The organism is Microcoleus sp. N9_A1 (assembly GCF_036701795.1).
GTDB lineage: Bacteria > Cyanobacteriota > Cyanobacteriia > Cyanobacteriales > Microcoleaceae > Microcoleus.
This window is the reverse complement of record NZ_JAUBRI010000043.1, coordinates 1-57671: the sequence shown is the minus strand read 5'-3', so window position 1 is coordinate 57671 and position 57671 is coordinate 1. Positions and strand designations below refer to the sequence as shown.

Sequence of the window (57671 nt, the reverse complement as noted above, 5' to 3'; positions counted from 1 at the left end):
TTTCCTCAAGAATGGGCAGAAGCTCAAAATAGTTTGGCTACTGCATACCGCAAAAGAATCAGAGGTGAAAAAGCGGATCATCTAGAAAAAGCGCTTGTCACTCTTCAGGAAGGATTGTCAGTTTACACCCGCAAGGCATTTCCTGAAAATTGGGCACGTACTCAAAATAATTTGGGGGAAGTCTACCTCTACAGAATTAGAGGCAAAAAAGCGGATAATCTAGAACAGGCTATCCATTTTTATCAAGCAGCATTGTCGGTTTACACTCGTGAGGCATTTCCTGAATATTGGGCAATGACTCAAAATAATTTGGGGGAGGCATACCGCAACAGAATTAGAGGAGAAAAAGCTGATAATCTAGAACAGGCTATCCAGTTTTATCACGCATCTTTAGAAGTTCAGACCCGCGAGGCATTTCCTGAATCGTGGGCCGGGAGTCAAAATAATTTAGGGCTTGTCTACAGCCACAGAATCAGAGGCAAAAAAGCGGATAATCTCGAACAGGCTATCGAGTTTTATCAAGCAGCATTTTTAGTTTACACTCGCGAGGCATTTCCTGAAGATTGGGCAATGACTCAAAATAATTTGGGGCTTGCCTACAGCGACAGAATACGAGGTGAAAAAGCGGAGAACCTCGAACAAGCAATCCAGTTTTATCAAGCATCATTAGAAGTTCGCACTCGCGAAGCAGTTCCCTTTGAATGGGCAATGACTCAAAATAACTTGGGGAATGCTTATTGCGACAGAATCAGAGGGGAAAAAGCCCATAATCTAGAAATGGCAATTTCCAATCATCAAGCATCATTATTAGTTTACACCCGCGAGGCATTTCCCTTTGAATGGGCAAGTAATCAAAATAATTTAGCAGGTGACTACCTCTACAGAATCAGAGGCGAAAAAGCGGAGAATCTGGACATAGCGATTTCTGCTTTCCAGGCAGCTTTGTCAGTTCGTACTCGTGAGGCATTTCCTATAGATAATGCTGCAACATTATTGAATCTAGGACTTGCTTACCGGAATAATTCCCAACTATCAGAAGCTTACAATACCTTGAACACCGCCATTGAGACAGTTGAATCGATACGTAGTGAAATCATTATCGGTGGCGAAGCAGACAGACAGAAATTAGCCGAAGAATGGAATAAACTTTATCAATTAATGGTAGAAGTTTGCCTAGAAATGGAAAACAACACCGCCGCCCTAGAACACCTCGAACGCAGCAAAACCAGAAACCTAGTAGAATTATTCCACAATTCCCGCAGCCCGCACAATGTACAGCGAATTAGTTTTCATGAAATTCGCAATCTGTTAGGCGAAAATGAGGGAATTTTGGAATGGTACATTACCTTTAACCACTTTAAAGTTTTTATTATTACTCGCGACTCCACCCAACCTGATGTCTGGCAATCTTCATTTGAAGATTTGCAAACATTAGTGGAATTTATGGAGTTATATGTCAACGACTACATCAATCAACCTGACAACTGGAGAAATCAGCTAGAAACCCGCCTAGAAAAATTAGCTAAAATCTTGCACATCGATGAAATAATTTATCGCCTCCCGGAAAACTGCAAGCGGTTGATATTAGTTCCCTTCCGATATTTGCACTTGTTGCCGCTTCACGCATTAACCAGCCACAGGCTAAGGCAAAATGCCGAAGAAACCGGATCTCTCCTCGAACTTTTCCCTGGCGGCGTGAGGTATACTCCCAGTTGTCAGCTATTGCAATTATCTCAGCGGGTAAATCCGACTGGGGAAGATTCATCACTCACAAGATTGTTTGCCATTCAAAACCCGACAGAAGATTTAGACTTCACCGATATTGAAGTTGAGGCAATTGCCAAATCCTTTAATCCTGCCGAAGTTTTGATTCGGGAGAAGGCAAGCAAGACAGGATTGCAACAACAGCTTGAAGCGTTGCAGAATGCCGACATCGCCCACTTTTCCTGTCACGGCTTTTTCGACTTTAACAATCCCCGCAAATCAGCTTTAATCTTAGCTGGGGAAAAAAATACCACCGATAACGTTGACTCCGAAAACAAAAGTTATATTCGTTCCCGCCGAGGCGAAACCTTCGACATTGCCGAATGTCTGACACTGGAAGAAATCTTTGATTTGTCACTGAGTAAGTGCAGTTTAGTGACGCTTTCCGCCTGCGAAACTGGGTTAACGGATATTGGAGATAACACTGATGAGTATATCGGATTGCCTAGCGGTTTTTTCTATGCCGGGGCGACGAGTGTAATTAGCACTTTGTGGGCTGTCAATGATGTATCAACAGCGATTTTGATGATCAAGTTTTATGAGATTTTCCTGTTTGAAAGTCGCCCGCCTGTGGCGATTGCTTTGCGGGAGTCTCAGTTGTGGCTGCGGAGTGTGACTGTTAAAAGTTTGCTAGAATGGGTGGAAGCGTCGCAGTTGTTGAGTCGCGAACACAAACAGAAAATTCAAGGCAAATACAGGCGCGGTTACAAACAGGATTATCAACCTTATGAGTCTCCCCTACACTGGGCAGCTTTCTGTGCAGTTGGGCAATAACATAAATGGTCTTTTCATGGGGTGGGGGCGGGTTTATTAGTTGGTTGGTTTTGATTCATAAATCTCGGCGAACCCGCCCCTACAAAATTGTCTAAATAGGTGATTTGATATGGCATAAAATAGATATAATTGCTGTAGGGGCGGGTTCGCGACTGTCTGTGAAACCACACGGTAAATCCCAAAAACCCGCCCCGGCTGACTACAACATAATCAAAGGAGAAATTGGCAATGACAGACGAACAATTTATTTCCGGTTTCCTAGCAGTCTTTGAAACTAAACCCGAAGTCTTTGAACAAGCCGGGGCGGTTGACGATTTAGCAAATCTCAGCAATACGATATCCCAGATGGCGGATAAATCGAATAACGAAGTAGCTGATGCCATTGGCGATTGGTGTGCAAACTATCCTAAAATAACAGATGAAATCAACAATTTTATTAGAAAACCAGAACCGCAACCCACCAAAAAAGAAGCACAAGAACCAAGGCTATTAAACCGCTATCCAGAGTTGCCAGAAAATCTCAAAAAACGCCGCCCCAATTCATAGCCCCTGCGCCAATAATATGACAGACAAAATTTCTGCCCCCAATGTCTATTTATACGCTTTCCAACTGCACAATGACAGTCATGGCCGCAATAATCCTCTGTGGAAACACTGCGATAATATCCTCGCCAACTTCACCAATGAAAAGCTAACACCTAATCTAGTTTTCCCGCCAAATTCTCACAGCTACCGCGATGATTTGCTGCCAAATGTCGCACTAACATTTAACAGCAATCCACCCATAGAAGGTTTTGCCCAACCGCTACAAATTCACGACAGCTATGCTTTATGGTTAAATATAGGTTGCCCGGAAGACGGCACAGCCGATAATGTAGATGTCGATCTAATCCAGAAATTTAACCCAAATCCAGCCTTACTTATCGATGGCGATGACAACTTTTTGGGTCAAACTCTCCTAATTACTGCATGGCTTACGGAACCCCCACCAGAGAAATTAGATTCCCTCAAACCCCTCGCCGATAAATGTCGCGATAGTTTATTCCAAGGCGACTCGCCACCTGTATTTGATCTATCGGGTAAACTGTTCGGTAGTCCGATTTTTGAATACGGTTCAATTAGCGATATTGCGAATTACCGCCACTTACTTGTCTGGCTGATTTCCGACAAACAAACCGACGAAAATTTTAACAAGTGCCAAGAAGAAATTATCGACCTACTATTTCACCGCAACAAAATTATCAAAGCTTTTCAAGACAGCCGCCAGATTTACCGCGAACTCGATCGCGAATACCGGATTATTGAGAAAAATATGGAGATATTGCAGCAGCAATTTTCCAGAGGAACTGTATTAACTTCTGTCCAATTGCAGGAATTTCAGGAACAGCTAAAGCAACTCTTCAGCAAAGCTGTAACTTATACTAGCCTGCTGCGGAAACTCGAAAATTATGACAATACAATTGTCCTAAGTCTTAAGAATTACATTGACATTTTGCAAACAATTTGTGATATACTAGGAATCGATAAGGAAGAACTATCAATATTAAATAACTTCAGTATAAAAACGGCTCCTTATGTGCGATCGCAAATAGCCGGAGACTTAGGATATTTCCGCCACGGGACAAACTTAATCGATCAGGCGATCGCCTCAATTCGCGGCATAGTAGAAATAGAACAAGCCAGGAGCGATCGCACCAACCAACTCGCACTCCGCAACAGCGAAGACAAAGAGAAATATCGGGACGATCGCCTAGAAAGCACAGTACAGGCGATCGGCGTAGGTTTAGCAGCCGGTGGTATCGCCGCATCCAGCGGTACAGACAAACTCTTCGAGACAGTCCAAAACCATCAAATCCCAATTTTAATGCAATGGCATCCCTTTGTATTTTCCTTTGCCTTGAGTTTTGCGATCGCCCTTTTTGCAGCCGGCATCACTTGGTGGCGCACTAAACCAAAAAACAATTGACAGTTGACAGTTGACAGGGATGTTTTTCAGAGTGAAATTTAGACCCATTTATAAAAATAACCCGCCTTAAATACCCTGTTTATTCTTTAGTCCGCGCAGGCGGACTTCGTTTGTGTAGACGCGGTTTCAACCGCCGAGTGATATTCCACCAGTTTTTTATAAATTTCAACAAACAGCATCTGAGATCCAAATAACGTGTCAAAATAGAAATGTGAAATCAATTCTATTCTTTCCTCATGGGTAAACAGCGCGTTCTTTCAGGAGTTCAGCCAACAGGCAATCTTCACCTAGGCAATTATCTCGGTGCCATTCGCAACTGGGTAGAAAATCAAAGCCAGTACGAAAACTACTTTTGCGTAGTCGATTTGCACGCCATCACCGCACCGCACAATCCAGCAACCCTAGCCTCCGACACTTACGCCATCGCCGCCCTTTATTTAGCTTGCGGCATCGATTTAGAACATTCTACTATTTTCGTGCAATCCCACGTCTCGGCGCACACAGAACTAGCATGGCTGCTAAACTGCATTACACCGATTAACTGGCTCGAAGATATGATTCAGTTTAAAGAAAAAGCAATTAAACAAGGCGAAAACGTCAACGCAGGCTTGCTAAATTATCCCGTATTGATGGCAGCAGATATTTTGCTTTACGATGCCGATAAAGTGCCAGTGGGAGAAGACCAAAAACAGCATTTGGAACTCACCCGCGATATTGTCATCAGATTAAATCACCAATTCGGCACACCAGAAAAGCCAGTATTGAAACTTCCCGAACCGTTAATTCGGACTGACGGTGCGAGGGTAATGAGTTTGACAGATGGCACGCGCAAAATGTCGAAATCTGACCCTTCCGAACAAAGTCGAATTAATTTATTGGATTCCCCAGATACGATCGCCAAAAAAATCAAGCGCTGCAAAACAGATGCCGTGAGGGGTTTGACTTTTGACGACCCCGATCGCCCCGAAGCTAGAAATTTGCTGACACTTTATCTCCTGCTTTCCGGCAAATCTAAGGAAGAAGTAGCAACGGAGTGTGAAAACATGGGTTGGGGAGATTTTAAACCCTTGCTGACAGAGACGACAATTAATGCCCTCAAACCAATTCAGGATAAATACAAGGAAATAATGGACGATTCGGGATATTTAGAGTCTGTACTACGTCACGGAAGAGAACAAGCAGAAGCTATTGCCAACCAAACTCTGACTAAGGTGAAAACCGCTTTCGGTTATTCTCTACCTAATTAGTCAGCAGTCAGTAGTCAGTAGTCAGTAGTCATTTTAGCCTGAGCGAAGTCGAAGGCTAGTCATTAGTCATTAGTCATTAGTAGTAACTGCCAACTGCCAACTGTAAACTGCCAACTGTCAACTGTCAACTGTCAACTGTCAACCGTCAACTGTCAACCGTCAACTGTCAACTGTCAACTAACTATGAACCGTTTTCGCACAGCCTGCACCACCCCCGGAGAATTTATAATTACCGCCGAAGTTGCTCCGCCAAAAGGGGGCGACATCACCCACACAATTCAAATGGCAGAACTTCTAAAAAACAGAGTTCACGCCATTAATATCACTGACGGCAGCCGCGCAGTGCTGCGAATGTGCCCGCTAGCAGTTTCCGCGATTCTATTGCAGCACGGAATTGAGCCAATTTGTCAAGTTGCTTGTCGCGATCGCAATCAAATAGGCCTGCAAGCCGATCTCATGGGAGCCCACGCTTTAGGCATCCATAATATCTTGGCACTCACCGGCGATCCAGTCAAAGCCGGCGACCATCCAAAAGCCAAAAGTGTATTCGATTTAGAATCAGTGCGGCTGCTGCAAGTCATTCAAAAAATGAACGGCGGCAAAGACTGGAACGACAAAGCTTTAACAGACGGAATTACCGATTTATTTGTCGGTGCCGCTGTCGATCCGCAATCCCCCAGTTGGTCAGGTTTGCAAAGTCGATTCGAGAAAAAAGTAGAAGCAGGAGCACAGTTTTTTCAGAGCCAATTAATTACAGATTTTGAAGTTTTTGATAAGTTTATGCACCACATTGCTGCTGGCTGCAACAAACCAATTTTAGCAGGAATCTTTCTGTTTAAATCAGCTAAAAATGCTGAATTTATTAAAAAATACGTACCGGGAGTTCACATACCGCAAGAGACGATCGACCGTTTGGCAAAATCCCCAGCACCTTTGCAGGAAGGCATAAAAATTGCAGCAGAACAAGTCAAGCTAGCGCGGGATTTGTGTCAAGGAGTTCACATGATGGCAATCAAGCGAGAAGATTTGATTCCTCAAATTTTGGATTTGGCGGGAATCGAGCCGCTGAGCTAAAATTAAGTTGTTGCTAACATATTGAAATAAACAGGACAGTCATGGTTCAAACTATAGACAATCCCACAGTTTCTCCCACAGCCGAGCAGCATTTCACTTGGCGCGGTTTGAATTGGCAGCAGTTTAAAGCAATTCAATCCAGCTTTGAAAATGTGCCAGGAGTGCGGTTATTTTATTGTGATGGAGTTTTAGAAATTGTGGGTACTGGAAGATTACACGAAGAGATTCGGTGTCTGCTTGGCTTGCTAATGGGACAGTATTTTATACAAAGAAGAATTGTATTTTTCCCCAGCGGTGCTTACAGCCAGATTGTTGAAGGTCAAGTCGAGTATCAGGCAGATTTGTCTTATTGTATCGGGAATAAAAAAGATGTTCCCGATCTGTGTATTGAGGTAGTTGTTACTAGCGGTAGTCCGATTAAACTTCAGAAGTATCGGCTGATGGGTGTAGCGGAAGTCTGGTTTTGGGAAGACGGCATGGTAAATCTTTACCATTTGCGAGAACAGGGTTATGAGCAAATTACAAACAGCGAATTGCTGCCTGATTTAGACTTGTCTTTGCTCAAACGCTGCATTTTATTTGCTTCGCCTTTGGATGCACTGGAAGAGTTTTCTAGAGGAATGACCGATCGCCAAACTTGACAAATTTTGGATTTGGCGGGAATCGAGCCGCTGAGCTAAAATTAAGTTGTTGCTAACATTTTAAATCCACAGGACAGTCATGGTTCAAACTATAGACAATCCCACAGTTCCTCCCGCAGCCGAGCAGCATTTCACTTGCCGCGGCTTAACATGGCATCAATTCAAGGCAATTCAAGCTAGTTTTGAGAATGTGCCTGGGGTGCGGTTATTTTATTGTCAAGGAGTGTTAGAAATTGTGGGCATTAGTAAACCTCATGAAGCGTTTCAATCGATAATTGGCGTATTGCTTGCGATCTACTTTGAAGTTAGGGAAATTGAGTTTTTCCCCAGCGGTGCTTACAGCCAGATTGTTGAAGATCAAGTTGAGTATCAGTCAGATTTGTCTTATTGTTTTGGGACAGATAAGGATGTTCCTGACTTGTGTATTGAGGTGGTGATTACTAGCGGCAGTCCGATTAAACTTCAGAAATATCGGCTGATGGGTGTGCAGGAAGTTTGGTTTTGGGAAGACGGAACTCTGCAACTTTACCGCTTGCCAGAACAGGGTTATGAGCGAATTGCTAGCAGCGAATTGCTGCCTGAGTTAGATTTATCTTTGTTGAAGCGCTGCATTTTGTTTGCTTCGCCCTTGGAAGCACTAAAAGAGTTTCGTAAAGGCATTAGTAGCAATGACTAATTTAGATTTACTCGATCGCGATAATATCAAAATAGTAGAGTCGCAAATTTCTGAAGTTACAGTTTATACCGATCGCGCCCTGATCACCCGCCGCGGCACAGTAGCCCTGACGGGAAACGAGCGCGAATTGGCGATCGCCTCTCTCCCCACAACCCTCGACACAGAGTCAGTCAGGGCTACGGGTGCGGGTACAGTTGCCGTGCGATTGCTGGGAGTGCGAACCGAAACAGTGTTTAGCAGCGAACCTACGGGCGATCGCACTGCCGAATTAACCCAACAAATCCAAGAATTAGAAACCCAAAAACGCGCCATTGACGTTCAAATCGCCTCCCGAAAAATTCAACTCAAATTTGTCGAAAATTTGAGCGAAAAAAGTGTCGCTTCCATCGCCAGCAGCATCGCCAAGCAGCAGATTGGTTTGAATGAAACCGGGGAATTGCTAAATTTTTTAGGCAGCAATTATAAAAAGTACGTAAGTGCGATCGCCCAACACGAAAGACAGCAGCAGGAATTAGACAAGCAAATAGAAGCTTTACGGCAGCAGTTGGGGCAAGTAAAAACTCCCCATTCCGAGCAAAGCTTTAACATCATAGTTGCCATAGAACCCAGCGGCAGCGGCAATTTTGAACTAGAAGTTTCCTATGTAGTCATGCGAGCCCGTTGGACTCCCCTTTACGACTTGCGAGTCAACACTACCAACAACCAAATTAATCTCAATTACCTAGCCGAAGTCAATCAAAATACAGGCGAAGATTGGACGGGAGTAGCGCTGACTTTATCTACAGCAAAACCGGGAATGGGAACTTTGCCACCAAAACTCAAACCCTGGTTTATCGATACTTTACACTCTACAGTCAAATTCCGAAATACCGAGTCAATAGCGCGCTCTAGTCAAACTTTATCAGATTCTTATGGAGATGCAGGCGTATTTGAAGGGGAGATGCGCTTTGGCTCTGCAGGCACTACAATCGACACAGCATCCCAACCCAGAGAAGCTGAAACAGCCACAGCCAAAGTATCCAGAGAAGGAGGCACTGTCTCATTTCAAGTAGGGGGAAATACCAATATTCCCAGCGACGGTACACCGCACAAAGTGATGGTTTTCAGAGAAAATTATCCGTTTAAACCTGAATATATAGCCGTTCCGCGATTAGTCAGTTTTGCCTATTTGCAAGCAGTTGTTGTGAATCCGCTGACAGGCGCAACTCTGCTTCCGGGAAAAGCAAATATCTTTCGCGACAACACTTTTGTGGGTACTGTGCAGTTAGAAAATGTTTCCCCAGGGCAAGAATATAAACTGAATTTAGGAATAGACGAAGGATTAAAAATAGAGCGGGAATTAGTGGAAAGACAAGTAGATAAAAAACTGATCGGCCAGCAGCGGCGCATGAGTTACGCTTATCGCTTAAATGTGACAAACTTGCATCAGGTGCAGGTACACCTGACACTAAAAGAGCAATTGCCAGTCAGCCGCAATGAACAAATTAAAGTGCGATCGACTCTCACTAATCCGAAGATAGTAGCAGGTGAAATGGGACTGCTGGAATGGATAATGTCTCTGCCGCCGCAAGCCAAGCAAGAGTTATATTACCAGTTTGTTGTCGAACATCCTCCCGACTTAACAGTCATTGGTTTAGATATTTAATTAGGATTTACACTCTTAATCTGTAGCCCTAGCTACAGCTTATTTCTCTTTCAGCAAACCCTATTTCTATCCTGTGAGAAAGGCAGGATCTCCACCATCTACGGAAGCGTCAGGGGACGGAAAATATCAAACTTTCATTATCAAAAATTTGAGGATGTGACCATGAAAAGAACAAACCAGGATTAATTACAACTGGCGAAAAATCCTGTCTAACGGTATAATTCCCCCTTCCTCGAAAAACACCCCGATTTTTCAACAATTTGTACTCCAGCGATCGCGCCCCTGTTGTTTGGCATCGTACAAAGCTTTGTCTGCATAGGCTACCAGTGTATCTGGTTGAACTTCCAGCCTTGGTATGAGTGAGGAAATACCCAAACTGACTGTGACGATCTCCTTCACGTCAGACTCTGCATGGGGAATCGCCAGATTGTGAATTTCTTGCTGAATGTTTTGTGCCACCTTAATCCCTCCTTCTAAATCCGTATTAGGGAGGAGTGTCACAAATTCTTCGCCACCGTAACGCGCTGCTAAATCGGTGGGACGACGGACTACTTTTTGTAAGGTTTGCCCTATTCTAATTAAGCAATCATCGCCAGCCAGATGACCGTAGTAGTCGTTGTAGGATTTGAATTTATCAACGTCCAATAAAATTAGAGAAAGTGGCTGATTTTCTCGCGCTAGGCGTTGCCATTCACTTTGAAGGCGATTGTTGAAACAGCGGCGGTTAGCCACCTGAGTCAAACCATCTAGATTGGCCAGTTCTTCTAATTTTTGATTGGCATCTTGCAGAGCCAATTCAATTTGTTTGCGGGCGGTAATATTACGGATAGTAACGGAAAAACCATCTCCTAGCTTGACTGCTACGAAGTGAAACCAGCAATATTTTCCTGATTCATAGTAAAAATCCTGTTCTAAAGATTCCCCCGTCTCGACAATATTAACGAAGCGATCAAATAATTCTAGATCAATATTACTAAAAAACTTTTTGAGTACCAATTTGCCAATCATCTCTTCACGACTGCATTTAAAAGCTCTAGCAATCACGGGGTTGACGACTAAACACTCAAAATCCTCTATCTCCCCTGTTTCGGTATTACGAACAGCCTGCATTGCCGCAATACCATCAAGGGAACTATTCAAAACACTAGCCAGTAAAGCCCTCGATTGATAAAGTACCTCTTCTGTTTCCCGGCGCTTAATATTTTCTTTTTCCAGAAGCTGTTGCTGGCGTTGAATGGTTAACTGATTTTCCAGACGCGCGACGACTTCTTCGATTTGAAATGGTTTGGTAATGTAGTCTATAGCCCCTGAATCAAAGGCGGTTACTTTGTCGAAGACATCATCTAAAGCACTAATAAAAATTACTGGAATGTGGCTAAAATCTGCATCAGCTTTGAGAGTTCTACAGACTTGATAACCATCCATTTCGGGCATCTTAACATCTAAAAGTATTACATCTGGTCGCTTTACATTCACGGTTTTTAGTGCCATCCGCCCGCTGGTGACGCTGCGAACAGTGTAGCCGAGTTTGAGGAGTGCATTGCTTAGTAATTGTAGATTTTCTAGAAGATCGTCTACAATTAGAATATTACCTTTATTTTCGATGCCAGAATTAAGATTCATTGCTTATCAGAGGTTCTACTAAATCAAGAATATGCTCAAATTTAAATTGAATTGCAATTTTGGTCAGGGATTTTATCAAACGAGTTTCTGTTTGGGGAATTTCTCCTACTACTTGTAACACGAGGTTGGTATTTGCCTCAAGTGCCGCTGCGTATAGTTGACTAATCCATTCTTGGGGCATACAGGTTAAATCTTCCGATGTCAATGGGCTTTTTTCTGTATCATCCAAGACTGGAGATATTTTTTTTGCATAGATATATTTGACACCCAAATGCTTAGTTAGTGCATCAAAAATACTTTGTTCAACAAAGGGTTTGCGGAGGAAGTCATCACAACCGGCTGAAAGCACGATCGCCCTTTCTTCTTCCAAAACACTCGCTGTTAACGCGATTATAGCCGTAGCATTGCCTTTGGTGGTAGATTTGATGTATTTTGTCGCTTCGTAGCCATCCATCACTGGCATCCTCATGTCCATCCAGATGAGGTGAGGTTCCCATTCATCCCAAATTGCGATCGCCTCTTGTCCGTTACTAGCTTCTTTCACCTCAAATCCCAAGGGACTGAGCAACTTAATTAGTAATTGTCGATTAATATATTTATCATCGACTGTGAGAATTTTGTAGCTAGGTTGACCGGGAGCAAGTGCTAGCACTCTGGGATATTCTCCTGTAATCTTGCTCTGGGTTTTCTGCCCCAATTTTACCTGAATATAGAATGAGAAAGTTGTACCTTTTCCTAATTCACTTTTTGCCGAAATATCTCCCCCCATCAATTGCACAAATTTTTGGCTGATTGCTAAACCTAAACCCGTTCCTTCCTGCATTTCTTTTCCGGCTTGGGCTTGACTAAAAGCATCAAATAGTTTGGGCAGTTCTGCTGCTGCAATACCTACCCCAGTATCGCGCACCCGAAAATGAATCTGAAAAACATCTGTGGTTTCTTGTTCTGCCTGAAAAACATTCAGAGTAACGTTCCCCTCTGAGGTGAATTTGATTGCATTACTGAGTAAATTAATTAAAACCTGACGCAGTTTTAGTTCATCGGTACAGATATAGCGGGCGACATTTTCGGTGCGCTGAAAACTCATCTTCAATCCAGCATTAGTTGCGCGCAAATGCAGCATATCTTCTAAATCATTTAGCAATATATGTAGGTCAAAGTCTGTAAGATTAAGGGTGGTTTTACCTGCTTCGATTTTTGATAAATCGAGTACATTATTAATTAGCGTTAATAAATAATCACCACTGCGATAGATAATTCCGGCATTCTCGTATTGTTCAGGGGGCATATTTGTGGCGCGTACCATCAATTGCGAAAAGCCGAGAATAGCATTGAGGGGCGATCGCAATTCATGGCTCATATTGGCAATAAATGTACTTTTGGCCTGATTTGCTACTTCGGCTTTTTCTTTGGCAATGACTAACTCTGCTGTTCGTTCCTCTACACGATTTTCTAAGGTTTCAAAAGATGTTTGTAACTGTCCTGCCATATTATTAAAAGCTCGCGCTAGTTGAGCTGTTTCATCTTTTGAGTTAATTTTAACTCGGATATTTAAGTTGCCTGCAGTAAACTCAGCCACAATATTAGCCAGATAAATCAATGGCTTAGTCAGTAGTTGCCCAATGGCAACGGCGATGATTGTTACTACTCCAGCGATTAGTGTAAATAGGAATAGTGCATCACTAATTTGCTTTTCCACAGGCGCTAGAGCCACAGCTAGCGGTTGTGCGAAAAGCACAGACCAAGGTTTATATTGTAAACGAGCGATCGCGATCAAATTTGCCTGATTATCATTTCCCGTAAATGATGCTATCAAAGAGGATTGTTTGGTATCTAATGCTTGCTTGATTTTGGGTAAATTTGTAGCAGTTTCTTTAGTCAAACTCTTCGATAAACGCCCTTCGCTTTGTAGTTTAGTTGCGACATCAGACGACAGAGGGACAATGGATTTAAAAAGCAGTTTAGGTGTTATGCTATGGGCTAGATAAATATAATTTTCATCTAAAAGAATTGCTGATAATTCTGCCCCGGCTCGCTCAGTTTGTCGAGTTACTAATTGCTGAACAACTGTGGCATTGTAGGATACCCGTAAGATCCCTAATATCTTTCCCTTTGCATTGCGAACAGGACTACTAAAAAATAGTTGAATTAGATCGGGAATTTTTGGCGATCGCTTCATACTAGAGACAAAAGGTAGCTGAGTTTGCAGAGGTTCTCTAAAGTAATTTTGACTGGATTCATCTCGACCAATATCCCGTGTATTCGTATCTAAAACATTCCGTCCGTTTATATCTAGCAAAGCGTAAGAGATAATATTGAGCATATCTTTACGACTGAGACGGATTAATGTTTCTGTCGCTAACCGCATTTCAGGACTATCCTTTCGCTGTTCGACCGGTTGGGCGAGGCAAGCAGATAAACCTGGTAAAATCGCTTCTACGCGCACGGCATTGAGATTAGTATCAATAAACGCATCTATTCTGTTAACAGTTTCCTTGGCTGCCGCAGATAGAGCTTGTCGTGCGTTGTCAGTTAGTGCCTTTTCTGTTGTCTGTTTATTCAGATAACTTAACAACAGTAAAGGGATGAGAGCAACCATAAGAAATGATACGATTAACTTGGTACGGATACTGGTTAAAAGTGAGTGATTCATGGGCGCACATTAGAAGGAGATAAGAAAGATGAATTAAACAAAGTTTTGATAGCTGGAATGCGTGTAACGTCGCCAGAGCGAATAAAAAAGTCTGTATATATCTTAGCTTTTTTGTATATAGACTGACTGCTGCTAGGGTCAAAAAATTTCTTATTTTCCTCAAGATTAGTGAGGTTTATGCCCTCTAAAGATAGTGTATTGCTAGGAATATTTAATGCTTTACTAATGATAGCGTTTCCTTCCTCAACATTTGCTTCCCAGTAGGTCACGGCTTGCAGCCATGCTCGAATAAATGCACGAATATCTTCAGGACGATCGCGGATTACTTCACCGCGAAAGGCAACCACATCTAAAATCAAGCCAGGAGTTTGTTTGCTGGTAAATAGGATGTGACCTCCTAATTTTATGGCTTCAGAAAGATAGGGTTCCCAAGTGTGTCCAGCTTGGATTTCATTGCTTTTAAAGCGTTGGGGAAATTCGTAAGCGTCGAATTTAACTAGATTTACATCTTCCTTCGTTAAGTTGGCAGTTTTTAACATCTCAGTGACAAAAACTTCACTAAATGCGCCTAGATTTGCGCTCACGTTTTTCCCTTTCAAGTCAGCTACGGTTTGAATTTTTGATTGTGCAACTACCACATCTGCGCCTGTGGTTTCATCTACAACCATGACAGTTTGGATATCGGGATTTGTGGCACTCAAGCTCATAAAACCTCCCAAGGCAAATCCACCACCATCATACTTCCCGGCACTGAAATCTGCTTGTTGCAATTGGCTGTAATTTATATAAATTATTTCCACGTCTACTCCTTCTGCTTTGAAGAATCCTTTTTTTTGGGCAATGATAACTGGATTATAGCCAACAAAAATGGTAAATCCTACTTTCAAGGGAGGGCGTTTTAATTCGGTTTGTCTTGGATGATGACAAGCAGATAGCAGACAGCAGGTAATGAGAAAAATACTAAGGGATCTGAGTAGTTTAGACATTGCTTATCACGGGTTCTACTAAATCAATAAGCTGCTCACAATTGAATTGACTAGCAATTTTTTTTAGGGAGTTGATCGAAGGAGTTTCTGTTTGGGGAATTTCTCCGGCCAGGGCAACATTTTCTGTTCGCTGGAATAGCAAATTTAATCCCGTATTATTAGCTCGTAAATATAACAGATTTTCTAATTTTTTCAGTAACAGATGTAGGTAAAAACCTGTATAATTTATAGTCGTTCTACCTGCTTCAATTTTCGATAAATCTAGTACATTAATTAGTGTTAGTAAATCATCACCACTACGATAGATGATTCCCGCATTTTGATTTTGGTCAGAGGAGAGGTTGTTAGCGCGTACCATCAATGGTGAAAAGCCGAGAATAGAATTGAGGGGCGATCGCAATTCATGGCCCATATATTTGCTGTGCGTAATATCAGTTCCAAAAAGTAATGCAACTGTAGGAGAGCTTCCAAACCCTTATTTCATAAATATCTTGAGGCTTGGCTGAATCGATTTGTTCAGAACGCTGAGAATATTGATTGTACTCAAGTCTATTGCCAAAGCGATATACAAGTTGATTTGCTGCACATATATAGCCAGGCATCAGCATCAGCTTGCAACAAAGCAGGATTTCCGAATCCCAGGAAGCGCAACGCAATTTAGATCGCACTCAAAGGGCGATCGCACAACTGGGAATCCCATACTTAGCTTTCAAAAATTTACCTGTAATTGTTAAACTGCAAAGCCACCGGATAATCTTCTTGTTTCAAGCGTTGAATCACCAACTGCAAATCATCCTTATCTTTAGCAGAAACCCGCACTGAATCGCCTTGAATCGAACCTTGAATTTTTTTGAACTCATCGCGGATTAACTTAGTAATCTGTTTGGCGATTTCTTGAGTTAGTCCTTTTTTCAGTTTAATTTCTTGACGGACGCGGCTGCCGCTAGCAGGATCAATTTTGCCGTAATCAAAAATTTTCAAAGATAAATTCCGCTTGGCGGCTTTAGTTTGCAAAACAGTGTGAACCGCATCGAGAGTAAATTCGCTGTCCGTATTAACAGTGATTGATTCTTCGCCCAATTCTACGGTAGTTTTGGTATCTTTCAAATCGTAGCGGCTTTGGATTTCCCGCACTGTTTGGTCAACAGCGTTAACTAATTCTTGCCTGTCGAACTCGCTGACAATATCGAATGAATAATTAGCAGCCATAAATTAGTAATTGGTAATGGGTAATTGGTAGTTGGTAATTGGTAATGGATAATTGGGAATTGGGAATTGGGAATTGGGAATTGGGAATTGGGAATTAGGAATTGGGAATTGGGAATTGGGAATTGGGAATTTAAAATATTCTTCTTTCTTCCCTCTTCCCTCTTCCCTCTTTCTTCTTCCTTCTTCCTTCTTCCTTCTTCTTTCTGACAACTGACAATTAGCCATTCACAGCCATCAAACTGAAATAGAATAAAGTAGCTGTGCAGGAAGAACTAATCGCAAACATGAGCGATCGCCCCAGAGGCACATTCAGAATATAGAAAACGGAAAATAACAAGCGGGCGATCGTAAAAGCGATCGCAGCCCAACCCGCCGCCTCCGAATCTACCCCCGTCACAAAAGCCATCAAAGCCGCCGCTGAAAACAGCATAAACGTCTCAAACGAATTTTGGTGCGCCCAAGTTGCCCGCTGAGCGTAAGCAGGCAACCTCTCAAACATAGCGCGGGGGGCTGCTTGGTCATAGCCTAGCTGCAAGCGGGCGAGGGCAACCACCAAAAACGGTGCATAAACCAGCGCCGCCGCCACAGCAATACAATCAAGCAGAATAACCGACACAGGCAATCCCAACAGCATCATCCGCCTCGCAGTTCAATCAAAATAGAACAGAGTAACCACCTTGCGCTGTTCCTCCGCATCTTGGCAAGTTTTCAGCAAAGTGTGGCTTTCGTGAAAAGCAAAACAGATCAGTTGCTGACAGCGAGAAATAATCTCCTGATTGCACATGGCGCTTGCTTCCGGGAGAGACAAGCTATCATTTTTAGGATTTTCCACCAAATGTATCACTTGTTCTAGCTGCTCGCGAGACTCCCGCGGCTGGCGGCTCATACTTTGGGGCAAAATCACCGTCAGCAGGTTAGGATCTGCCTGCATTGCCCCCCGAATCGCGGCGGAATTAGTGCCTGTAGCGCCTGATGTGATGAGCTGATTGCCTCCCAGAACTAAGGCGTAGCTCAGCATCTCAATTAGCTGCTGGTGGGTAATAGGAACGTGACGAGAACCCAAAAGAGCAATCCGCTTGGAGCTGGTTTGCTGGATCGCCGCAAGTTCTTGTAAAAAATCATCAACTCTGGGTAGCTCAATAGATTGACTCAAAGAATTTATTAAATTAAATAAAACTACGTTGTGGATTTTAGCAGACTCACTAGCCATTGCCACCAAAAAGAAGTTAAGAATTGCTGATTTACGGGATCAGACTAGAGGATCTGGAGATTTGAGGAAGCCAGAAGGCAGAATGTCTCAAGACATTCGGCAGCCGGAGCTCAAGGTAGAATTTAAGAAAAATTGAGAATTTAAGAATTTTGGCTTTTTATTTATTTAAACAAAAAATTCTCTCTGCCGAATACCTTCTTCCCTCAGCTCCGGCTCTGTTATTAATGGACTCGATCGCTCAGGCCCAAGGATGCCATCATGCCCTCAAGGTCAAAATGTTCTGCCATTAGCTGAGTAACGCATTCCACCTTGATCGGTTCGTGCAGGCGCACGTTGCCAAAGGTGCTGTCGATAATTTCTACCGTGGTTAAGGTATCCAAATCAACAGACAAAACCGGAATTTCCATTTCTTCTGCCCTGCCAATCACTAGGGGAGAAGGAGGCAAGTGGCCTGTCAAAATTAAGCACTGAGTCGAGCTCTCCAGAGCCGCTAGCTGAATATCCGTGCGATCGCCCCCGGTGACTACCGCCATATTTCTCGCTTTGCGGAAATACTTCATCGCCGAGCTAACATTCATCGCGCCAATTGTCAAGGTTTCCACCATCAAATCCAAACGGTCTGGACGGCAGAGCACTTCGGCTTTCAATTGGTGCACCAATTCTTTGACGCTGACACTCCGCAGCAAAGCGCTTCTCGGCAGCATTCCCAAAACTGGAATACCCGCAGCCTCCAAGAAAGGCCGCACTGTCGCCGTGATCGATTCGAGTTTGTCCGAGGGCACGTCGTTGAGGACAACGCCAGCCAAGCGCGAACCCAAACGCCGTTTAGCCGACAGCAAATCGTCTACATACAGATCGATCGGGCGCACTACCAGCAGCACAGAGGCATCAACCGCTGAGGCGACTTGAGGCAAAGACAAATCAAACAAACTGCCTTCCTCCAAATTAGCGGGGCCTTCTAACAGCACCAAGTCAGTGCTGGGGGCTTGCAAATATTGCGCCAGAGAGAGCCGGTAGTCTGTCTTGTCTTCTCCCTGCAAACGCTTGTGAACCGTCTCCTCGTCCAAATACAGCAGTGTTGACGGCATCTGACTTTCTGAGAGCTTCAGCGTCTCTACCGCGAACCGCACGTCTTCCTCCTCGGCTCCAGCTCCCTCCGAGCTGAAACAGGTTCCCAGAGGTTTGCCGTAGGCGACGGCGAGTCCTTTTGCCCGGAGTGCGAGTGCCATCCCCAGGGCGATGGCCGACTTGCCGCTGTAAGCTTTTGTGGAACCGATCAGTAAATATTTAGTCAATTTGGGTACGCCTTCAATCCTCAATTTACACCTGTCTATTTCAATAAATTTAGTTTTTTCTACAGTATTTCTGAACAGATCCTCAATTTGGCAATACTATTATACTCGATTTTGTCGCTTTTGGGCAGATTGTTTTTTTGCGAAAAATTTTTTTTCACCTGTTCGCAACCCTTTTCTTCCCATTCTTTTTACTTAATTTTGGGAAAGCAGTTTTTAAATTGTTTGTTTTACCAGCAGTTTTTGATAATAATTTATCGCCCCTGCTTCCTTTAAAAACCGATTTTAATTATAAAAATTTTAGCCGATTGTATTACTGAGCTTAGATATTAATACCGATTTCTATAAAATTAAAATAACGTAGTAGAAGTGGTGATTTCACTAGAAACACCTATTGAGAGGGCTTGGTGAAGTTTTTGTTTGGTATATAGCAATCATCGCATCCATCATTTGTGAATTTCTTACCCCCTCCCCTTCGTAAGGGAGGGTTGGGGTGGGGTAAAAAAAATAAGACTCATTGATGATTGCTATCATACAGGTATTTTGTAGGAATAAAGCCCGGTACTGGTCTATCATTTTTGCATATAATTGAAAATCGATAGGTGGTATTATTAGTTATTAATTATTAGTGCGATCGCCCGCGTTCAAACTGATCCGTGGCACTGCGAGCAATAAGCTGCTTAGGATCTGGCTTCTAGCTTCTAAACACATAAATTGTCGGGTGGCGTGGGCTGGCATTTCCGCAGCCTTTGGGCTGATTGCGATGCTAGCCCGATCGCAGTTCAAGGGCTGTAGATTGATTTTCGTTGGCCGGGCCTACAGCGCTTTCCTCTCAGCTACCGAGTCGCAAAATTTGAACGAAATCGGACGGCGCGATCGCACTTGCTTGCACCCCATTCAGAACAGCCAAGAGTTCCCCAGAGTTAGCAATTCTGATGAATGTGGTGGGACTTGCCTCTCGCCCGTCTGTGCCTTGGCTAATGCTCAGTTGAGTGAAAGTCAAACCGCCTGCTAAACTCAGCAAATCTTCACCTTTCCTGAAGTCGGAGATTACATCACTTCCTTGTGCGGGTGTCAAGACAAATAAGTCGCCTCCGCTGCCGCCTAGCAAAGTATCGCTGCCCTCATCGCCAATCAACACGTCGTCGCCAGCACCGCCGACCAAACTGTCACTGTCTTTGCCGCCCAAAATCGTATCGTTGCCAGCATCGCCGTTGATGGTATCACTGCCTTCATTGCCGAACAGCAGGTCATTGCCAGCACCGCCGCACACTTGGTCTTGACCGCCACCAACGCCGATCGGCAGGGGGCTGCCAATATCCCCATACACCGTGTCATCCCCATCGCCGCCGCAGATAGAGTCATTGCCTTGGTCGCCCAACAGCAAGTCGCTGCCCAAGTCGCCTACAACTACATCGTTGCTCTTGCCGCCGCGGGCAGTATCGTTGCCGTCACCGCCAGAAAGGGTATCAGAGGCATCCTGACCGCTGAGGTAGTCATTGCCCTTGGCACCCAATAACAAGTCGTTCCCGGCGCGATCGCGGTCAGATTCGCTGTTGGTGCCGCCGTAGAGGCTGTCGTTTCCCTCCTCACCCACAAGGGTGTCAGAACCGCGTCCGCCCCAGAGCAGGTCGTTATCTTTGCCCCCGAAACCAGCGTCGTTGCCCTGACCGCCGAACAGGGTGTCGTAGCCTGCTTGACCGTTGAGGTACTCGTCGCCGGGCCCGCCCAACAGCAAGTCGCGATCGACCTGTGGCCCAACAGGAATGTTGCTAATCAATCCGCCAAATAGGTTGTCGTTGCCTGCTTGACCGACAAGAACATCATCTCCAGCCAAACCGTTGATGCCATCACCGCCACTGCCGCCCGTGAGGAAGTCGTTTATATCCGTACCTACCAGGTTGTTTTCAACAAGATTGAAACCGTGAAGAGGACTGATCTCCGGTAAGCTAATTTGCGCGCAAATGCAATCTGGATCTTCAGGTTGTTGCGGGGTTGGAACGGGAGTTGTTTCCAGGATGGGGGTCGGCGCTGGGGTTGGTGTCGGCGCTGGGGTTGGTGTCGGCGCTGGGGTTGGTGCTGGTGTCGGCGCTGGAGTTGGGGCTGGTGTCGGCGCTGGTGTCGGCGTCGAGACGATAATTGTGGGCGAAAAGTTGATGACTGGTGCAGGTGTCGGTGCTGGTGTCGGCGTCGAGACGATAATTGTGGGCGAAAAGTTGATGACTGGCGCAGGTGTGGGGGGGGCGATGTCGTTGTCGGCGATGCTGACAGTGACGGGTGCGATCGCCACTGGCAAGTATTCGGCAGCGCTGTCGGCGGCAACGCTCGAAAGAATGAACCCGCTGTGCCCTCCTTCCACTATGCTGTCGTCGGTAGCTTTGACGGTGACAGTTTGCGGTGCATTCCAGTTCGCTGGAGTGAAAGTGATCGGAGCGATCGCATCTATTTGACTGCCCGCAGCGACATTGACGGTAACGTTAGCTGTCGGGGCTTTGGTCAGGACAATGCTGTAGCTGCCTGCTGCACCTCCTTCTGCTGCATTGGTGCTGTTAGGAGTGACGGCGATGCCGGGGGAGTCGTTGTCGATAATCAAGACATCAACTTTGGGGATGCCGATATTGTTGTAAGCCAAATCCGTGCTGGTAGCGCTGGAGGCGATCGTGCTCAGGTGCGTTCCTTCAATGGCGGAATCGTCAACTGCTTTGACAGCCGCAGTTTGTGGCAGGTTCCAGTTGTCAGAGGTGAAGGTGAAGGAGGCGATCGCTTCTATTTGACTGTCTGTCGTGAAGCTAACTTTAACGTCGCTTGAAGGCTGCCCGGTTAATACCGCGCTGTAACTGCCATTTGCACCGCCTTCTGCTGCATAAGTTGTTGTGGGAGAAATTTTGACCCCAGAGGTCGAGGTAGCTGTATCGTTGTCGGCAATGGTGACGCTGACGGGTGCGATCGCCACTGGCAAGTATTCGGCAGCGCTGCCTGCTGCCACGCTGTGATTGATCGTGCCGCTGTGGCTTGCTTCGACAACAGTGTCGTCGGTTGCTGTCACCGTTACTGTTTGTGGCACGTTCCAGTTAACCGGAGTGAAAACTAGCGGCGCGATCGCATCTATTTGACTGCCCCCAGCGAAATTGACGGTAACGTTAGCTGTCGGGGCTTTGGTAAGGACAATGCTGTAGCTGCCTGCTGCACCTCCTTCTGCTGCATTGGTGCTGTTAGGAGTGATGGCGATGCCGGGGGAGTCGTTATCGATAATCAACACATCGACTTTGGAAATGCCGATATTGTTGTAAGCCAAATCCGTGCTGGTAGCGCTGGAGGCGATCGTGCTCAGGTGCGTTCCTTCAATGGCGGAATCGTCAACTGCTTTGACAGCCGCAGTTTGTGGCAGGTTCCAGTTGTCAGAGGTGAAGGTGAAGGAGGCGATCGCTTCTATTTGACTGTCTGTCGTGAAGCTAACTTTAACGTCGCTTGAAGGCTGCCCGGTTAATACCGCGCTGTAACTGCCATTTGCACCGCCTTCTGCTGCATAAGTTGTTGTGGGAGAAATTTTGACCCCAGAGGTCGAGGTAGCTGTATCGTTGTCGGCAATGGTGACGCTGACGGGTGCGATCGCCACTGGCAAGTATTCGGCAGCGCTGCCTGCTGCCACGCTGTGATTGATCGTGCCGCTGTGGCTTGCTTCGACAACAGTGTCGTCGGTTGCTGTCACCGTTACTGTTTGTGGCACGTTCCAGTTAACCGGAGTGAAAACTAGCGGCGCGATCGCATCTATTTGACTGCCCGCAGCGACATTGACGGTAACGTTAGCTGTCGGTTGAGTGTTGAGGGAGACTTCGTAACTGCCTGTCGCGTCGCCTTCGGCAGCAGTCGTGCTCGCAGGAGTAATTGTGATGCTGGGCGTATTGGGAGTAGCGACATCGTTATCGGTGATGCTGACTGTTACCGGCGCGATCGCCACTGGCAGATATTCCGCCGCGCTATCGGCGGCGATGCTGTGGTCGATCGTGCCTGTGTGCAGCCCTTCGACTAAACTGTCGTCGGTAGCTTTCACCGTGACTATCTGCGGTAGGTTCCAGTTATCTGAGGTGAAAGTAAATGTGGAAATCGAATCGATTTGAATGCCCGTGTTGAAGTTGACATTAACAGGCGCAGTCGGTTTGCTAGTCAGCGCTACCTTGTAACTGCCTGTGGCGTCGGCTTCGGCAGCAGTCGTGCTAGCAGGAGTAGTTGTGACTCCGGCGGTATCGTTGTCGGTAATTTGGGGAACAACCGAGGCAGTAGCAATCAGGTTGTATTTCGCGTCTGTACTGGTGACTTGGTGGGCGATCGTACTGGAGTGCGTGCCTTGAGCCACACCATCGTCCACGGCTTGCACATTCACCAGTTGAGGCACGTTCCAGTTGTCGGGAGTAAATTTAAGAGCGATCGGGCTCCCGCCTCCAGTCCCCACGTCGCTTTGGGCATCAGGGGAGGCGGTGACAGTAACATCGGCTGCTGGCTGGGTGGTTAACACCGCTGTATAGTTATCGGTAGCGCCGCCTTCGCCGATTTTGGTGCTGCCGCCAGTTTCGGTAATTTTTACCTGTGGCGTGTCGTTGTCGGTAATGTTAGCGGTGAGGGTAGCAGCCACAGTACCATCAACGGTAATTGGAACCGCAGCACCGTCGTAATTGGGGTCTACACTACTGGCTGTGTGTGCGATCGCGCTAGTGTGAGGAGATGCTTCCGCTATTTGATCGTCCACTGCCTCGATCGTAACGGTTTGCGGCACATTCCAGTTGTTGGGGGTAAAATTCAGGGTGAGAGGGACACCAGTACCCGCTCCCAAGTCTGTCTGGGTATCAGGGTCAACAGTGACGATTACAAGGTCACTAGGCTGGCTTTGGAGTACGACTGTATATGTGTCTGAAGTACCGCCTTCTGCAACATCCGCGCCCGCTGTTGAGGTGATTATGATGCCTGCGGTGTCATTATCAGTGAGAATATCCAGATTGGCGGTGTTCTGAACAAAACCAATCCTAGCATTGGTGGGATTGGCTAAGGTCAGGGTGAGGTTTTCGGTGGGTTCAACTAAGCTATCATTATTGATCGGAACGGTGAGAGTAGCAGTGGTTTGATTGGTCAGAAAAGTGATAGTTTGGGTAGTGAAAGTAAAATCTATTCCGTCTCCCAAGGTAGCCCCGCCTGTAGCGCTGCCGTTGCTTAATTTTACGTCTACAGTGGACTTTCCCTGGGCTATGCCGGTGCGGTTGATGGTAATGTTTGCTTCAACTACTGTCCCATCTTCGTTGACGTAATAGTTGGGTTGAGAGAAATTGAAGACGGGAGGAGCGTAGATCAACACTGCCGAGTCCAAGCTCGAATCGCTAGTGTCAGCGATCGCTAATCTCAGCTTACTGCGGACATTTGGGATGACGAATACTTGTGGCGTTGATAGCACTTTTGTAAAACCATCCCAGGTTGTTTTAAAAATCTGTGGAGTCGACGTGTTGTCAACGTATAACGCTGGGTTTTGTGGTGGGAAATCGGGGGTTGGGGGGTTTGTGTTGGGGTTGCCGGCTTTGCCGTTATTAATATTGTTAACGGAAACAAGTTGCTTTTCAGTTCCCGGAATTGCGGAAATGAATACGTCATTTAGGTAAAAGCCAAATACATCGTTGAATTCTGTATTTACATACTCGTTATACTCCTCAGAAGCAAACACGTATTCCAAACTAAACTGGTTTTGCTTGGGTATAAACTCGAATTCGAGAACGGCAGCATCATTAGTAGTGGTCGAACTTGAGTTCGTATCCACAAGAAGCTGACTAAGAGCAGCATCCCCATCCTTAACATTAAACCCACCCAGGTCTATACTAGATTCGGGATTTGCGATATCTCCTGTGCTGAAAATAACACCTGCTTCAAGATTTAGGCCGTCGGAAATACCTCCCCCGAAACTGCCTGCGGCCCGATTATCACCCGTGTATTTCACACTACCAGGAACGACTGAGCCTGAGTCCCCAATAATAAATTGAGCGAGTTGGTCAGCAGTGATACCACTATTAAGATCATTAGTTATCAGAGCCATAATACACCTCTTGGAAAAATTGCTAGGTTTTCATTTGTAGCTACAATATCTTATATGTAGCGTTCTCTCTGTTATGCACTTACTCAAAATTATCTAGGAGTAATTACAATAAATGATATTGGGCGTTTTTCTACTTAAGTGTTTGCTAAATAGTTGCTAGAAGGAATTGCTATAACTTAATTCGGCTCGATCGCCACTTCCTTGCAAAATTTAAGCATGACAGTACGATCGCCCTAATGGCGGTTGAGAAATTGTCTCACAGCACCCATAAAAAAAATCAGGACTTATATTAAATCCATTCGGTCGCAAGATTACTTAAAATTCTTGCTGATGACACGTGGGATTATTTAATCTATTATCGTAGAAATTAACTCATCCTAATTTGGTTCTCATCCTCGCATATGTCAGTAATATTGCTGAGTTTTTTTACAAAAATTAATACATAGAAAAAGTTCGGAGTTTGGTGCGAAAAATGTGTCTTGCCTCACATTTTGCACCTATCCGAAATAGGTTTTTGCGCTTTTCCCACAACAAATACAGCAGTTTTCAATTGGATGAAATACAGGTAGGGACTCAGGCTTTACCTGAGTCCCTACGCGAAATCTGTATCACGCTCAACAGAAAACTGCGGTAGATTTACTTACTTTACCAATGGGGATAAGTGCTGGCTCCCAAAGGGATTATTGAGAATGATCCAAGAACTCACTTACTATTTCCACTTCTCAAATAGGGCTGGCGCACCAATCATGTAATATTGCCGTCGTGGCTTTACACTATTGATGCGCCAGTTATAGCGCCTGTCAATCGATTTTAGATTTTAGATTTTAGATTTTAGATTGAAGAAAGCGACCCCACTGATAAATCCGGGGGCTCGGGATTCGGAGCTTTTTTCTCGCTCCACGAATCAATCCGGGGGCCCCGGATTAAATTGCTTGATAGTCAATTGCGGACTTTTGGGAGTGCGGCTGCGGTGAAAGTTATTCATCCATTCGCATCAGCTTGCGGTAAAACGTTTTAGAAAAATCGACGGTACGAGTTCGCTGAAAAGTCAGGAGAACCTCAATTAAGCAACTAACAAACTCAGAGCTTTGCATAGTCACTTCGTAGCTGAGTTCAGCATTGCCGTCAAACAAAACCCGACAGCGGGTTAAATCGATCGGCAGCGACGAGATATTCCAACTAGCGACAAACGGCACGCTCTCCCCGCCGTCAATTTTTCTTGCCCCCTCCAAGCTTTTGAGCTTGTAGAGGCCAATAGCGTGCGGTAAAAACTTACGCCTGGGCTCTTGACAGAAAGGCGCGTAGACTTTCACTTCTTTGTCATCGGCTGGCTTGAGTTGAGGAATAGACATATTTCCACCTCAGACAATTATTACTAACAGATAGTTTAGATCCCCTGAAAAAACTAGCAGATATTCCTGGTCGATCGCAAGCAAAAGTCAACCCAAATACTCTATGCAGTGCCGGTTTACCAGGGCCGTACAAGCACCGAACCCGCTGGTTGTCCTCCCGTCCGCTTTCGACAAAAGCCCAGAAACTGATACAGTAGATGCTTATATCTAAAATCAAAAACTATTGGTGGTTGAATCAAGTAACCTATGCAGGAGAGTTCTTGGCCAGAAAACGACGCTCGCAGCGAGCTTAACTTGGACATCTCTGATTTAGCTCAAGAAGAGCTCAAGAGTTTGACCTCGCACTCGAAGCTCAGCAAAGTATTTGCTATACCAGACATTGGCGACAGGGTGTTTGACGCGGAAACAAAAGCAGAGCTCCCGGTGGCGGTGTCTGTGCCGGGAACTCCCTCTTTTCCTCAAAATCTGTACCGGGGACGCCGCGGAAAAGCCGCCGCAGTGCTGACTGCGATTTGGGCCGGCACGATCGCCCTGCACTTGATTTCTTGGGGTGCGTGGGTAGTGTGGGGGTTGACGGGACTGCTGTGGATGCAAGCATTTCGAGTTTTATTTGCTTCGCCCAAGCCCGCACTGCCGCCTCTTGCCGATGAAAGTCGAGAAGATTGGCCTTACGTGTCGCTGCTAGTGGCGGCGAAAAATGAGGAAGCGGTGATTGCCCGATTCGTAGAATCGATCTGCAATGTAGATTATCCGATCGACCGCTACGAAGTTTGGGCGATCGACGATCACAGCAGCGACGCCACGCCGCTAGTATTGGAACAGCTAACCAAAAAGTACCCCCAGCTCAAAATATTTCGCAGAGGAGCAAATGCCAGCGGCGGCAAGTCGGGAGCGCTGAATCAAGTGTTGCCGCTGACTCGCGGGGAATTTGTCGGCATATTTGACGCCGACGCGACGGTAACGCCGGATTTGCTGCGCCGGGTGCTGCCAGTGTTCGATGCAGAAAAGGTAGGGGCTGTGCAAGTCAGAAAAGCCATCGCCAATGCTTCGGTAAATTTGTGGACTCGTGGCCAAGAAGCAGAAATGGCTCTCGACAGTTTTTTCCAGCAGCAGCGGATTGCGATCGGCGGCATTGGAGAATTGCGCGGTAACGGCCAATTCATGCGTCGCACTGCCTTGGAAAGCTGCGGAGGCTGGAACGAGGAGACGATTACCGATGACCTGGATTTGACGGTGAGGCTGCACCTAGACCGATGGGACATTGAATTTCTCGCTTTTCCAGCCGTGTCAGAAGAAGGAGTCACTAACGCTCGCGCCCTGTGGCACCAGCGCAATCGCTGGGCAGAAGGTGGCTATCAGCGTTATCTTGACTACTGGCGGCTAATTGTTCGGAACCGCATGGGAACTGGGAAAACTTGGGATTTATTTGGATTTTGGGTATCTCAATATTTCTTGCCCACAGTAGCGCTACCCGATTTTGTGATGTCAATTGCCCTGCGCCGGATGCCGATCGCCAGTCCCCTAACTTTTATGACCCTTACATTGTCATTGGTGGGAATGTTTGTCGGTTTGCGCCGCACTCGCAAAGAGACCAAATTTGACGTAAGGCGAGTTTTTGTCACCTTGCTGCAAACGCTGCGGGGTACTGTGTATATGTTCCACTGGCTGCTGGTAGGGACTGTGACGGCTCGGATTGCGGTACGGCCTAAGCGGCTCAAATGGGTCAAAACCGTCCACCAAGGCGCTGCTAAGTTGACAGTTGACAGTTGACAGTTGACAGTTGACAGTTGACAGTTGACAGTTGACCGAAGGAAGATGGAAAAGGGAAGAAGTAATTAGTCATTAGGAAGAAGGGAGAAGACATACACGGCAAGCTTGAACGCGAGCCGTATTTGAGGTTTAATTAGGTGATTTACTTAGCATCAATTGATAATTAGCTAGCAGAAATATTTCGGAACAGTATTGTCAAAAGTCCGAAGATTTTAGAAAAAAAAAATCCATCAATTGATGACCAAATAGGTCTCAATCAGAGCCACAATAAAATTGGGCAATTCTCCGAGAAAACACTGCGAAACAGATGAGGTGATAAATCATCGGCGAGCGGTAATAACGAATAAGTAATCGGCAATACAAAAGTCTAAAATTAAAAGATAAAAGGTATAATTTTTAATTTTTAACTTTTAACTTGACAAAAAACCAATTACTATCTATTAATTATGAATTGCCAATTAGGACGAATTGCTTGTTGCCAACTACCCGTCACCCGTAATTGATAATGGATTTGTTAGAGTACCAAGCTAAATCTTTATTTCGCCAGATGGCAATTCCGATTTTGCCGTCGCAGCGGATTGACAATCCCGCCGACCTCAAAGGACTGAAAATTCCTTACCCCGTTGTACTCAAATCGCAAGTGCGGGCTGGGGGACGGGGCAGGGCGGGCGGTATCAAGTTTGTGGAAAATACGATCGATGCAGTAGCAGCCGCTCAAACAATTTTTAATTTGCCGATCGAGGATGAATATCCCCAAGTCCTGCTGGCAGAAGCAAAGTACAACGCTGACCAAGAATTGTACTTAGCGGTACTCCTAGACCCCGTAGCCCGCCGCCCGGTGCTTCTGGGTTCGAGACAAGGAGGTATGGATGTCGAAGGGTCGATCGATCAAATGCAGCAAGTTGCCGTAGATCAAGAATTTTCCCCATTCTATGCGAGGCGTCTTACGCTGAAAATGGGATTGCAGGGAGACTTGATTCAATCGGTGAGTACCATTGTCGAAAAAATGTATCGGCTGTTTGTCGAAAAAGATTTAGATTTAGTAGAAATCAATCCTCTCGGCATCAGTCCGACGGGAGAGGTCATGGCTTTAGACGGTAAAGTCACCGCCAACGACGATGCCTTGGGGCGACATCCAGATTTGGCCACACTCTCAGGGAAGAGGCAAAGCAGCGGGTTGGCACGGGAAAGGAGAAGTCCCCATGCTGGGGGCGATCGCCCCCATTCCCAGTCCAAGGTTCAGCAGTCGCCGGAGTTTGACCCCAAATCTAAATCCCCAATCTCGAATTCGGAATCCCTGCAATTAATCGAACTAGACGGGAATATCGCGATTTTGTGCAACGGAGTGGGCCTGACAATGGCAACTCTAGATGCTGTAACCCACCAAGGAGGAAAACCAGCTAATTTTGTGAATATTGGTTCCCTAGACCGCTACGATGCAGCCAATGCCCTGCGCGATCGCGCGGAGTTGGGTCTGGAGTTAGTCGCTCAGGATAAACACGTTAAGGTGATACTTGTAAATATTTTGGGCAGCGCCTCCAAAAGCGAGGAAATAATCGCTGCAGTAGCCGGCTATTTGGAACGGAAAGCTCGCGCTAACCGCCACATCCAAGTTGTGCTGCGGCTGGTAGAGATCGATGCTGATGCTGTTAAAAAGCGTTTGGGACAGTTGCCTGTGCAGCTAGCTAGCACTTTGGATGAGGCCGCGGCCGCTTCTGTATCCTCCGCCAAGTAGGGGCAGTCGATCGGCAAAAAACGAGATTTCTGTACAGATGAAGGCCTTCTGCTTTTTACAGATCGAGTGTCAAGTGGGAAAAAATGAATTTAACTCCTGAAAGCAAAGTCCTAGTACAGGGCATTACAGAATCTCCCGCGTCCACCCGCGCCGCCCTGATGATGAAAGCATACGGCACTAATGTAGTCGCCGGTGTTAGTCCCGGTCGGGGGGGGCTGGAAGTGGAGGGAATTCCGGTTTTTGATTTGGTAGAACAAGCAGTGGCGGCAGTGGGTCACGTTGACACTGCGGTAATTTTTGTAGACGCTTACTCGGTGCTGGATGCGGCTCTAGAAGCGATCGCGGCAGGAATTCGGCAAATCGCGATCGTTACTGGGGGAGTGCCTCCTCTGGATATGGTGCGCTTAGTCAGAAAAGCAGAGGCCACCGAAACTTTGGTAATCGGGCCCAACAGTCCGGGGATTATTGTGCCCGACAAACTGCTGCTGGGAACTCACCCCAAGGAATTTTACACTCCCGGCCCGGTGGGAGTGATCAGTCGCAGCAGCACTTTGACTTACGAAGTTGCCCTAGAACTAACGGAGGCTGGGTTGGGACAGTCGATGGCGGTTTGTATTGGCTGCGACGCGATTGTCGGTTCTTCTTTTATGCAGTGGCTGCAACTTTTGGACGAAGACGACAGTACCGAAGCGATGGTTTTGGTAGGGGAAGTTGGCGGGTGGAGTGAACAAGCTGCTGCTTCTTACATCGCTTCGGCGATCGACAAACCCGTGGTTGCTTATCTGGCCGGCCGCTACGCTCCCAAGGGGCCGTCTTTGGGCCACGCCGGCATCCTGATCAGTTCTCGGGCGGCTGCCCAGAAAGCCTTTGGAGTTACGGCCCCAAACAAAATGGCTGCCTTTGAAGAGGCGGACATACCTGTGGCGGCTCGACCTTCAGAGATTCCTAAGTTGCTCAAAAAATTGCTCAAGAAAAATTGATTGCTTTGGGAGTTTTCACAAAAGTCCTAACCCTCTTGGGGGTTGGGATAGGGGTAGTGCGGGGGCGGGTTGGGTCTCAAAAGTGTCTGCAGAATGCCACAACAGCCGCTTCAACCCGCCTTGAGGACACATGTATGATTTTTTTACCAAAGCCCTCTGATCGGCGTCACAGGCTGCGGTGCGGGCGCTGGCAATGGGGCGGCGCGGCGCGGCGCTGGAGGCGGAGTTGTTGGCTGCACGCTGCGACGAGGTTCGATCGGACTTTCGGTGCGAGTTGTTTCAGTTGTGCGAGTTGTCGATCGCGTCACATCTTCAAGCAGGCTTCGCAGAGTTCCAGCTATACTCTGAACTTTCCCAACAGCGGTGCGAAGGCTGGCAACATCTACGTAAACCTCGTTGAGAGGATACTTTTTCAGGATTTCCAGCAGCGATACCTTACCGTCATCCCCGGATGCCAGGATCACTGCTGCCCGCAGAGCTTTCCCGCTTTCTGTGCGGCGCTGAGTCCGAATTGCTTGACCGATGTCGTCAGTGATTTTTTCTCCTGGGGTGCTGTAAACCACCCTAGCCAGATTAGCAGGCTTTAAACCAATTTCTAAACCCATGAACCCCCGCAGTATTTGCGCGTCCATTTTGGAGACCCGGATAATTTGTTGGAGGGTTGGCGTCGTCGTGCCGTTTTTAGCAAATTCTTCTAAGTCGCTGATATTGATGGCTTGTCTGATCGGGCCAAATGTGAGGACAACTTTTTCGGCCCCTAATGCTCTACTGCTGCTAGATAATATGCTCGCGCTTGCTCCTAAAACTAGGGCAATGCCGATCGATACAAATTTTGTTAATTTCATATTCACCGCTACATTAAAATTATTTTTTCGAGATTTGTACATTTTTGTACATTATAGATGCAGCAGTTATATTCTACAAGGTAGCCCGTGTAATTTGTGCCCGCGTCACACCCACAATCTCGATCGAGACTTTTTCTGATCTTGACTTTAAAAATAAGTAACCGCATCTGCCGAAATATTTTTGCTTCTCTTCATTCGGCCTTCTACCTTCTACCTTCTACCTTCTACATCTCTAGCCTTCTACATCTGAGTGCCTTCAGCCTTCTACATAAGTGCCTTCTAGAAGTTATGTTGAAAACCAAGCGCAAATCCAAGAAATCCAAACACAAGCATAGCGAAAAAACAACAGCGATCGCCAAAAAAGAAGTAGCTGCACAAAAACGCAAAACTTCACAAAAGCGCAATGAATTAGTGCAGGCGATCGCCATAAGCTGCTTAGTCAGCCTTACTGCCAGCATCCTCCTGTTGTTCGTAGCCGGCCCTAAGATTGCTATTGCAGGAGGCGCAGCCTTAGCCATCTTGCTGCTTTCCTACAAATACCCCCGTCAAGCTTTATGGACTTTTCTAATTTACCTGCCTTTTAGCGGTACAATTACTTATGCAATTGGCGGAGGTAATGCTGCATTTCAAGTAGCCAAAGATGCTTTCTACATACCAGCCCTCATCGCCCTAATTCAAAGCTGCAAAAAGAAACAGTTGCCCCTGTTCATTCCCAAACCAATGCTTTCTACCTTCAGCATCCTGTTGATGATGGCAATCCTGACTTTAATTTTTGTGAACGGGGAGATGCAGCTCAACCCTAGGGCGGGCGACAAACCAATTCTGCAAGGAATTCTCGGATTAAAAGTATTGATAGGTTACATACCGCTGATTGCTTGTACCTATTATCTGATCCGCACTAAGAAGGATTTAGTATTTTTTAGTCGAATGCACATCGTTTTGGCGATCGTTTGCTGCCTTCTAGGTTTGATTCAGTACCTGTTGCTGCAAAGTGGAAAGTGTGCGGGTACCCGAGGAATGATCGGAAACGACTTATATAAAGCAACGCTGCAAGCTAGATGTTTTGTCGGCGGTTCTTTAGTGTTCAGTCCAGAAGTCAAGTTGATCCGCTTGCCTGGAACTTTTGTAGCGCCTTGGCAGTGGGCTTGGTTTTTAATTTCTAATGCTTTTTTAACCTTTGCCTCTGCTTTTTGTGACCCTTCATTTTGGTGGCGAGTTATCGGTTTATTGGGCATGGCATTAGTATTTGCTAATGCAGTTATTTCTGGTCAAAGAGCTGCTTTAGTTATGGTTCCAGTGGCCACGGCTATCCTGCTAATTCTCACTGGTCAATTAGTTAATTTCAAACGATTTATTCCCATCGGTGCAGGACTGGCAATTCTGCTGTTTGCAGGTGCAGCAATTAACCCGGGAATTGTCGAGCAGCGGTGGGAGAGTTTTGTTAGTCGCTGGAATGCTGCACCGCCCCAGCAGTTTCTCTTTAATCAGTTCGAGCAGAGCAACAATTTTATCATTGACAAACCTCTCGGTAGAGGTGTGGGACGAGCCACTAATTCAACGCGAATATTTGGTGCCACGCAGCTAATTGAAACTTTCCAACCTAAGTTGATATACGAACTAGGTTATCCGGGAATGATTAGTTTTCAGATCATGCTTTTACACTTAGCTTTTCTAACTTTTAGAGCTTACCGATCAGTCAAGGACAAAAGTTTGCGGAGTTACGGAGCTAGTTTTTGGGTGTTTGTTGCATTTATTACGATCAATACTCAATACTATCCGCTGGATGTAGATCCAGTGTCCGTGTATTATTGGGTATTAGCTGGGGCGATTTTAAAGTTGCCCAAAATTGATAAACAGGTGCAGGATGAAAAACACCAGGAAGTTGAGTCAAATGAATTGCAACTTCACCAGCCATTAAAGGAGAAAAAAATTATTGCATCTTCCCCAATTTGAGAAGAGTTTTGAGTGTTGAGTTTGGTGGATTCTTTGTTGTTCAGTAACCCGCTTTCGCTCCAAGGCGGTGCAAAGATAGCCCGCCGTTCTGGATTTCTTTGTGCTAAAGCCCACCCCTACAGCATATTTTGGCTCTTAACTTTACTGCGGTTGCCAAACCGGATCGCTAGCATTCAAATCTTTGTCATTTGTTAATTTAGTCAATCCAGAACCGTCCCAATTAATTACATATAAGTTGCTTTTATCGCCTTGGATTTCATTAAAAGCAAAAGCAATTTGCTGGCTGTCAGAAGACCAAGCTAATTCAAAAATTCCAGACAGTTCTAGCCGAGGAGCTAGTTGATGTAGCTGGCGACCCTTAGCATTGATTGTGTATAGTTTTTGATTGTTGAAGTCTCCGGCGAGGAAGGCAATAAGTTGGCCATCCGGCGACCAGGAAAGTGTATCGTAGTTTCCGGGTTTTTGGGTGAGGTTCTGGGCGGTTCCCCGGTTAATGTCGATCGCATAAATATCCTGCTTTTCCCCGCTCAAATCGCCCGCTTTGCCATGATAGTGAGCAATGCGGCTGCTGTCGGGTGACCAAAATAGTTTGACGTTGTAAACCTCATTTTGCGGGTTGTTAGTCAAATTTTTAAGGTTTGTGCCGCCTGCATTAATCGTGTAAATTTGCTGTTTGGGATAGGTGCCGGAGAAAAAAGCGATTTTTGTGCGATCGGGCGACCAAACAAGTTCCATACCGCCGGATGTATACTCGCCGGGACTTTGAGTGAGTTTGGTCAGGCCCGAACCGTCGGAATTCATTTTGTAGATATTTTTATCCTTGATAAATGCTACCTGCTGGCCGTCGGGTGAAATATAAAATTCCGATGAAATTTCAGTTTTAGCCGGTCGTCCTCCTAATTCCCAATTCCGAACTAATTTAGTTCCTTTAATACCCGAAGTGTCGCTCGTATAAAGTGATTGACTGCCGGGAGAATCTGAGGTAAAACCGTCGCAAGAACGGGCAAAAACAAGTTTTTGGCTGTTGGAAAACCAAACTATTTCAAAATTAGTTGCTTTGCAAGATTCCCCAGCAAACTGTTTAGTTAGCCCGGAACCGTCAGCCTTGACTGTATAAATGTCAGTGTCTCCGCTGACGAAAGCCAGCCGATCGCCATTGGGCGACCAAACTAGCGTGTAGCTAACATCTATATTGGGTGCAAGTTGGCGGCGGGCCCCGTTAGTATTGACCATAAATAAATTGTTTCTAACCTCGCTGCCGCGCCTCTGGAGGGCGGCAAACGCTAGAATCCTTGGTTTTTGGGCTGCGGGTGATCCGGGGCTGTGAAGGCTCAAAAACAAGCTGAATAAGAGTGTTAGGGAGATAAGGGCGATCGGCCTAATTCGCAATAATTTATGCAAACGCATTTTGTCAATATCATCTCCTTACTTTTAAATCTTCACAGTCTTCAGTCCTCATATCCCCGACTTCTTAAAGTGCTGGGGGGATATGGCAAATTCTAACTCCAAACTATTACCAATGCCGAATTGGCAGCAATGCCCCATTCCCAATGCCCCATTCCCAATGCCCCATTCACAGTGTTTGTCGATCGATATGTCGCGACAGCATCAAACTCTGTTTAATTCTACCAATAATTAGCTCAAACATTTTTTTTCGAGATGGATTCTTGCTACTCGGTGGCATCCCCAACTCGCAACACATCAAATTCAAGTCATTTGCACTCATTGCCAATAACTTTTGCCTCACCTCTTCTTCATTACCATTCTTAGCTTGTAAACGCAGTTCTTCATAAACTTCTAGAACATTGGCAGCCGATAAATTAGCACGTTTATTAACATCAGCACCCCTGGGAATATCCGAAGTTTTTGAGCCAGCAGAAATCACTACCCGCTTGACTTGAGTCTCAAGCCGGGTTAATTTTCGAGCAACGTCCCGCAAGATTTCCTTAAGTTCGCCAATTTCCTCAACTAACCCCCCGCTTTCTTGTTCGGAAGCAGCCAAAATTTCTTTTTTACTCATTTCAGATACTCCTCACACTCGCGCCATAGTTTTTCAAATTCTCTAACTAATTCTCGCGGCAGTTCTCCCTCATTAATCGCCCGTTTTAGCCCCACGCTTTCCCGAATCGTCGATTCCAAAAATCTAACTTCTATGTTATTGTCTTTGGATATCTCAGCGCAAAGTCTCTTGACTTCTCTCATGTAAAACTGAACTTCATTTGTTAGCAATCCTCCATAGGTTTTAGCTTTATTCATAAACACTGCTATCTTGGGAAACGGATAAGGTTCAATCCGTTTTTGGAGAGAGTTTAAGACTAAACTCAATCCCCTAGAACCAAAATAATCAGGATTGACGGGAATTAATATTAAGTCGCAGCAAGAGAGTACGCTATAGGTGAGGAGACTGAAGGAAGGCGAACAGTCAAAAAGCATCAAGTCGTATTTGGGGAGATTGGGAGAGTTGGCGATTTTGCCGATGAATCGGCGGATGAAGTCTTTAACACTTTTTCCCTCAAATCCATCGATATCCAACCAATACAATTCTTCAACTGAAGGGACAAAATGCAACTGTTCGTCAATCTGATAAATGGTGTCGAAACCAACTGGAAATTTAAAGTTCTGTCCGGCTTTTTTAAAGACTTCGAGGGCGTCGTAAATTGTGAGTCTGTGCTTGAGAGATTTTTCGTACCACTTACCAAACTTGTCATCTAAATGACCTGTATTTTCGTTAAGTCCGATCGCCTCTGTGAGCGACATTTGCGGGTCTAGGTCTAACATCAAGACTTCTAAGTCTGTTCCTTGGGATATAATATTTCCCAGACTCCAAGTGACGGTGGTCTTTCCGACTCCGCCTTTGAAGTTGATTACCGCTATTGATTTTGGACTCATGGCTGGCTTTGTTTGGATTTTGCTTAATTTTTTATTAAAACATATTGTGTGACTTTGTTCAGCGCGCGATCGGCTCCATGTGTCAACTGACCTGAAAGGGAGACTCGGAGCGAGAAATTAATAATAAAATAAACACGAGATGATGTCAAATCAAGGTTTGTAGTTGGGCGGCAGCGCCTTGAACTCAACTACAAACCTAAAAATCCCTTAATTACTCTGATAGTGAAATCAACTTTTAGGGTGCGTCAGACGAAGTTCGAGATATCTTATGGAGGGTGTAGGATGCGGGGGCACCTTACTAATTGTGACACAGGTTTTAGTCCTAGTACACTCGCAAAAGCGGAACGACATTGTTCTTATTTTGACTTCAAAATTACTTTCTTCCTTGCCAGCGCATCCAAAAACAATATAACAGAGTCAATATCAACCATCCCGACACACAGCAAAACCCAGGAAGCGCAACATCAATATTGGGTAAAGACTGGGTGTTGACTTCAGTAAATTGATTAATATATGGTTCAACAAAGTTGTCATGAGCATCTTCCAATGCTTCGCGTTGTTTGATTCTATCTTCTTGGTCGTTCATCCTTAACCAGCCTTCATTTCAACCGTATGAAGGTATGGTCGGTTTGGGGTAGGAGAGCAAAGCAATCCCCCCGGTTGAATCAGCCATAAACTTGATATAATCAACGTTAGAGCGGTTTGGGGTACGTCGTAGAGATTGCAGCCCCCCCAAAGTTCTTTTGCAATTCCCCTCCCTTGAACCCATGCCAAGCAAAAAGAAAGTCACCTATGGGCCTACTGTTAAAGAACGTGCCAAGCGCTTATTAGAGGCATTGTTGGCTTATGTCAATTGGGAATTAGAAGACGTTGGTGGAATCTCCCTAAGTCATAGATGGCAGGATGAAACTACCGAACAACCAAAATTGGTGATTGAAACGCAACTGAGAACTCTGGAATTTCTCACGGCCAAAGACAAGCATGAAGGGAAATTAACTACAAGCGAGATTAGACAGGCACTTAACGAGCATTTAAAGGATTTTTTGGAAATCCTCGAAGATAATCGTTCTAAGACGCAGGGAAAAGAAGAGTGGCACTTTACTCTGAAGTTGTGGAGTAAAGACAAGCAAAAGAATTTAGAACAATTTGAAATTGAATGGGAACGCCTGCGGCCTGAAAAATCTAAGCAGCAGGAGGAAACTCTGCGGGAAACGGTTTCTGGAAAAACTCCTAAACCTGAAGACGAAACTCTAAACTGGCAAGAAATCTGCCGCCAAAACCTCGCGCTACAAAAAGAACTCACCACCAACCTCTTCACCAACGCCTGCGGGATGACACCGCAACTCGATGGCGTTTATGTTCCCTTAGCCATTGTTGAACGCCAAAAACCCAAACCTCAGCCAAGAAATCAGCAGGAAGAACAGGAAAAGGAAACAGAAAAACTGATTCCCATTGCTGAAGAAAGGTTTTTTGAGGATGTGTTGCGGCAAGGGAAAAGCGAAATTAGTCAAGGACGCAAAATAGCGATTATTGGCGAACCGGGTGCGGGGAAAACCACGCGGTTGCAGAAGATTGCCGATTGGATTTTAGAGCAAGATTTGGGGTTGCCGATTTGGATAGATTTAGCTGAATTAGGGGAGCAAGATATCTGTCAGTATTTGGAAAAAGTGTGGTTGTCTCGGTGTCAAGGAGAAGTGACGCGCGGTGATTTAGAAGCACAAATTAATCGGGTTTGGTTGTTGCTGGATGGTGTGGATGAAATGACGCACACTCAAGGAATGCAGCAGTTGGGGAAAGACTTATTAAGGTCCTGGGTGCAGGATGCGCGGGTGGTGGTGACTTTAAGGGTGAATGTTTGGGAGGCGGATCAAAATGCTTTTTCGGGGTTTGATGTGTTTCGCAATTTGGAGTTTAATGCGGAACAAGTGACGGAGTATATTCGCCGTTGGTTTGCGGGGATGGGGGATGCTGCGACGGGGGAAAGTTTGGAGGCGGTGTTGGCAGAATCGGAGAATTCCCGTCTCAAGGAGTTGATTCAAAATCCGTTGCGGTTGTGGATGTTGTGTCAAATTTGGAGTTCGAGAGACGGAACTTTACCGGATACTCAGGCAAAATTATATGCCAGTTTTATTAAGTATATCTATCGCTGGAAAGAGCAGTTTATCAAAAGCTACGCAAAACTCTGTGGCAAAACTCAGAGTGAGTGTCAGGAACTTTTACATGAAGCGTTAGGAGAATTAGCAAAAGCAGCACTTGATGGCAAATCGAGTCGTTTTCGATTGTCCTATCAGTTAGTGAGTCAGTATTTGGGATCTCGAAGCGATGAAACGTCTTTATTATCATTGGCGTTATCTCTGGGATGGTTGAATCGGGTTGGCATCGATTTTGATGAACCGGAAGAATCTGTTTATGGGTTTTATCATGCGACGTTTCAGGAGTATTTTGCGGCGTTGGCTGTGGATGATTGGGATTATTTTTTACCTCGAAATCATGTTAATTTTCCGGTGGTGGGGAAGGAATATCGGATTTTTGAAGCGCAGTGGAAGCAGGTGATTTTGCTGTGGTTGGGGCTGGAGGGTGTGAATCGGAAGCATAAGGAAGAGTTTATTGAGGCGTTGATTGGGTTTGAGGAGGGGTGCAATAATTTTTATGGATATCGAGCCTATGTTTTAGCTGCTGCGGGGATAGCTGAGTTTAAAGATTGTTCGCTTACTGATGAAATAGTAGCAAAAATTATTGAGTGGGGTTGCGGTTATTTCGACATAGAAGAACAAGCGTGGTACACATTGCTCCATCCAATTGTAGAGGTAGCAAGAGTAGCACTGTTACAGACAAACTATAGTAGAGCTGTCAACCAACTCATTGATTTACTGAAAACTATTGAAGATGAATATGCCACTCAGAGCGTCGCTTATATTTTGGGTAAAATTGCCAAAGGGAACCCAAAAGCGATCGCTGCTTTAATCGAAATTTTTGCAGCGACTAATGATAAAAATACCCGTTTGATAGTCGCTGAGAGTTTGTGTAAAATTGACCCAGGAAACTCAAAGGCGATCGCTGCTTTAATCAGAAGTATCTCAGTGACTAATGATTCTTTTGCCCGTAGTCGAGTCACTGATATTTTGGGTAAAATTGACCCAGGCAACTCAGAGGCAATCGCTGCTTTAATCCAACTTCTCTCAGCGACTAATAATGAGTATACCCGTTGGAGTGTCGCTTATATTTTGGGTGAAATTGCCACAGGCAACCCAGAGGCTATCTCTGCTTTAATCGGAATTCTCTCAGCAAGCAGTGATGAGCGTATCCGTCCCAGTGTTGCTTACTGTTTGGGTAAAATTGACCCAGGCAACCCAGACGCGATCGCTGCTTTAATCCAACTTCTCTCAACGACTAATGATGAGAATACCCATAGGAGAGTCGCTGAAAGCTTGGGTAAAATTGGCACAGGAAACCCAAAGGCGATCGCTGCTTTAATCCAACTTTTATCAACGACTAATGATGAGGATACCCATAGGAGAGTCGCTGAGAGTTTGGGTAAAATTGACCCAGGTAACCCAGAGGCGATCGCTGCTTTAATCCAACTTTTATCAACGACTAATGATGAGGATACCCGTAGTCGAGTCGCTGAGAGTTTGGGTAAAATTGCCACAGGCAACCCAGACGCGATCGCTGCTTTAAGCGAAATTATCTCAGCGACTAATGATAAGAGAACCTGTTTAATAGTCATTGAAAATCTGGGTGAAATTGACCCAGGAAACTCAAAGGCGATCGCTGCTTTAATCGAACTTATATCAATAACTAATAATGAGGATACCAGTTGGATGTTTGCTTATATTTTGGATAAAATAGTGACAGGCAAGCCAGAGACAATCGCTGCTTTAATCGAACTTATATCAACAACTAATTATGAGTCTACCCGTTGCATGGTCGCTAAAAGTTTGGGTAAAATTGCTACAGGCAACCCAGAGGCGATCGCTGCTTTAATGGAACTTATATCAACGACTAATTATGAGTCTACCCTTTGGAGAGTCGCTGAGATTTTGGGTGAAATTGACCCAGGAAACCCAGAGGCAATCGCTGCATTAGTCGCGATTCTATCAGCGACTACTAATAAGAATACCCGTCAGAAAGTCACTCAAAGTTTGAATAAAATTGTGCAAAATGACCATATGCCTTTTGTTGTCTCAGCTTTGCAACAATTCCTGTCCAATACAACCTATGAAACCAATGTTGTCCTCTACAATTACAGCTACGAAATCATCTGGAACTGCGCGCAAAATCTGCCTTACCCAACTTTCTATCAAGCATGGCACCATCAACTCACCACACCCCATCCAGAAGTCCCAGAAACAACAGGAGTCGGTTCTACCCCCTTCACCCAAAGCCTCAATTTAGCAGATTTACCCACAATCCTTGATGCCAGACTTGCAGAAACACAATTAATCGAATCCCTACAGCTAATTTGCATCGACACCAGCAAATTCATCGACTCCCATAACCCCGCCCTCGAAATCTACGAACAATTCCTCGACCAAAACTGTCCCCAACGCCCCAACGGCGAACCCGAAACCCTCCCCCAACTCAAATCCTACTGGAATCGACTCCGCCGCCACAGCGACAAACACCCCATCCTCATCTTCTACGAAGACCCCACATCCCCCGCCGCCCAAGGTTTGAGCCCTACTTTCCTCGATGCGCTTACCCGCTTCGACGGTACAATCTGTGTCATCACCGACTCACCACATCCCACGATTCCCAGTTTCTTGCCCCAAGATCCATATTTGATCCAAACTATTATTACTTGGCTGCAACGTACTGTTTTAGAGACTTGAAGCTCGATCGCTACTAAAATAAAATCATTAAAATAAAAACAAGCGTTCACCTTTCATCAAAGTCAAAATTATGCAAGTTGTCATTCAACCTCCTACCCTCATTGAAACCGGAATTAAAGTCGAAACAGTCAATAATCGCCCTCTGTTCAAATTTACCGATCGACTTCAACTTCATCTAGAAACCCTTCTGGAAAAAAATAAGATCGATGACCTAACCGCTGAAGAACAAGACGAACTCAACGCCATCAACGAACTCGATCGCCTTTTTACTTACCTAAACTCCCTCCTCCTCGCTCAAAAATGACCATTACCGAAGCAACCCGCCAATATGTCAGACAACGGGCTAAATATCTTTGCGAATATTGTCACTCTCCAGAACAAATCAGCACCTCTCGTTTTACGATCGACCATATTAAACCCCGTTCTTTAGATGGTACGGATGATGTGAATAATTTGGCGCTTGCTTGTAGCCGTTGCAATCAACGCCGTTACAATTTTACAGTCGGTAGCGATCTAGAAACTCAAGCAGAAGTAGCTTTATTTAACCCTCGAAGTCAGCAAAGGCAAGAACATTTTATTTGGACGGAGGACGGTACAAAAATTCTCGGAGTTACAGCAATTGGTCGCGCTACTTGCGATCGCCTTGACGTGAACGACGAACGCTATCAAGGAGAGCGATCGATTCAGGAAGCACGCGGTTTATGGATTAAAGCTGGCTGTCATCCACCATCAGACGATCCCAGAGAAATGCAATAAACTATATCCATCAAAACCAAAGAAACCTGGTTTTTGGGAGTTTCTACAGTTCAAGAGAAAAACCCGGTTTCTGATTACTCGTAAATCCAACAAACCGGGTTTTTAGTAGTTTCTACTCTGCTTTATCCTTTCACCAGTAAGGTGCGCCGAAGAGCACCCTACAAGTTGTTTTACCGTTTGACCAACTTCTTAGAAAGCTTCCGCAAGCGAATTGATTTCGGTGTTACTTCCACCAATTCATCCTGACCGATGTATTCCAAAGCGCGCTCCAAACTCATATCGACTGGTGCTTGCAATTGCGCCAATTCTTCACCGCCAGATGCGCGGTGGTTTGTCAACTGCTTCGACTTGCAGATATTCAGCTCCATGTCTTCATCTCGGTTGTTTTCTCCGATAATCATCCCTCTGTAAACCTTGGTTCCAGGGGTAATGAAAAATACGCCACGGTCTTCAGCATTTTTCAGTGAATAAGTAGTTGCAATTCCTTCTTCAAAGGAAATCAATACTCCGTTGCGACGGGCGATAATTTCTCCACCGAGGGGGCGATAGTCGAGGAAGCTGTGGTTCATAATTCCTGCACCGCGAGTCAAGCGCATAAACTCGCCTCGGAATCCAATCAAACCGCGAGCGGGGACTGAAAATTCGATTTGGGTGCGGCCGGTGCTGCTGACGTGCATATCTTGCATTTCTGCTTTCCGCTGACCGAGGCGTTCGATGCAGCCGCCGACTGCTTCTTCGGGTACGTCTAATACCAAACATTCAAAGGGTTCGCAGGGACGACCGCCGACTTCGCGGAAGATTACTTGCGGTTGAGATACTTGGAATTCGTATCCTTCGCGACGCATATTTTCGATCAGGATTCCGAGGTGGAGTTCGCCGCGGCCGGATACGAGGAATTTGTCGGGAGATTCGGTTTCTTCGACGCGCAAGGCGACGTTGGTTTGGAGTTCCCGCATGAGCCGATCGCGAATTTGACGCGATGTGACCAAACTACCTTCTTGACCGCAGAACGGCGAATCGTTCACCGAGAAAGTCATCTGCAAAGTCGGTTCGTCTACCTTGATTAAAGGTAGCGCTTGCGGGTCGTTGGGACAGGTAATTGTCTCGCCAATATACGCATCAGCAAAACCGGCAACGGCAACAAGATTACCAGCAGAAGATTCTGGGATATCAATCCGCTTCAGGCCTTCAAAGCCCATCAGTTTGGTAATTTTTGATTTGACAAGCGCGCCGCTTTCGGTGATTAAGACTGCTTGTTGACCGATTCTAATCGTGCCGTTGTGGATGCGGCCGATGACGATGCGACCGACGTATTCTGAGTAATCTAAGGTGGTTACTTGCAGTTGCAGCGGTTTTTCGGGGTCGCCGATGGGGGGCGGTACGTGGTCTAGGATTTCTTCAAACAGCGGTTTCATGTCCACTGCTTCGTCTTCCAATGTTTTTTTGGCAGTGCCGTTGAGGCCGGAACCGAACAGATAGGGGAAGTCGCACTGATCGTCGTCAGCACCTAGTTCGAGGAACAGATCCAAAACTTTATCGACTGCTTTGTGGGGGTCGGCTCGATCGCGATCGATCTTGTTGACAAATACGATCGGGCGCAGTCCTTTTTCCAGGGCTTTTTTGAGCACGAAGCGGGTTTGTGGCATCGGGCCTTCGTTGGCATCTACGATCAGCAAACAACCGTCAACCATGCCGAGCACTCGTTCGACTTCGCCGCCGAAGTCCGCGTGTCCGGGAGTATCGACGATGTTGATCAGGGTTTCTTTGTATCGGACAGCGGTGTTTTTGGAAAGGATGGTGATGCCACGTTCGCGCTCGATGTCGTTGGAGTCCATGACGCAATCTGGGACTTCTTCCCCTTCGCGGAAGACCCCGGACTGTCTGAGGAGAGCGTCCACAAGGGTGGTTTTGCCGTGATCGACGTGAGCAATGATGGCGACGTTGCGAATGGGAAGACTCATAATGCGTCTGAGACGTTAAACGGATTTAACTAAAGATTTCTTAATAATTGTAGCGCATGAAGTCAAGGGGCGATCGGGCTCTGCCGAATTGAGATTTTTCCTGACCTACAGACGGCAGCATTATTACCGATCTTTTTTTAGCTAATAGACACCACTAGGGGCGATCGCCCCCGCAGACGCAACCAAAGAGCTGGCAAGCCGATCGAGCATTTACCGACTTGCCTCGAAATAAAATCCCAGCCGTGCAGTGTCCGAGAAGTGTTGCGAGCACAGGCTTAATCCAGCGTCTGCACGCCACCGCCGTTGACGAACAGCACCTGTCCGCTGACCCACTGAGATACAGCGGCAGCAAAGTAGAGAACGGCTCCGGCGATGTCTTCAGGCTAGCCCAAGCGTTGGAGCGGAGTATGGGCCAGCATTCGCTTTTCGACCTCTGGAGTCAGAACCGAAGCCAAGGCGGCCGTTCTGACAGCTCCAGGGCCCACGGCATTGACGCGAATTACCGGGCCGTAGTCGAAGGCCAGGTTTGCCGTCATGTGATTGATGGCGGCTTTGGAAGCAGCGTAGGCGCTGATGGCGGGGCTTTTATTGATGGAACTCATCGACGACATATTGACGATCGAACCGTAGCCCGCCGCCTTCATGTGCGGCGCGCAGAGTTGCGACAGTCGCCACGCGCTGAAAACATTGAGTTGAAAGGGGCGCTCGAACTGCTGCTGCGAAATCTCGAACGGACTTTCTTTGCCGGCACCGCCGCCGCCAGCGTTATTGACCAGAACATGAATGCTTCCACACTCGGCGATGGTGCGTTCCACCAAACCAATTAAATCTTCGTCACGGAGCACGTTGCACTCCACGGCCAAAGCTTTGCCGCCGCTGGCACCAATCTCATCGGCAACCTTTTGGGCGTCCGCTACTTTCAAATCGGCAATAACAACGGTGGCACCAAAATCAGCCAGCATCCGGCAACAGGCTGCACCGATGCCGTTGCCGCCGCCGGTCACGATGGCGACTTTGCCGCTCAAATCGAAAAGAGTTGTAGGCTGCATAAACTTAATTTCCTCCGATCAAATACCGGGCGACAGCTTCGTAAGCTGGTAGTGAAGTCGAATCGTTAGCGCTGTTTCCAGCGATGGGATTGGAGGCGAAACGCACGATGACCATTTCGGCTGCGGGGTCAATATAGATCGTTTGTCCGTGCACGCCACGCGCCGCAAAAGCGCCGTGGGCGTTTCCGGTATTCCACCACATATCCCGATAAGACCAGCCTGGTAATTCGGGATGGTCGGATTTGGCGAAAGCGGCTTTGCTGCCGCCGCCGGCGATATCTTCGATCGCGCGGGCGGGCAAAACCTGCGTGCCTTTCCAGCGGCCTTGGTTGCGAATCAACTCGCCAAAGCGTGCCATATCGCGCAAACCGGCGTTGTAGCCGCCACCGGCGAAGGGAGTACCCAGTTCGTCCACCGAATAGTAGCCGTCCTGTTCCATGCCGATTTTGCTCCACACGCGATCGGCCAGAAGTTCGTCCACCGACTTGCCGCTGGCGCGGGCAACCAGCCAGCCCGCTACGTCAGCGTTGGGGGTTTTGTAGCCGAAGGCTTCGCCGTGGGTGCCGGCCTTTTTCACCGTTTTTAGCGCGGCGTAGTAGCCCACGGGCCCGCTGTAATCTTGGGGTTTGGGTAACGGGTTGCCGGCGCCGGAATACTCCCAGATTTCGGCTTTGGGGTTAGCGTATTCTTCGCTGAATTGCAGCGCAGTCGTCATGTCCAGCACTTGGCGCACGGTAGCGTCGCCAAAGGCGGAATCTTTGAGTTCGGGAATGTATTCGGCTACCCGCTTGTTTTCGTCCAGCTTGCCTTCGGCGACCAAAACTGCGCCCAAGATGCCGGTGAGAGATTTCGTCACCGACATCGCGGCGTGTTTGTTGTCGGCCGCCAGCGCACCAAAGTATTTTTCATAAACGATCGAGCCTCGGTGCAAAACCAGAATGCCGTCTGTGTAGTTTTGCCACAGCGATTCTTCCCATGTCATGTCTTTAGTGGCATTCAGCGGGCGGAACGCGATCGAGTCAATTCGTGGATCGAGACGGTAAGGCAGCGGATCGGGCGCGCCTAGTCCGCGTGAAACGTTGACGGCGGGCATGAATTCGTTCATGTGCGCCACGCTCCAGCGCAGGGCGGGAAACTGGAAAAACGAGCCGTCGGCGAATTTCAACTGCTTATTTTTGGGCGCTGGGAAACCTTGCATCCAGCCCATTGCGATCGGATCGCTTTCCCGCGCGGAGAGAAATTTGTTTTCGGTTTGAGCCGAACTCGCGAAAGAAAAGACACTCATGCCTAAAAAAACAAATAAACAAACAAATGCAGAAACAGTAAATCCGTAATAAAAAAGTTTATTTTTACTTCGCATCGAAAGAAACCATAAAAAATAATGAGTCAAAGCGAGGCGCATCCTGCTTTCCTCGAAAGAAACGCTGCGCCGGCAACTAAGCCGCGCGCCGCAAATTAACTTTCTATCATAACTCACATTCGGCAATTTTTAACATACTTAAAATCTACATTCTTTACCCTACATTATCGCATACCACAATAATTACTCATAAATGTCAATTTTAAACTAATAAATGATAGTTTGCAAACAAATTTTATTCATTTAATATGCGAGAAAAAATTGTATTTGATAGCCTTATTAGTCGATAGAGACAAGTACAAAAAAAATGTGATTTCTTCCTCGTTACCAGGCTCTGCCTGGTAATGCAGATCGGGAGGCTCTGCCTCTCTTTACCCTAAGATTCGGAAAAAAAGACTTGCATTGCATAAGTCACGTTATCGATATCTAAACCGCAGATTCAAGCCCGATGCAACATAGATATATTCAGATAATTTCAGATAATTTATGATTTTTGCCAGAGGTATAGAGAAAAGTGAATTTGGTAATGTTTGGTTTTTTATTGTGAGTTAGGGCGATCGGCTAAATTTGAGATAATGGAAGCGCAACCCAGAGAGATTAAGCGTTATATCAAACAAAATGGCACAGTTCCATTTGCCGAATGGTTTGGCTCTCTGCGAGATGTTAACGCTAAAATCAGGATTGACAAGAGGCTTGAACGGGTTAGCAGTGACCATTTGGGAGACTGTCGTTCCGTTGGGGAAGGAGTTTGCGAACTTAAAATCGACTATGGCGCAGGCTACCGAGTCTACTTTGGAGAAGCGGGATCTGCGATCGTGCTTCTGCTGTGTGGTGGGGATAAAAGCACTCAAGATCGAGACATTAGCAATGCTAAAGAATATTGGAGAGATTATGAAAGACGCCAAAATGCCGGCTAGTGATAGCTATCATCCCTTTAAAATTTCCAATCTCAAAGATCCAAACTATTCTACTGCTTACCTTTCTCTAATATTTGGAGAAGAGGAAGAGGAAGATTTGGAATTAAAAATCATGCTCTCAGCTATGAGAGATATATTTGAGGCTTTGGGCGAACCAAATATGTCTGCTGATGATGCTAAATTGCATTTAGAAAAGTTAGATACTTTGTTGTCGTCAGAAGGAAGTGCGACAATTTATGCTTTGGCTAGTTGGCTGAAGGCTTTGGGATTGAAGTTAACGGTTGCGGTTGATGCAGGGGATGAGGAAAATTCTGCTAATGTTGCTGAATTGGCGGAAGTTGGTAATGTTTGATTTTGGGCGATATTTTTTCAACCGCAGATGAACGCGCTAAGAACCAGCACAATTCGGACTAAGACGTGAAACAAGCAGTACGATATTAGAACGTTATTTCCTGTTCAACTAAATCAATTAATTCTCGGATATTACGACATTGACTGGACTCGACATTGGATTCTTCACCAATATGGACATGATGCGGAAAGTTAGGTAAATCAGGAAAATGTGTCACATTATCCCAACGCTTTCTCAAGCGTTGTTTGCTGCTATCCATCCACTGATACCGATACCCCAACGTCACAAAACGCCCCTCAATTATTGTAAAAGACTCAGCAATTTCCCGAAAGTCACTATTGCTCAAAGTCAAACGTGCCCGGAAATATCCTCTACCCAAAAAAGTCCGTTCATCAATAATCTCAATTGATCTAATAGCTGAACTTGCGTTAAGTTTCACCTTGACCGTGTTAATATACTCTTCAAGTTCCATTCAGGGCATTTCCTTTAGCTCTGTTGAGTCTCAGGTGATGTTAATTTTTGCTTGCCCGCCTTCCACATTTCATAAAAAACACTCCATTCAAAGAAATCCATACTATCTCCTAATTCTCCTGCCCGAAAGCGCGGATAAAAATCATCCGATCGCATTTGATATTGATCTTCAAAAGCTTGCAAGCGATTCTTTAACTCTAAAATATCTTGTGGGATTGTCGGAGCATTTTTAGAAGATAATTCGGGAATCTGAATTTGGGATTCTAGAAGTTGCCTTTCTGACTCAGAAAGGGATAGAATGATTTGAGCTAAAGATTCAACTAATTTCACATTCATTGCTGTCGTCCTTCTGTCAAACTCCGACTTGATTTTATCTAATCTTCTGCCAATTGAGGGAATGTGGATACAGATCAATTATACTAATTGTAACAGTTTGGCAAAGGTTTGAGGTTCTGGTAAAGCTTTTCCTTCTTCCTGGGAAGATTCTATTAATAATTCTAACACTTCTTGGGCATTGGTGAGAGCTTCTTCATAGGTGTCTCCATAAGTGTGACAAAAAGGCTCCCACTCTGGAAGACTGGCAACGAAACAATTATCTTCTTCTGACCATTGGATTAAAATAGTGTAGCGATATTTAATCATGATTGTTCCTCTTGTTCTCGAATTTGCTCTAGCTTTTGCAGGGACAGGCTAACATCTATTTCTTGGTAAGGCTTAGCATCAGCCCCATCATTGCCGGATAAAATAACTGGCTCGGCTAGAAGTGCATGAAACTATTTAGTATGGCTTCCCTTACCAGAGCGATATCTAAACCCAGCTTTTAGCAGCAGGCTTTTTAATTGTCGAATTTTTTAGGCATGAATCTCTAAATAATAGCAAAATTGATTTAAGTCGATTGCATCTGCTTGGCTTCGGAGTTTTTTTTGATATCATAGTGATTGGATCTGATTTAACTAGGTGTTTCTCATTTCATGGGAGTTTGTCTAGTTGAGAGATTGCCGTTGAGTTTCAGTCATGCCGGGGGACGATCGCCCTTTAATATGTAATTACTCTCAGGCAAATACTTGCCATGTGTCAAGAATCGAATCGGTGAACACCGTCAAAAATTTAGCCCGATCGCCCAATCTGACAATGGCTGACATCGGTGCTCTGCTAAAATTGGCACGGACGTTTGATGTGCCGATCGCAGAATTGTGAGATTTTGTCGAATAAGTAGCAAATTACACTTAAGTCGAATAAGTAGCAAATTACACTTAAAATTAACTAGCGCCACTTGCGCCAACCAGTGCGAGATCCGCGGGCGATTTGAAAACTGGCGGATGGGACAAAGCCCAGTCAGAAAGAGATCGTATATTCTCAGCGGGAATTGTGGATGTGCGATCGCGCGCAATCGGTCTACAATTTGTAACGTTGAGCCTTATTGAAGTGCAGGAGTGGAGCTGGCTTGGATAACGCTAGTCTGTCGAGAAAAACCCCGCAAGCCTCGGAGCTTGCCGCTGACGAAATTCCAGAAGCAGTGCGAGACCACCCATACCCAGAAGCAGGATCGAGCCAGTCCCAGAAAAAAGGGCTGATTTGGAAACTGCTAGGGTTGGGCGCTGTCGCCTTTGGAGTCAGCATTTGGCTGCACTTCAACTTTAACTTTTTCCCAGCAACCAGTCGGGCACAGGAAACTCAACAAAACCCAGCAGCGGCGAGCTCGCCGTCTGGAGCGGCCGCGAGTCCAGCCACCAACTCAAAACCCGCAACCCCAGACAACCTGCTGGGACACTTGCCTTACCCAGAAGCACCAGCCTCAGACTTGGTAAACGTCACTTCCGACGGTGGCATCAAACTCCGCAAAACCGCAGCAGCAAAATATCAAGAAATGGCTAACGCCGCTGCCGCATCAGGGATCTATTTCGCTCCCATATCCGGCTTTCGCTCCGTGGAAGACCAACAGCACGTATTTTTTGACGTAAAAGCCGAACGCAGGCAAAATGCCACCAAGCGAGCCGAAGTCAGCGCCCCTCCTGGATATAGCGAACACCATACAGGTTACGCGATCGACATCGGCGACGGCACCGCCCCGGAACACAACCTCAGCCCCAGTTTTGAAAATACCCAAGCATTCAAGTGGTTAGAAGCCAACGCCGTCGCCTTCAGCTTTGAAATGTCCTTCCCCAAAAACAATCGCCAAGGCGTCAGTTACGAACCTTGGCACTGGCGGTTTGTCGGCGACAAGCAAAGCCTCGAAACTTTCTACAAAGCTCATTCCATGAAAAAGTAGAAGTCAGTTGTCAGTTGTCAGTTGTCAGTTGTCAGTTGTCAGTTGTCGGGAGAATAAAGGAAGATTTTCGTAATTCTCCCCCTCTCCCCACTCTCCCCCTCTCCCCCTCTCCCCACTCTCCCACTCCCCGCACTCACCCGCTCCTCCACTCCTCCACTCTCCCCCACTCCGTTGAGCCAAACTAGTGATTGCAATCTATCCAGGCAGCTTTGACCCCATTACCTTCGGTCACGCAGACATTATCGAGCGGGGATCTAAACTATTTGATAGGGTAATTGTTACGGTAGTCAGAAACCCCAGCAAAACCCCTCTCTTCACCGTAGAGGAACGGATCGAGCAGATCCTGCGCTCTACCCAACACTTGCCAAATGTAGAAGTAGACAGTTTTGAGGGTTTGACAGTAAACTATGCTAAGATTCGACAAGCCAAAGTGCTGCTGCGGGGGCTCCGGGTATTAACAGATTTTGAAATGGAACTCCAGATGGCCCACACCAATAAAACCCTTCTGGGTGAAATTGAAACAGTTTTTTTGGCAACTTCTAACGAGTACAGCTTTTTAAGTAGTAGTGTAGTTAAAGAAATAGCCAAGTTTGGTGGCTCCGTAGATCATCTTGTTCCGAAACACGTCGCCCTAGATATTTACAAATGTTACGCCAGCAGGAACCAACTCGCATCGAACCCGACACTACCGGACGCGGCACTGAGAACGAACCCCCTCAGAACACAGCCGCCTTCGGAGACCCCACCCGAACCGCAGGAGTAGACATCCAGCGGGAATTGAACAGGCTTGAGGAAATTGTTCTCGACAGCCCGCGAATTCCCATGACCAGACGCACTCTGGTGGATGAAGAACAGTTGCTCGATCAGTTAGACTTGGTGAGGCTAAATTTGCCGATCGCCTTTGGGGAAGCCGAGACGATTATCCGGCACAAGGACGACTTGCTTCAAGAGGCGGAACTCTACGCTCAGGAAGTGATAGAAGCAGCAGAACAGCGAGCTGCAGAACTTTTAAACGATATGGGCCTGCTCCAGCAGGCGAAGATAGAAGCAGATCAGTTGCGACAGCAAGTTTTGCTCGACTGCGAGGCTATTCAGCAGGCGACGCTGGCGGAAGTCGAACAAATTCGCTACCAGGCTCAAGAGGAATTGGAAGAGATGAGAGTGAGAGCGATGGCGGAATGTGAGGAAATTCAAAACGGAGCCGATGATTATGCCGACCAAGTGCTCGATAATATAGAGCACAAGCTGAGCGATATGCTGCGCGTGATCCGCAACGGGCGCGATCGGTTGGATAATGTTTCTGCGTCGCACATCCATCACAACAACGGTTAGCCCACAGTGAACTCATTGCTTGAACATTTCTAAAAGTCTACCTAATTTAGGTAGATTTTTTTTCGCAATAGTCTCTATAGTCTTTATTCCTCAATCCCAGCACTCGGTGACTTATTTTTGCCGAGATAAGTTGTGTGAAGATAGGAGCAAATATAACATTTTATGATATTGCACTCATCATAAAAATTCCTAATTTGATTCAAATTTTTACAATCTAATTGTTACCAATGCAAAAAGTTTCTAATCGGTTCGCTGAATTTGATTTGATCCGAGCTTTAGCGATCGTCAGTGTTGTGATTACTCATGCTGGGTTCTTTGCATTTCGCGATCGCAGAATTTTATTTGTGGCGATCGATACATTTCAACTATTTTGCGTACCTGCATTTTTACTGTTGAGCGGTTTTTTTCTCACCAACAAACTGGAAAATCAACATAATCCCGCACTGGTAGTCAAAAAAAGACTGTCAAAAATTCTACCCCCTATCTGTTTTGGTCAGTAGCTTTGTACATCTTAAATAATTTGGGAGAAATCCAAAAATTTGATTTACTTTCATTACTCAGAGATATCTTGACGGGTTCAGTGATGCCTCCCTATTACTTCATCGTTGTGATTGTTCAATGCTATGGCTGGTGGTGGCTTCTCGTGAAATTAAGATTTTTAGAACCCAGAAAAGTTTTGGCTTTGGGCTTAACAATTCCAACAATTTTTACAATCTTCTTCTACTTAACCGCTTTCCAATACATATCAATACCTCTACCTTTGATGGAGCGCTGGATTTTCAGTTGGATTTTGCCATTTTTAACTGGTCTATTTTTGGGCGGTTCGTATAACATAATTCAACTCTCGAACGCAGAAAAATGCCAATTTTAGGAGAAACTATCCTTTTTAATCTAGCTAGCATTTGGGAATATTACCTGAAAAGTGGAGTTAATTCGGAGGCATGGTTTCTCCGATCTTTTTTTAAACTATCTGCTCAAGGATACGCAATTTTGTTCGTATTATCGATCCTCGCATTTTCTAAGAGTATCGCACTTCCCAGTAGAGCATCTGGGTTAGTCAAAATATTGGCTGCTTATTCATTCCCTATATATCTCCTGGATTCGGCAGTAGTGAAATATGTTTTGTTAGTGTTTTATAAGTTTATTGACCCGGTAAATCCGCTGGTGAAGCTCGGCTTTTTAGTTACGGGGAGTTTGTTAGGTTGTTGGGCGATTATTTACCTGTTGTAAAAAGTTTTGCCCAAAAATTACAGGCAGTACAGTTTGGGAATTTAATCAAATTTTATGTTTAGCGGATGTCTTCATAAAACTGATTGAGATACCTTGGGGAAACGCCAAAACCCCACAAAAAACCAATCGAAAGATAGATCGCAATAGCTTTTAATTCGCCCCAGTTCGCAACTCGACGATCGCTACTTTCCACCACCCGATTGACTAACTTAAGTCTCCCCCGTCGCACTAACTTCAAACACAAATCCGCTTCCTCCATAATTGGCAGCGCGGCATCGAAACCGTCGCATTCCCAAAAGTCCCTACGGCGACAAAAAATAACTTGGTCGCCAAACAGGAGGCGCAATCCTTGGACAAATAAATGAGGTCGAAATAACAGCGGCGCGTAATAAGTTTTCAGGTAATTGTGGAGAGAAAAACCCCATCTTGTTTGCTGCGAACCAGCCATCAGAGAGATAAACCCGCCGCCCGCAATTTCGGCATCGGACAATGTTTTCTGGATGACTGCTACAATGTCGTCGGGAACTAAAGTATCGGCGTGCAGAAAGCATAGAATTTCACCGGTGGCGACTTGAGCACCTAAGTTCATTTGCAGGGATCGTCCGGCTATACTGCTATAAATAACGCGGATGCCGGCGGAAAGTGCGATCGCCACTGTTTCGTCTTGACTACCGCCGTCTACCACTAATACTTCCCAAGCCGGAGGATTGAGAATGCTGAGTTGGCGCAAGGTGCGTTCCAGACAAGTCGCTTCGTTGAAGGCGGGGATGATAATAGAAACGCGATCCATCTCGTTGAAATTTGTGCCAAAAGTATTATAATAAAAAACTGTGGCGATTCGCAACTAACAAGAAAATACAACTTACGCGCGCGGATTCAAAAACCCGGTGTCTGCCTGCGAACTCGTCACCAAACCTCGGATTTGTCACAGAAACCGGGTTTGTTAGAGTCATTCCTCTAAAATCAGGAAAAAGTGCAAGCGCCCTCTATATTTTCCACTAATCAGGACGGAGAAAATCGTGCAAAAAACAGAAGTAAAAAACGATTTAGAATTTTACGAAGAAAATGCTGATAATTGGTGGGACGAAAATGCGAAAATTTATGCTTTATACCATCTAAATAAACCTAGATTTGAGTTTTTCGACAGACACGCGACGAATTGGCGAGGGCTGAAAACCTTAGATGTTGGGTGCGGCGGCGGTTTTTCTTGTGAGTTTATGGCCGAGAGAGGCGCTGTGGTTTCTGGAATAGATCGATCGCAAAAATGTATTGTAGCCGCTCAAAATCACGCAGTTACTAGCGGTTTTGAGATTGACTACAGGCAAGGTTTTGCCGAAAATATGCCCTACGAAGACAATACCTTTGATGTTGTAATCTGCGTGGATGTTTTGGAACACGTTGCCGATTACAAAAAAGTTGTGTCTGAGGTTCACAGGATTCTTAAGCCTGGGGGATTGTTCTTTTTTGACACAATCAACCGAACTTTTTCCTCCCAAGTTGTGATGATTGGGCTGATGGAAAATATTTTGCAGGAAATTAAGCGGGGCGTTCACGATTGGGAAAAGTTTATTACCCCGGAGGAACTGTCTGCGGTAATGCGCGATACGGGTTTTGGCAAGATTGAAATTAAAGGTTTTGATATGTTTGGGGAAATGGGCGCTATTTTAGCCGAGATGCACGGTTTTTGGGGGAATTTTACAAGTGGAAAGCAGCTATTTCCTTCGAGGGCAGTTTTCAAACAAGCAGCTCAACTGTTAACAGTTAATTTTGCTAACTATGTTGATTACAAAAAGTCTGGGTTGTTTAAAATCAAAATTAATGAGGATACGTCGATTATGTATGTTGGCGTAGGGGCGAAGAATTAGTCGGTTAATTGTTAATTGTTGTCATTTGGGGCGAGTTGGAGACGGATTTTTGCGATCGACAAATCCGTCTAAAACCCGCCTCTATTGTATTTCATTCCTGGACGCAAAACCTCTATTTGTAGGGCGATGCACACCCCACATTATCCCTGTGAGTAGCGGGTCATTTGACGTTCGGATTTTTCAAACTTCAAGCAAGGAAAATTGCTTTGGCAAGCTTGGCTTCAAACTCAAAACGCTGAAACTTGGTCAACCGATGCTTGCGGCACATCCGAAAAACTCAACTGGTACGCACTGCACACCTACAAACTACGATATTACAAGCGTTTGAGGGATTTTTTGACCACCTTGATAGGTATGAGCGCTGATGGCGAACCTTACTCTATTAGCCCTACAAACCTAATTTCCCGAACTAACTGCAAATAACTAGCAAGTATTTTTAAAGTTAAGCCATCGCGCCTCTGAGTTCGACAGCCCAAAATTACCGCCATGTCTGAATTTAGGACTGCCATCTCTGCGCGTATACCTAGCTTGACAGCTTTTTGTAATAAATCTTAATATTAAATTATTGACACTTACTCTGAATTACATGGTAGCTTATTGAATATTAATTGCAATAACTGCCGGAAGTTAACAGTACCTGGAGGTCAATCACCGTGACAGCAGCAATAGTTTCCGCGTCAGCCTCGCGAATCAGCGACGGACAACCAGCCGACAGCCAAAAACTGATGAGTTTGGGTAAAAATTCCGAAATACCTGACCTCGATAACTCCAAAGATGTAACCCTCGCCGTCTTAGAAGGAGTGGGAACTCTCACGGTGTGCGATCGAACAGTCACTTTAACACCGGGAGTATTTGTGTTTATACCCGCCGGCATCCCGCGCAGTCTAAAAGTACAAACGACGCTGAATTTGTTACTAATTGACTGCGAACCAGACCCCGATCTGAGCGAGTCAGCTTGGTTAATGAATTTTCAACTTTAAGCAGATGAAAAAACAGTGTCCTTGCTGCCTAGACTCGTTAATTTCTCAGGTTAGCCACAATCGCGTCTATTGGTTTTGTCTGAATTGCAGGCAAGAAATGCCAAATTCTGACTTAAAAAAAAGAAATCTCAAGCACTATCAAATTTCACATTCGGAGTAAAAATGTCAAAAGCAATTGGTCTTTTCTACGGAACTACAACTGGGAAAACTGAGTCTGTAGCTGAAATGATTCGGGATGAATTTGGCGGCGATATCGTGACATTACACGAGATCGGCAGTGTTGAAAATGATGATTTTGACGAATACGAATGCCTGATTATCGCTTGTCCCACTTGGAATATCGGCGAACTACAAAGTGACTGGGAAGGTTTTTTTCCAGAACTAGATGATATTGATTTTAGCGGCAAAAAAGTAGCTTATGTGGGAACTGGCGACCAAGAAGGCTACCCGGATAATTTTATGGATGCCATGGGGCTTCTGGCTGAAAAAATTTCCGAACAGGGCGGCGAAACAGTTGGTTATTGGCCGGTAGACGGCTATGATTTTAATGAATCTAAAGCTGTCGTTAATGGCAAGTTTATCGGTCTTGCTATTGATGAAGACAACCAATCCGATCTGACGAAAGCGCGCATCAAATCTTGGGTATCTCAACTCAAGAAAGAATTTAGTTTATAGACTTGACGGTAGGGCGGGTTTTGTAATGGGATGATGTGGGAAAATCCGAATAACGCAATCAACCCGCCCCGAAAATCTAGCAGATAAATTATGATTGTTAATCACTCTATTTCCAACTTAAAATAAATGAAATTTAGTTCAGATGACGTGCTTTGGTTAAGTGTAAGTCCGAGTTTGCAATTTTTTGATCGCTCCCTGCTTTCCTACTTAAATGATTCTGTACCGGTGCAAATATGGGAATACCAACAAACTGAAGACGAAGCTTGCTCTTTAGATATGGCTGTTGAGCTTTTGCACGATTTTTTAACATTGCGCGATCGCCCAATTCATTTAATAGGCCACAGTACCAGCGGATTAGTTGGTTTAATGTATGCGCGGCGCTATCCTCACAAAGTTAGTTCTTTGGGACTTTTAGCTGTCGGTTTGCCATCTGCTGTTAATTGGCAAGCACATTACTATACCTATCTTTCTGCTTTTCCCTGGAGTAGCAAACAAGTTTTAACTCAAATGGTTGGCGATATGGTGGGATTCCAAAATCAAATTATCCATCAAAAATTTATATCATATTTTGAGGATGACTTAGCCTGTTCTCCTTCTCCTCACTCTCTATTTAGGATGAGTAATTCCCGCGATGAAGGTGTAGAAGTACCTTTGTTGATATGCAGTAGCAAAACAGATTTTGTGGTATCTCCTATTGTCATACGCCGCTGGTCGAAATTTCTTAAAAAAGGCGATCGGCTTTGGGAATGTCAAGACGGTAGGCATTTCTTTCACCACTTCTATCCAGAACAAGTCGGTGAAGAAATACTGAATTTTTGGCTATCTCTACACAGTCGGCAACTGATTTTAGACTTGAAGTTCTAGATTCTAGATCGCAACTATTAAGATAAATATCTAACAAGTTTTGGGTACTAAAAGCAGTCTGCTCGCCAGACTGCTAAAATTCACTACAGCCTAAATTCTTTATATATCAAGGATTGTTTGCACTAGTGGCTCCCAGAAATCACAATTTACGGTTAATGTACTATTATAAATTAATGACTATTATTATTAATAACTCATTATGAAAAATCTAAGAAGTGCGATCGAGGGCGACAACAGCTCAACCAAGATCCCGCCGTACTTTCGAGTACCGCTGAGCCTCAAAATTATCGTGCCGTTTCTAGGTGTATCCGTCACTCTATTATTATTAGGAATGAAAATTTAATAACATCAGCGATGTATAATAAATAAATGAGTGAATATGAATAGGTTTAGGTTTCGGTAGA

At 45.5% G+C, this 57671-nt stretch carries 50 protein-coding genes (1 of these 50 running past the window's edge); 27 read left to right on the top strand and 23 right to left on the bottom strand.

Going from position 1 to position 57671, the window contains the following annotated elements; translation table 11 throughout:
• From QUA58_RS19675 to QUA58_RS19640, 8 genes are all read left to right on the top strand, one after another.
• Window positions 1–2538 carry the 3' portion of a CHAT domain-containing tetratricopeptide repeat protein gene (locus tag QUA58_RS19675; RefSeq protein WP_333395430.1) on the top strand. 1281 nt of this gene lie to the left of the window's left edge, so the window shows 2538 of its 3819 coding nt (coding positions 1282–3819); its start codon lies off the left edge, out of view; the stop codon is at window positions 2536–2538.
• 228 nt (window positions 2539–2766) lie between these two features.
• Window positions 2767–3084 (top strand): hypothetical protein, encoded by a 318-nt coding sequence (locus QUA58_RS19670; RefSeq protein WP_333395428.1) that lies wholly within the window; start codon window positions 2767–2769, stop codon window positions 3082–3084.
• Window positions 3085–3100: 16 nt separating this feature from the next.
• Complete coding sequence (locus tag QUA58_RS19665) at window positions 3101–4504, top strand: hypothetical protein (protein WP_333395426.1); 1404 nt, start codon at window positions 3101–3103, stop codon at window positions 4502–4504.
• Window positions 4505–4740: 236 nt separating this feature from the next.
• Entirely contained in the window at window positions 4741–5751 is a 1011-nt protein-coding gene (trpS, locus tag QUA58_RS19660) for a tryptophan--tRNA ligase (RefSeq protein ID WP_333395425.1), read from the top strand.
• A 183-nt stretch (window positions 5752–5934) separates the two neighbouring features.
• Window positions 5935–6825 (top strand): methylenetetrahydrofolate reductase, encoded by an 891-nt coding sequence (locus QUA58_RS19655; RefSeq protein ID WP_333254754.1) that lies wholly within the window; start codon window positions 5935–5937, stop codon window positions 6823–6825.
• 41 nt (window positions 6826–6866) lie between these two features.
• Window positions 6867–7466 (top strand): Uma2 family endonuclease, encoded by a 600-nt coding sequence (locus QUA58_RS19650; protein WP_333254752.1) that lies wholly within the window; start codon window positions 6867–6869, stop codon window positions 7464–7466.
• A gap of 79 nt (window positions 7467–7545) precedes the next feature.
• Window positions 7546–8142 carry a Uma2 family endonuclease gene (locus tag QUA58_RS19645; protein ID WP_333395423.1) on the top strand — a complete coding sequence of 199 codons (597 nt, stop codon included), beginning with the start codon at window positions 7546–7548 and terminating at the stop codon, window positions 8140–8142.
• On the top strand, window positions 8135–9787 hold the full coding sequence (locus tag QUA58_RS19640; protein WP_333254748.1) for a mucoidy inhibitor MuiA family protein: 1653 nt from the start codon (window positions 8135–8137) through the stop codon (window positions 9785–9787). The genes QUA58_RS19645 and QUA58_RS19640 overlap by 8 nt, the downstream gene beginning before the upstream one ends.
• Window positions 9788–10039: 252 nt before the next feature.
• On the opposite strand, the gene QUA58_RS19635 is transcribed toward QUA58_RS19640, so the two are convergent.
• From QUA58_RS19635 to ebsA, 11 genes are all read right to left on the bottom strand, one after another.
• The gene (locus QUA58_RS19635) at window positions 10040–11410 is read right to left on the bottom strand and encodes a diguanylate cyclase domain-containing protein (RefSeq protein ID WP_333254746.1); all 1371 of its coding nucleotides are present in this window, start codon (window positions 11408–11410) and stop codon (window positions 10040–10042) included.
• On the bottom strand, window positions 11400–14009 hold the full coding sequence (locus tag QUA58_RS19630; RefSeq protein ID WP_333395421.1) for an ATP-binding protein: 2610 nt from the start codon (window positions 14007–14009) through the stop codon (window positions 11400–11402). The genes QUA58_RS19635 and QUA58_RS19630 overlap by 11 nt, the downstream gene beginning before the upstream one ends.
• A 50-nt stretch (window positions 14010–14059) precedes the next feature.
• Window positions 14060–15049 carry an ABC transporter substrate-binding protein gene (locus tag QUA58_RS19625; RefSeq protein ID WP_333395419.1) on the bottom strand — a complete coding sequence of 330 codons (990 nt, stop codon included), beginning with the start codon at window positions 15047–15049 and terminating at the stop codon, window positions 14060–14062.
• A complete protein-coding gene (locus tag QUA58_RS19620; RefSeq protein WP_333254738.1) occupies window positions 15042–15461 on the bottom strand; it encodes a histidine kinase dimerization/phospho-acceptor domain-containing protein in 420 nt (139 codons plus the stop codon). Before QUA58_RS19620 ends, QUA58_RS19625 begins: the two co-directional genes overlap by 8 nt.
• A 305-nt stretch (window positions 15462–15766) precedes the next feature.
• Window positions 15767–16258 (bottom strand): YajQ family cyclic di-GMP-binding protein, encoded by a 492-nt coding sequence (locus tag QUA58_RS19615; protein WP_265238175.1) that lies wholly within the window; start codon window positions 16256–16258, stop codon window positions 15767–15769.
• A gap of 3 nt (window positions 16259–16261) precedes the next feature.
• Window positions 16262–16483 (bottom strand): hypothetical protein, encoded by a 222-nt coding sequence (locus QUA58_RS19610; RefSeq protein WP_333395418.1) that lies wholly within the window; start codon window positions 16481–16483, stop codon window positions 16262–16264.
• Entirely contained in the window at window positions 16476–16892 is a 417-nt protein-coding gene (locus tag QUA58_RS19605) for an MAPEG family protein (protein WP_333254798.1), read from the bottom strand. The genes QUA58_RS19610 and QUA58_RS19605 overlap by 8 nt, the downstream gene beginning before the upstream one ends.
• A 15-nt stretch (window positions 16893–16907) precedes the next feature.
• On the bottom strand, window positions 16908–17411 hold the full coding sequence (locus QUA58_RS19600) for a DNA recombination-mediator protein A (RefSeq protein ID WP_193974988.1): 504 nt from the start codon (window positions 17409–17411) through the stop codon (window positions 16908–16910).
• 278 nt (window positions 17412–17689) lie between these two features.
• Entirely contained in the window at window positions 17690–18787 is a 1098-nt protein-coding gene (locus QUA58_RS19595; RefSeq protein WP_333395417.1) for a phosphotransacetylase family protein, read from the bottom strand.
• Between the two features lie 805 nt (window positions 18788–19592).
• Window positions 19593–24830 (bottom strand): choice-of-anchor L domain-containing protein, encoded by a 5238-nt coding sequence (locus tag QUA58_RS19590; RefSeq protein WP_333395416.1) that lies wholly within the window; start codon window positions 24828–24830, stop codon window positions 19593–19595.
• A 977-nt stretch (window positions 24831–25807) separates the two neighbouring features.
• Complete coding sequence (ebsA, locus tag QUA58_RS19585) at window positions 25808–26182, bottom strand: type IV pilus biogenesis protein EbsA (RefSeq protein ID WP_006634686.1); 375 nt, start codon at window positions 26180–26182, stop codon at window positions 25808–25810.
• 246 nt (window positions 26183–26428) lie between these two features.
• Here ebsA and QUA58_RS19580 point away from each other — a divergent pair, with 246 nt between their 5' ends.
• The 3 genes from QUA58_RS19580 to QUA58_RS19570 all read left to right on the top strand — a co-directional run bounded on the left by QUA58_RS19580 (window position 26429) and on the right by QUA58_RS19570 (window position 30667).
• Window positions 26429–27952 (top strand): glycosyltransferase family 2 protein, encoded by a 1524-nt coding sequence (locus tag QUA58_RS19580; protein ID WP_333395414.1) that lies wholly within the window; start codon window positions 26429–26431, stop codon window positions 27950–27952.
• Window positions 27953–28457: 505 nt separating this feature from the next.
• Window positions 28458–29687, top strand: a complete 1230-nt coding sequence (locus tag QUA58_RS19575) for a succinate--CoA ligase subunit beta (protein WP_333395412.1) — start codon at window positions 28458–28460, stop codon at window positions 29685–29687.
• 83 nt (window positions 29688–29770) lie between these two features.
• Window positions 29771–30667: a CoA-binding protein gene (locus tag QUA58_RS19570; protein WP_333395411.1), complete on the top strand. Its 897-nt coding sequence runs from the start codon at window positions 29771–29773 to the stop codon at window positions 30665–30667.
• Window positions 30668–30810: 143 nt separating this feature from the next.
• Here QUA58_RS19570 and QUA58_RS19565 read toward each other — a convergent pair whose 3' ends face one another.
• The gene (locus QUA58_RS19565) at window positions 30811–31512 is read right to left on the bottom strand and encodes an alpha/beta hydrolase (protein ID WP_333309951.1); all 702 of its coding nucleotides are present in this window, start codon (window positions 31510–31512) and stop codon (window positions 30811–30813) included.
• A gap of 288 nt (window positions 31513–31800) precedes the next feature.
• On the opposite strand from QUA58_RS19565, the gene hpsL reads away from it, so the two are divergent.
• Window positions 31801–33465 (top strand): hormogonium polysaccharide biosynthesis protein HpsL, encoded by a 1665-nt coding sequence (hpsL, locus tag QUA58_RS19560; protein WP_333254723.1) that lies wholly within the window; start codon window positions 31801–31803, stop codon window positions 33463–33465.
• Between the two features lie 141 nt (window positions 33466–33606).
• Here hpsL and QUA58_RS19555 read toward each other — a convergent pair whose 3' ends face one another.
• The 4 genes from QUA58_RS19555 to QUA58_RS19540 form a co-directional block, all read right to left on the bottom strand.
• Entirely contained in the window at window positions 33607–34698 is a 1092-nt protein-coding gene (locus QUA58_RS19555; RefSeq protein ID WP_333254721.1) for a hypothetical protein, read from the bottom strand.
• A gap of 340 nt (window positions 34699–35038) precedes the next feature.
• Window positions 35039–35485, bottom strand: a complete 447-nt coding sequence (locus tag QUA58_RS19550; RefSeq protein ID WP_333395409.1) for a hypothetical protein — start codon at window positions 35483–35485, stop codon at window positions 35039–35041.
• Entirely contained in the window at window positions 35482–36354 is an 873-nt protein-coding gene (locus QUA58_RS19545; protein ID WP_333395407.1) for a ParA family protein, read from the bottom strand. The genes QUA58_RS19550 and QUA58_RS19545 overlap by 4 nt, the downstream gene beginning before the upstream one ends.
• A 373-nt stretch (window positions 36355–36727) precedes the next feature.
• Window positions 36728–36940, bottom strand: a complete 213-nt coding sequence (locus tag QUA58_RS19540) for a hypothetical protein (protein ID WP_333254714.1) — start codon at window positions 36938–36940, stop codon at window positions 36728–36730.
• A gap of 181 nt (window positions 36941–37121) precedes the next feature.
• On the opposite strand from QUA58_RS19540, the gene QUA58_RS19535 reads away from it, so the two are divergent.
• From QUA58_RS19535 to QUA58_RS19525, 3 genes are all read left to right on the top strand, one after another.
• On the top strand, window positions 37122–41186 hold the full coding sequence (locus tag QUA58_RS19535; RefSeq protein ID WP_333395406.1) for a HEAT repeat domain-containing protein: 4065 nt from the start codon (window positions 37122–37124) through the stop codon (window positions 41184–41186).
• 70 nt (window positions 41187–41256) lie between these two features.
• Complete coding sequence (locus QUA58_RS19530) at window positions 41257–41490, top strand: hypothetical protein (RefSeq protein WP_333256264.1); 234 nt, start codon at window positions 41257–41259, stop codon at window positions 41488–41490.
• The gene (locus QUA58_RS19525; protein WP_333395404.1) at window positions 41487–41942 is read left to right on the top strand and encodes an HNH endonuclease; all 456 of its coding nucleotides are present in this window, start codon (window positions 41487–41489) and stop codon (window positions 41940–41942) included. Before QUA58_RS19530 ends, QUA58_RS19525 begins: the two co-directional genes overlap by 4 nt.
• Before the next feature lie 170 nt (window positions 41943–42112).
• On the opposite strand, the gene typA is transcribed toward QUA58_RS19525, so the two are convergent.
• The 3 genes from typA to QUA58_RS19510 form a co-directional block, all read right to left on the bottom strand.
• Window positions 42113–43903, bottom strand: a complete 1791-nt coding sequence (gene typA, locus QUA58_RS19520; RefSeq protein ID WP_333256258.1) for a translational GTPase TypA — start codon at window positions 43901–43903, stop codon at window positions 42113–42115.
• 383 nt (window positions 43904–44286) lie between these two features.
• On the bottom strand, window positions 44287–44952 hold the full coding sequence (locus QUA58_RS19515) for an SDR family NAD(P)-dependent oxidoreductase (RefSeq protein WP_333395402.1): 666 nt from the start codon (window positions 44950–44952) through the stop codon (window positions 44287–44289).
• Between the two features lie 4 nt (window positions 44953–44956).
• The gene (locus QUA58_RS19510; protein WP_333395401.1) at window positions 44957–46342 is read right to left on the bottom strand and encodes a serine hydrolase; all 1386 of its coding nucleotides are present in this window, start codon (window positions 46340–46342) and stop codon (window positions 44957–44959) included.
• A gap of 545 nt (window positions 46343–46887) precedes the next feature.
• Between QUA58_RS19510 and QUA58_RS19505 the strand changes: the two genes are divergently transcribed.
• Entirely contained in the window at window positions 46888–47229 is a 342-nt protein-coding gene (locus QUA58_RS19505; protein WP_333395399.1) for a type II toxin-antitoxin system RelE/ParE family toxin, read from the top strand.
• Window positions 47204–47581 carry a transcriptional regulator gene (locus QUA58_RS19500; RefSeq protein WP_333395398.1) on the top strand — a complete coding sequence of 126 codons (378 nt, stop codon included), beginning with the start codon at window positions 47204–47206 and terminating at the stop codon, window positions 47579–47581. Before QUA58_RS19505 ends, QUA58_RS19500 begins: the two co-directional genes overlap by 26 nt.
• Window positions 47582–47666: 85 nt before the next feature.
• Here QUA58_RS19500 and QUA58_RS19495 read toward each other — a convergent pair whose 3' ends face one another.
• The 3 genes from QUA58_RS19495 to QUA58_RS19485 all read right to left on the bottom strand — a co-directional run bounded on the left by QUA58_RS19495 (window position 47667) and on the right by QUA58_RS19485 (window position 48694).
• The gene (locus QUA58_RS19495; protein WP_333395397.1) at window positions 47667–48053 is read right to left on the bottom strand and encodes a toxin-antitoxin system TumE family protein; all 387 of its coding nucleotides are present in this window, start codon (window positions 48051–48053) and stop codon (window positions 47667–47669) included.
• Between the two features lie 14 nt (window positions 48054–48067).
• Entirely contained in the window at window positions 48068–48388 is a 321-nt protein-coding gene (locus tag QUA58_RS19490) for a hypothetical protein (protein WP_333395395.1), read from the bottom strand.
• A 78-nt stretch (window positions 48389–48466) separates the two neighbouring features.
• Window positions 48467–48694: a type II toxin-antitoxin system HicB family antitoxin gene (locus QUA58_RS19485; RefSeq protein WP_333395393.1), complete on the bottom strand. Its 228-nt coding sequence runs from the start codon at window positions 48692–48694 to the stop codon at window positions 48467–48469.
• A 429-nt stretch (window positions 48695–49123) separates the two neighbouring features.
• Between QUA58_RS19485 and QUA58_RS19480 the strand changes: the two genes are divergently transcribed.
• The 5 genes from QUA58_RS19480 to QUA58_RS19460 all read left to right on the top strand — a co-directional run bounded on the left by QUA58_RS19480 (window position 49124) and on the right by QUA58_RS19460 (window position 52153).
• Window positions 49124–49249 carry a hypothetical protein gene (locus tag QUA58_RS19480; RefSeq protein WP_333395391.1) on the top strand — a complete coding sequence of 42 codons (126 nt, stop codon included), beginning with the start codon at window positions 49124–49126 and terminating at the stop codon, window positions 49247–49249.
• Window positions 49250–49496: 247 nt separating this feature from the next.
• Complete coding sequence (locus QUA58_RS19475; protein WP_333256247.1) at window positions 49497–50321, top strand: M15 family metallopeptidase; 825 nt, start codon at window positions 49497–49499, stop codon at window positions 50319–50321.
• Between the two features lie 184 nt (window positions 50322–50505).
• On the top strand, window positions 50506–51084 hold the full coding sequence (gene coaD / locus QUA58_RS19470) for a pantetheine-phosphate adenylyltransferase (RefSeq protein WP_333256245.1): 579 nt from the start codon (window positions 50506–50508) through the stop codon (window positions 51082–51084).
• Window positions 50967–51653 carry a DivIVA domain-containing protein gene (locus QUA58_RS19465; RefSeq protein WP_333256241.1) on the top strand — a complete coding sequence of 229 codons (687 nt, stop codon included), beginning with the start codon at window positions 50967–50969 and terminating at the stop codon, window positions 51651–51653. Before coaD ends, QUA58_RS19465 begins: the two co-directional genes overlap by 118 nt.
• Before the next feature lie 227 nt (window positions 51654–51880).
• Window positions 51881–52153, top strand: a complete 273-nt coding sequence (locus tag QUA58_RS19460; RefSeq protein ID WP_333256238.1) for an acyltransferase family protein — start codon at window positions 51881–51883, stop codon at window positions 52151–52153.
• 788 nt (window positions 52154–52941) lie between these two features.
• Here QUA58_RS19460 and QUA58_RS19455 read toward each other — a convergent pair.
• The gene (locus tag QUA58_RS19455) at window positions 52942–53673 is read right to left on the bottom strand and encodes a TIGR04283 family arsenosugar biosynthesis glycosyltransferase (RefSeq protein ID WP_333395388.1); all 732 of its coding nucleotides are present in this window, start codon (window positions 53671–53673) and stop codon (window positions 52942–52944) included.
• Window positions 53674–53902: 229 nt separating this feature from the next.
• Between QUA58_RS19455 and ubiG the strand changes: the two genes are divergently transcribed.
• The 5 genes from ubiG (at window position 53903) to QUA58_RS19430 (ending at window position 57267) form a co-directional block, all read left to right on the top strand.
• Window positions 53903–54748 carry a bifunctional 2-polyprenyl-6-hydroxyphenol methylase/3-demethylubiquinol 3-O-methyltransferase UbiG gene (ubiG, locus tag QUA58_RS19450; RefSeq protein WP_333395386.1) on the top strand — a complete coding sequence of 282 codons (846 nt, stop codon included), beginning with the start codon at window positions 53903–53905 and terminating at the stop codon, window positions 54746–54748.
• Between the two features lie 201 nt (window positions 54749–54949).
• The gene (locus QUA58_RS19445) at window positions 54950–55171 is read left to right on the top strand and encodes a hypothetical protein (RefSeq protein ID WP_333256225.1); all 222 of its coding nucleotides are present in this window, start codon (window positions 54950–54952) and stop codon (window positions 55169–55171) included.
• Between the two features lie 230 nt (window positions 55172–55401).
• Entirely contained in the window at window positions 55402–55728 is a 327-nt protein-coding gene (locus QUA58_RS19440) for a cupin domain-containing protein (protein WP_333256223.1), read from the top strand.
• Between the two features lie 162 nt (window positions 55729–55890).
• Window positions 55891–56403 (top strand): flavodoxin FldA, encoded by a 513-nt coding sequence (gene fldA, locus QUA58_RS19435; protein ID WP_333256220.1) that lies wholly within the window; start codon window positions 55891–55893, stop codon window positions 56401–56403.
• Window positions 56404–56529: 126 nt separating this feature from the next.
• Window positions 56530–57267, top strand: a complete 738-nt coding sequence (locus tag QUA58_RS19430; protein ID WP_333256218.1) for an alpha/beta hydrolase — start codon at window positions 56530–56532, stop codon at window positions 57265–57267.
• The last annotated feature ends 404 nt before the right edge of the window (window positions 57268–57671 follow it).

Coding starts and splice junctions, on each gene's coding strand:
- QUA58_RS19670 (WP_333395428.1), top strand. CDS start 2,767: ATGACAGACGAACAATTTATTTCCGGTTTCCTAGCAGTCTTTGAAACT.
- QUA58_RS19665 (WP_333395426.1), top strand. CDS start 3,101: ATGACAGACAAAATTTCTGCCCCCAATGTCTATTTATACGCTTTCCAA.
- trpS (WP_333395425.1), top strand. CDS start 4,741: ATGGGTAAACAGCGCGTTCTTTCAGGAGTTCAGCCAACAGGCAATCTT.
- QUA58_RS19655 (WP_333254754.1), top strand. CDS start 5,935: ATGAACCGTTTTCGCACAGCCTGCACCACCCCCGGAGAATTTATAATT.
- QUA58_RS19650 (WP_333254752.1), top strand. CDS start 6,867: ATGGTTCAAACTATAGACAATCCCACAGTTTCTCCCACAGCCGAGCAG.
- QUA58_RS19645 (WP_333395423.1), top strand. CDS start 7,546: ATGGTTCAAACTATAGACAATCCCACAGTTCCTCCCGCAGCCGAGCAG.
- QUA58_RS19640 (WP_333254748.1), top strand. CDS start 8,135: ATGACTAATTTAGATTTACTCGATCGCGATAATATCAAAATAGTAGAG.
- QUA58_RS19635 (WP_333254746.1), bottom strand. CDS start 11,410: ATGAATCTTAATTCTGGCATCGAAAATAAAGGTAATATTCTAATTGTA.
- QUA58_RS19630 (WP_333395421.1), bottom strand. CDS start 14,009: ATGGTTGCTCTCATCCCTTTACTGTTGTTAAGTTATCTGAATAAACAG.
- QUA58_RS19625 (WP_333395419.1), bottom strand. CDS start 15,049: ATGTCTAAACTACTCAGATCCCTTAGTATTTTTCTCATTACCTGCTGT.
- QUA58_RS19620 (WP_333254738.1), bottom strand. CDS start 15,461: ATGGGCCATGAATTGCGATCGCCCCTCAATTCTATTCTCGGCTTTTCA.
- QUA58_RS19615 (WP_265238175.1), bottom strand. CDS start 16,258: ATGGCTGCTAATTATTCATTCGATATTGTCAGCGAGTTCGACAGGCAA.
- QUA58_RS19610 (WP_333395418.1), bottom strand. CDS start 16,483: ATGGCTAATTGTCAGTTGTCAGAAAGAAGAAGGAAGAAGGAAGAAGGA.
- QUA58_RS19605 (WP_333254798.1), bottom strand. CDS start 16,892: ATGCTGTTGGGATTGCCTGTGTCGGTTATTCTGCTTGATTGTATTGCT.
- QUA58_RS19590 (WP_333395416.1), bottom strand. CDS start 24,830: ATGGCTCTGATAACTAATGATCTTAATAGTGGTATCACTGCTGACCAA.
- ebsA (WP_006634686.1), bottom strand. CDS start 26,182: ATGTCTATTCCTCAACTCAAGCCAGCCGATGACAAAGAAGTGAAAGTC.
- QUA58_RS19580 (WP_333395414.1), top strand. CDS start 26,429: ATGCAGGAGAGTTCTTGGCCAGAAAACGACGCTCGCAGCGAGCTTAAC.
- QUA58_RS19575 (WP_333395412.1), top strand. CDS start 28,458: ATGGATTTGTTAGAGTACCAAGCTAAATCTTTATTTCGCCAGATGGCA.
- QUA58_RS19570 (WP_333395411.1), top strand. CDS start 29,771: ATGAATTTAACTCCTGAAAGCAAAGTCCTAGTACAGGGCATTACAGAA.
- QUA58_RS19565 (WP_333309951.1), bottom strand. CDS start 31,512: ATGAAATTAACAAAATTTGTATCGATCGGCATTGCCCTAGTTTTAGGA.
- hpsL (WP_333254723.1), top strand. CDS start 31,801: ATGTTGAAAACCAAGCGCAAATCCAAGAAATCCAAACACAAGCATAGC.
- QUA58_RS19555 (WP_333254721.1), bottom strand. CDS start 34,698: ATGGTCAATACTAACGGGGCCCGCCGCCAACTTGCACCCAATATAGAT.
- QUA58_RS19550 (WP_333395409.1), bottom strand. CDS start 35,485: ATGAGTAAAAAAGAAATTTTGGCTGCTTCCGAACAAGAAAGCGGGGGG.
- QUA58_RS19545 (WP_333395407.1), bottom strand. CDS start 36,354: ATGAGTCCAAAATCAATAGCGGTAATCAACTTCAAAGGCGGAGTCGGA.
- QUA58_RS19540 (WP_333254714.1), bottom strand. CDS start 36,940: ATGAACGACCAAGAAGATAGAATCAAACAACGCGAAGCATTGGAAGAT.
- QUA58_RS19535 (WP_333395406.1), top strand. CDS start 37,122: ATGCCAAGCAAAAAGAAAGTCACCTATGGGCCTACTGTTAAAGAACGT.
- QUA58_RS19530 (WP_333256264.1), top strand. CDS start 41,257: ATGCAAGTTGTCATTCAACCTCCTACCCTCATTGAAACCGGAATTAAA.
- QUA58_RS19525 (WP_333395404.1), top strand. CDS start 41,487: ATGACCATTACCGAAGCAACCCGCCAATATGTCAGACAACGGGCTAAA.
- typA (WP_333256258.1), bottom strand. CDS start 43,903: ATGAGTCTTCCCATTCGCAACGTCGCCATCATTGCTCACGTCGATCAC.
- QUA58_RS19515 (WP_333395402.1), bottom strand. CDS start 44,952: ATGCAGCCTACAACTCTTTTCGATTTGAGCGGCAAAGTCGCCATCGTG.
- QUA58_RS19505 (WP_333395399.1), top strand. CDS start 46,888: ATGGAAGCGCAACCCAGAGAGATTAAGCGTTATATCAAACAAAATGGC.
- QUA58_RS19500 (WP_333395398.1), top strand. CDS start 47,204: ATGAAAGACGCCAAAATGCCGGCTAGTGATAGCTATCATCCCTTTAAA.
- QUA58_RS19495 (WP_333395397.1), bottom strand. CDS start 48,053: ATGGAACTTGAAGAGTATATTAACACGGTCAAGGTGAAACTTAACGCA.
- QUA58_RS19490 (WP_333395395.1), bottom strand. CDS start 48,388: ATGAATGTGAAATTAGTTGAATCTTTAGCTCAAATCATTCTATCCCTT.
- QUA58_RS19485 (WP_333395393.1), bottom strand. CDS start 48,694: ATGATTAAATATCGCTACACTATTTTAATCCAATGGTCAGAAGAAGAT.
- QUA58_RS19465 (WP_333256241.1), top strand. CDS start 50,967: ATGTTACGCCAGCAGGAACCAACTCGCATCGAACCCGACACTACCGGA.
- QUA58_RS19460 (WP_333256238.1), top strand. CDS start 51,881: ATGCAAAAAGTTTCTAATCGGTTCGCTGAATTTGATTTGATCCGAGCT.
- QUA58_RS19455 (WP_333395388.1), bottom strand. CDS start 53,673: ATGGATCGCGTTTCTATTATCATCCCCGCCTTCAACGAAGCGACTTGT.
- fldA (WP_333256220.1), top strand. CDS start 55,891: ATGTCAAAAGCAATTGGTCTTTTCTACGGAACTACAACTGGGAAAACT.
- QUA58_RS19430 (WP_333256218.1), top strand. CDS start 56,530: ATGAAATTTAGTTCAGATGACGTGCTTTGGTTAAGTGTAAGTCCGAGT.